This window comes from Gryllotalpicola daejeonensis (assembly GCF_039538145.1).
GTDB lineage: Bacteria > Actinomycetota > Actinomycetes > Actinomycetales > Microbacteriaceae > Gryllotalpicola > Gryllotalpicola daejeonensis.
On sequence record NZ_BAABBV010000002.1, the window covers coordinates 278122 to 334704 of the forward strand.

Consider the following 56583-nt stretch of genomic DNA (forward strand, 5'->3'; position numbering starts at 1 on the left):
CGGCGAGGGCGACCGAGACGACGTCGAGCCGGCCGAGCGCGACGGGGCCGAGCGCCAGCAGCGCCCCTAGCCAGTACCAAGCGGCGCGCGTGCGCGGGACGGTGTTGCGCGAGGTCAGCACCCCGAACGCGACGGCGTTCAGCAGGCTCACCTGCAGCAGCCAGATCGCGCCATAGCCCGCGGTGCCGCCGATCAGCGGAATGAGCATGGGCACGAGAGCGACGATCGGGTACACCCACGGCTGATCGATCGCGGGCCACCCCGCCCCGGCGATCGCGTTGTCGACCCAGACGCGATAGAAGCCGGTCACGTCGTTGAACGAGTTGCCGGTCGGGCCGGGCACCAGGTTCGACGCGGCGAGCGCGAGGTGCGCCACGACGAAAGCGGGCCACAGCACAGACCGTCGTCTGAGCAGGGCGCGCATGCGCCCACCCTATCGGCGGGCAGGTTCGCGCCTTCTGTCGCCCGCGCGGACAACTGCGGGTGCCGCACCGCCCGCAGTTGTCCGCTGCGGCGACAGTATGGCGGGCCAGGCCGGTCAGGCGATCGTGAACGACGCCATGAGGGCGACGGATGCCGCAGCCAGCAGCATCTCGACGCGGCCACCGTGCTGCCGCGCCCGCCACAGCGACCACCCGACATAGGCGGCCGCAGCTGCGAGCGCGAGCGGGGTGAGGCCGAGGTCGGGCTGCATCCCCGGCATGGTCGCGCCGGCTGAGGCATCCGGCATCGCCCTCATGCCCGCCATCGCGACGGTGAGCGCCGCCATCACGATGAGCCCGAGCGCGCGGTGTGCGGCGAGCGGGGTGCAGCAGCGGGCGCCGCGCCCCGGCACCGCGACGACGATCGCCAGCACCAGCTCGACGGCGACCCATGCGGCGGCGGGCACGACCCCGAGGCCGGGAGCCATCGTGTCGAGCATCCCGAGCGCCATGACGGCCATGGCCGCCGGGCCGCGCCAGGCGACCAGGCGGCCACGGGCCGTCGCGAGAGCGGACTCAGTGGTGGTCATGCCCGGCGTGCTCCGCGTGCCCGGCGTGGCCCGCGTGTCCGGTCGCGCAGTGGTCCGACACCGTCGGCTTCACGTTGAGAGCGGGGTTCCTGTCGAAGAATCCGTACGGCTTCATCGTGAACTTCACGTAGTCGGTCGGCATGACGGGCCAGTCCTCGGGCCGCGGGAAGTGGGTCAGCCCGAAGGTGGTCCACAGCACGATGTCGTCGCCGTCGAGGTTGCGGTCGGCGGCCTGCCACGCGGTGATGCCGTCGACGCCGGGGTTCTGGTTCACGAACTCGCCCGCGGGGTAGCGCTCGTCGGAGGCGTACTGCGTCACCCACAGCGTCTTGGTCGTGTAGGCGGCGCGCTTCGCGATCGACGAGGCCGGGTCGGCGAGCAGCGTCGGGGACTGCTCGACGTGCAGCACGTAACCGGGGTGCTGGCCGAGCCCGTTCACTTTCTCGGTGTTCGAGATGAGCCAGTTGCGGCTCGCCGCGCCGTGGGCGTCGAGCGCGCCCTCGGCCTCTGAGGCGATGCGCCGCACGGACTTCGTGAACGCGTTGCCGTGCTCGTTGCCCGGCCCGAGCGGCAGCCGCACGGCGTCGATCTCGTCGACGGCGTTGGCGAGGCCGTCGACCATCATGTCGAGCCGCGCGCTGAACAGGTGCTGGTGGTACGGAGCGCCGACACCGGGCGCGACCTGCGTCGCATAGGGGTAGTCGGGGTCTCCGTTGTGGGCGGAGGGGAACAGGATGCCGGTGAGCTTCGCCTCGAGCTCGATCGTGCCGTCGAGGTAGAGGTACCAGTAGAAGCCGTAGTCGTAGTTGCCGACCGTGGTGAAGAACGAGATCACGAGCCGCCGCGAGCGGCGCACCTCGGACTCGCCGGTGAACACGTCGGTGTGCTTCCACAGCACGCCGTAGTCCTCTTCGTGCATGCAGATCGCGTTCTCGATCACTCGCGGGTTGCCGAGCTCGTCGGCGAGAGTCGTGTCGAAGTAGCGGATCTCGCCGAGGCAGTCGCAGCCGAGGGTGAGCGAGTTCGTGTACCGGCCGAACACGTACTCGCCGGTGTCGAAGTAGTTCTGCCAGTAGCGCGCCGGCGATGGGTCGCCGTAGGGCACGACCATCTCGGCGATCGACCCGCGGTACATGACCGAGCGCACCTCGCCGCCCTTGTCGGGGTCGGCGAAGGCCAGGTTGCGCAGGATGAGGCCCTCGCGGGCGTCGAAGCCGAGGTCGAGGCTCCAGTTCGCCCACTCGACGTGCTCGCCCGTGACCGTGAAGCTCGGGCCCTCGGGCTGGGTGATCTCGAGCGGCTTGAGCCCCTCGAGGTCGGCCGGGCGGCCCTCCGGCAGGTGGTAGTTCGCGGAACGCTCCGGTACCGGCGCGGCATCCGTCTCGACGATCTGCAGCAGCTCGTGCGAGATCACGTCGACGTATGCGCACAGCCCGTCGACCGGGTGCGCCCACGGGTGGTCGAGCTCGTGATCCATGCGGAAGGCGAACACCCGGATGACTCGCCGCCCCTCTTCGCCGGGGATCTCGTAGAAGCCCGGCGACAGCGGCACCTGGATGACCTGCTCCGGCGTCACGCCCTTCCGGGCGAGCGCCTCGACCCAGCGCGGGTCCTCGTTGACGATGTCGGCGATATCGGCGAACTCCTCGTCGAGGATCGGCACCTGGCCGCGGCTGCCGTCGATCGGCACGGCGGCGACGACCGCCGCGTCGGTCAGCGACACGGTGACATCGAGGGATGCCCCGCTCGAGCGGTCGAGCAGCATGGCGCGCACCTCGCGAGGCGGCACCGGGCCGGTGCCCGCCTGCCAGGCGAGCACGTCGGCCTTGTCGGGCTCGAGCAGCCCGACGTAGGCATAGCGCGTGGCCTGGGTGACGAGGCCTGCGCCGGCGATGATCTCGCTCGCGGCCGCGATCTCGGCCGCCGTGAGGCTGGCGAGCGGCGAGCCGATGGCGGCTGGGGATGCCTCGCCGTCGCTGCCGTGGTGGGCGTGGCTGTTCTCAGTGATGGTCACGGTGGTTACTCCTCGATGGTGCTGATGGTGTCGATGACGTTCGCGTACGCGCCGGGGTTCCTCGCCTTGATCACGAGGGCCTGCACGATGCCGAAGATCGGGAAGGCGGCCATGACGGCGAGGAAGGCGATGGTCAGGGTGCCGAACACGGGGTTGCCCTTCGCATCGGCGTCGCCGATGAGCAGCGGGAAGTTCTGCGCGATGATCACGGCGACGGCGGCGAGGCCGAGCAGGCCGATGATCGGGGCGATCCAGGTCTTCCAGACGCCGGCCGAGATCTTCTTCGCGGCGAAGTAGGTGATGACCGCGAGGCAGGTGAGCCCCATCAGCACGACGATCGCGAAGGTCGAGATGCCGCTGAACCAGGTGAACACCTGCAGCACCGGGTCGAGCTGGAACAGCGCGAAGGCGATGGTGAGCACGGCTGCCGTGATCGTCTGCACGATCGACGAGACGTGCGGCGAGCGGTGGGTGCGGTGCACGCGGCCGATGGCGGTCGGCAGCACCGACGCGTTCGACATCGAGTGCTGATAGCGCGTGATCACGTTGTGGAACGAGAGCACGCAGGCGAACATGCTCGTGATCATCAGCGTGTTGACGACCCAGCCGCCGACCGGGCCGAGGTAGCGGGCGGTGACGGTGCCGATGAACGCCGACGGGTCCTTCGCGAGCTCGGCCATCAGGTGGCTCGGGCCGATGCCCATGACCAGCGCCCACGAGGCGAAGGTGTAGAAGACCGCGATGACGATGAGGGCGACGTACGTCGCGCGCGGGATGGTCTTCTGCGGGTCCTTCGCCTCGTCGCGGTAGATCGCGGTCGACTCGAAGCCGATGAAGCCGGCGAGCGCGAACATCAGGGCGAGCGCGGGGGCGCCGCTCAGCACATTGGTCGGCAGGAACGGCGCGGCGGAGAGGCCGTCTGCGCCACCGGTGGCGATGACGGCGCCGGCGAGCACCAGAACGACGCCGATCTCGCACACGAGGAAGACGCCGAGCACCTTCCCCGACAGCTCGATGTGGCGATAGCCGAGCAGACCGACGATCGCGACGACGGCCAGCGAATACAGCCACCACGGCAGCGTCGGGCCGCTGAGCGAGGCGACGTACCCGCTCAGCACCGCGCCGACGTAGCCGTACACCGCGATCTGCACCGTCGTGTAGGTGAGCATCGCGAGCCAGGCGGCGGCGAGTCCGAGCGGTCGGCCGAGGCCGTAGCCGACGTAGGTGAAGAACGCGCCGGGGCGGGGCACGTAGTTGCTCATGGTCGAGAGCCCGACGGCGAAGAACAGCAGGATCACGCCGCCGATGAGGAACATCGTCGGCGCGCCGATGCCGTCGCCGAGCAGTGCGCCGACGGGGAAGCCGCCCCCGACGACGGTGAGCGGCGCCGCGGCCGCGATCACCATGAAGACGATGGAGCCGACGCCGAGCCGGCCTGAGAGCTTCCGAGCCGGCCGGTCGGTGAGCGCGGCCGGCGCTGCGGGAAGGGCGGTGGGATCCGCGGTGGTCATACGAGCCTCCTCGTGTCGAGCTGCGCTGAGCTCTGGGGTGATGACGCCATGCTCGACGTGGCCGGTTTCACCGGAATGACCCGGCCGTAACGCTCATCGCGTGCCGAATGAGACAGCGAGCGGATGCCTGGAAACGCGCTCGCAACACACGTCGGGCACCCTGGCGCCATGACCGCAGAGAACCCGCCTGACCGGCTCGTCGCGCTCGGGCGGGCGATCGCGCGCCCTCCTGTGGTCGCGGGCGTCGAGCGGACCAGCCCGATGGCGGGGCTCGAGCGCCGCACCGTCGGCTTCGTCGACGTGCTCGCGCAGTCGATCGGAGCCGTCGCCCCCGCGGCGGGCACCGCGACCGTGCCGGCGCTCATCGCGGTGCAGACCGGCTCCGGCGTGCTGATCGCCGTCGCGCTCGCGTGGCTGCTCGCGATCTGCGTCGGGGCCACCCTGAACCAGTTCGCGCTGCGCCTTGCGGCCCCGGGCTCGCTGTACACCTTCACGACGAAGGGCCTCGGCTCGGGCGCCGGCTTCGCGGCCGGCTCTGGGCTGCTCGTCGGCTACGGGTTCATCGCCATGTTCGGCGTGGTCGGCGCGGGCTACTTCCTGCAGAGCTTCCTCGGCGTGCTCACGGGACCGTGGGCCGCTGCCCCCTGGGTGACCGCGGCGCTGCTGGTCGGCGTCGGCGCCGTCTGCTTCGGGGTGCTGCGGCGAGGCATCCGCCTCTCTGCGCGCGTCACGCTCGTGATCGAGTTCGCGTCGCTGCTCGTGATCCTCACCCTGCTCGCCATCGTCCTCAGCCGGCTGTCCCCTGCGCAACTGGCTGCGCCGTTGACCGCTGCACCGCCCGCATTCGGCGGCGTGATCGCAGGCACGGCGGTCGCTCTGACGGCGTTCGTCGGCTTCGAATCGGCCGCCTCGCTCGGCCGGGAGGCCGCGCGGCCGTTCCTCTCCGTGCCGCGCACGATCCGGTGGACGGTGCTCGGCGTCGGCGCCGTCTACCTGCTGTCGTCATACACGCAGCTCGCGGGCGCAGGCGCCTTCGGCATCGGGTTCGACGGCGGTCAGGCGGTCGCGCGGCTGGCGAGCGACACGGATGTCGCAGCCATCGGCACCGTGCTGGACCTCGGCCTCGCCGCATCGTTCACCGCGTGCGCCATCGCGTCGCTTACGGCGCTGTCGCGTGCGGTCTTCACGCTCGGCCGCGAAGGGGTGCTGCCCCGCGCGGTCGGCCGCGTCGAGCCGCTGCGCAAGACGCCGTATCGTGCACTCGCCCTCGTCGTGCCGGTGACCGTCGCGGTTCCGCTCGCGCTGCACCTCGCGGGCTGGTCACCGTGGCAGTCGCTCGAGTTCCTCATCGTGGTCTCGGCCGCCGGCTACCTGCTCGCGTACGTGCTGGCGACCGCGGCGCTGCCCGCGTTCCTGCGTCGGATCGGCGAGGCGAGTCGGCGCACGGACCTCGTCGCCTGCGTCGCGGCCGTCGGGCTGACCGCGGTGCTCGTCACCTATCTCGCGGTGTCGACGGCGAGCGAGCCGGTCGCCGTCGCCGTCGTGGGCGGCCTCGCGGTGCTCGCTGCGCTCGCGTACGTCTACCTGCGCCTCGCCCGCTCGCGCGCCCTGGCACGGGCCGGCATGTTCGACCACACCACCTCGTCCGACCTGCTGGGCGGCTCGTGACGATGGCCGGGCAGGACGCCGGACTGACCGGGCGCCAGCCCGGCGCGGTGCACGGTGCCCTCGCGGTCCTCGAAGAAGTCGCCCGTGCCGGCCCCGGCGTCACCGCCCAGCAGGTGTCCGCCCACCTCGGCCTGCCGCGTGCCACGACCTATCGCCTGCTCAACCTGCTCGTGCAGGACGAGTACCTCGTGCGCCTGCCCGACCTCGCCGGCTTCGCCCTCGGCCACAAGGTCGCGCTGCTCGCCGGTCTCGCCGGCGTCTCGGGGCCGGCGCGCGCCTCCGACCAGGCGGCGGCTGCACACCCTGCCTCGGCGAGCGCCCCGGCCGAAGAGCCCCACGAGATCGTCGTCGAGCTGCGCGCCCGCATCCGCGGCGGGGTCCACCTCGCCTCGTTCCGCGACGGCGTGCTCGAGCTCGTCGATGTCGACCCCGACTTCCCGCTCTCCGACGAGCGCCGCCTGCTCAGCGACCTGTCATCGTCGGCCCTCGGGGCGCTGCTCATCGCCGAGCGCCGCCGTGATCCGAAGCCGTTCGCCGCGCGCGCCACCGATGCCGCCCCCGGCCGCGGATGCTTCGCCGCGGCACTCCGCGACCCGGCCGGCGCGCTCGTCGGCGGCATCGCCCTCGCGGTCCCCGCGCAGCGGCTCGCCGAGCCTGAGGCGCTGCTCGAACTCATCGAGCCCGAGCGCCGCCGCCTCGAGGCCGTGCTGCGCTAAGCATCGGCGCCCCGCCGCGCGCCCTCTGTCGCTCGCGCGGACAACTGCGGGCAGTGCAGCACCCGCAATCGTCCGCCGCAGCGACAATGACGCGAGTCAGTCGGGGCTGCCGCCCGCGCGCATCTGCAGCAGCGCCGCGACGAGCCCCGGCAGCGCCCGCGCGATGTCGAGCGCCGCGATCGGGCCGCCGTTCGAGGCGCGCACCCCCGCCAGCCCGTGCAAGGCGGCGGCCGTGGCCGCGAGCTCCGCCAGCGCCTCGTGCCCGCGCTTCTCGATGTCGTCGGCATGGCCCGCGAGCAGCGCGCCGAGCACTCCCCCGAGCACGTCCCCGCTGCCCGCGGTCGCGAGCCACGGCGTGCCGAGCGACACCGAGATCGGCTCGCCGCCCGGCGAGGCCACGTGCGTCACGGACCCCTTCAGCAGCACGGTGGCGCCGAGTGTCTCGGCCGCACGAGACGCCGCGGCGGCGGCATCCGCACGTATCTCGTCGAGCGTGAGCGGGGATTTCGTGCGCTCCAGTGTGCGCTCCAGCTCGCGGAAATGCGGCACGATCACCGCGGGGCCGGCGGCAGCGTCGATGCGGTCGAGCGCACCTGCGTCGATCACGAGCGGCGCGCCGTCGCTGAGCGCGGCGCCGATGTGCGTGTTGTCGTCCATCGTGCGCTGCGCGGCGCCGGGGATGCCTGACCCGACCAGCCACGCCTGCACTCGCCCGACGCCCGTGACCACCTCTGGCCGCCTGCGCAGCACGAGCCCGGTCGGGGTAGGCGGCCCGACGTAGCGCACCATGCCGACTCCGGTGCGCACTGCGGCCTCGACGCCGAGCACGGCCGCGCCCGGGAACGCCTCAGAGCCGGTCGCGACACCGAGCACGCCGCGCGTGTACTTGTCGTCTCCGCTGACGGGTGCGCGCAGCATCCGTGCCGTGTCCTCCGGTGTCCACACCCGTTCGGCCGTCATGTCACCACGATAGGTTCGTGAGCGTGAGCTCGCCCATCTCTCTTCCCGGCCGCACCGTCGTCTTCGACTACGGCGAGGTGATCTCGCTCACGCCGACCGACGCCGATCGGGCGGTGATCCTCGACCTCGCCGGGTTCGCCGAAGCGGATGCCGACGCCGACCGCTTCTGGCGCGCCTACTTCGCGCACCGCGACGGGCTCGACCAGGGCACCGCGCACGTCGCCGAGTACTGGCGCGCGATCGCCGCCGAGCTCGGGGTCACCTGGTCGGACGCCCGCATCCACGAGCTCTGGGCAGCCGACTTCCGGTCGTGGCTGTCGGTGAACCCCGGCACGGTCGAGGTGCTCGCCGACCTCAAGGCAGGCGGCACACCGCTCGCGCTGCTGTCGAACGCCGGCCCCGACTTCGGCTCGTACTTCCGGCACGGCCCGCTCTCGGACTGGTTCGACCGGTTCTACGTATCTGGCGAGCTGAAGCTGCTGAAGCCAGAGGCCGCCATCTATCAGCACGTGCTCGACGACCTCGGAATCACCCCGGCCGAGATGGTGTTCATCGACAACAGGGCCGACAACGTCGCGGGCGCCGAGGCGCTCGGCATCACGGCCCACGTGTTCACCGACGCCGACGCGTTGCGCGCGTTCCTCCTCACGCTTCACGCTGGGTGAGGAGCACGCGGAGCCTGCGAAGCGCGCGTCTCGAAATCAGCTCGACCCTGAAAGAACCCATGCCCTCACAGCTCTTCACCCCGATCACCCTCGGCCCCGTCACGTTCGCGAATCGCGTGTTCATCGCACCGATGTGCCAGTACTCGGTGGTGAAGCAGGACGGCGTGCCGACCGACTGGCACCTCGTGCACCTCGGCTCGCTCGCCGCGGGCGGCGCGTCGCTCGTGATCACCGAGGCCACCGCGGTGTCGCCCGAGGGGCGCATCTCGCCGCAGGACACCGGCATCTGGAACGACGAGCAGCAGGCCGCGTGGGCGCGCATCGTCTCGTTCATCCACGAGCGCGGGGCGAAGGCCGGCATCCAGCTGCAGCACGCCGGGCGCAAGGCGTCGACCTATGCACCGTGGGGCTTCGAGGGCAAGCACGGCACAGTGCCCGGCGCCGAGGGCGGCTGGGCCGCGCTCGGACCGTCGGCCGTCGCCTACCCCGGCTACGACACCCCCCAGGCGCTCGACGCCGCCGGCATCGACAAGGTCGTCGCCGACTTCGCCGCGGCCGCCCGCCGCGCGCTCGACGCAGGGTTCGAGGTGCTCGAGCTGCACGCGGCGCACGGGTACCTGCTGCACCAGTTCCTCTCGCCCCTGTCGAACCGGCGCGACGACGAGTACGGCGGGTCGCTCGAGAACCGCGCGCGCCTGCTCATGCGCGTGCTCGACGCGGTGACGGATGCCGCGGCCGGCCGCGCCGCCGTGTTCGTTCGCTTTTCGGCCACCGACTGGGTCGACGGCGGCTGGAACGAGAACGACACCGCGACCGTCGCCCGCTGGGCGCACGACGCCGGCGCCGACTTCTTCGATATCTCCACGGGCGGCAATGCCCACGCGGACATCCCGGTCGGGCCGGGCTATCAGGTGCGGTTCGCGCACTACGTCCGCTCGCTCGGCGAGGTGCCGGTGGGTGCGGTCGGCATCGTCACCGACGGCGCCCAGGCCGAGCAGATCGTGGCGAGCGGCCAGGCCGACGCCGTGCTCATCGCCCGCGAGGCGCTGCGCGACCCGCACACCCCGCAGCGCTGGGCCCGCGAGCTCGGCGCGGACTCCCCCGACCTCTGGCAGCCGCAGTACATCCGTGCCCGCCGCTGACGCTCGCGTCGAGACGCGGACTTCGGCAGCTCCTCAGCGATCGGAGCAGTCGCTAGTCGCGACGCGTCGCGTCGTGCACCTCGCCGACGAGCTCCTCGAGGATGTCCTCGAGGAAGAGCACCCCTGTCGCAGCGCCTGAGGCATCGGTCGTGCGCGCGAGGTGCGTCGCCGAGCGGCGCAGCACGGCGAGCACCGTCTCGATCTCGGCGTCCTCGTCCACATCCACGAGCGGCCGCACCGTCGCGGCGGGAATCGGCACGTCGAACGCATCGGTCTCGAGGGCGAGCACATCTTTCAGGTGCACATAGCCCGCAGGCATCCCCCGCTCGTCCTCGATGACATAGCGGCTGAAGCCGTGCTTGGCGACCGCGCGCTCGACGTCGGCGGGCGTGGCAGAGCGCGGCAGCGTCTCGATGTCGGCGAGGGGCACGGTCACCTGGCGCGCGGTCTTCGCGCTGAACTCGAACGCGTTCGAGAGCGCGCCCGTCGAGTCCTGCAGCAGGCCCTCGCGCGTCGACTGCTGCACGATCGTCTCGACCTCTTCGAGCGTGAAGGTCGAGACGGCTTCGTCGCGCGGCGTCACGCCGAACAGCCGCACGACGCCGTTCGCCGCCCAGTTGAGCGCGTGCGTGATCGGCCCGAACACGCGGCCGACGGCGACGAGCGGCGGTGCGAGCAGCACGACCGCGCGGTCGGGGAACGAGAACGACAGGTTCTTCGGCACCATCTCACCGAGCACGACGTGCAGGAACGAGACGAGCACGAGCGTGATGACGAACGAGGTCACGTCGATCACCGTGTCGGAGAGCCCGGTGAGCCCGAGCGGCCCGTGCAGCAGGTGGTGGATCGCCGGCTCGGACACGTTGAGGATCAGCAGCGAGCACACCGTGATGCCGAGCTGTGTCGTGGCGAGCATGAGCGTCGCATGCTCCATCGCCCACAGCGCCGTCTTCGCGCTGCTCTTGCCCTGCTCGGCCGCCGGCTCGATCTGCGAGCGGCGTGCACTGATCACGGCGAACTCGGCGCCCACGAAGAACGCGTTGCCGAGAAGCAGCACGAACAGCCAGACGATGCCGGCCCAGTCAGGCATCCGTCTCACCGCCCTGTACTGCACTGCGCACATCGTCACCGGCGAGGTCGAGGGATGCCTGCCCCAGCCGTGTGAACGCGATGCGGTCCACCCGACGGCCGTCGAGCCCGGTCACCCGCAGGGTGCCGCCCTCGACGGGAACCGTGTCGCCGAGCTCCGGCAGCCGGCCGAGCTGCGCCATCACGAAGCCGGCGATGGTCTCATAGCGCTCGTCCTCCGGGACCTCGACGCCCGCGCGGTCGAGCAGCTCGTCGGGGCGCAGCAGCCCGCTGAACTCGATCTCGCCGGTCGGCCCGGGCTCGAGCAGATCCACCTGGCCGGTGTCGTGCTCGTCGGCGACCTCGCCCACGAGCTCTTCGATCAGGTCCTCGAGCGTCGCCACGCCCGCCGTGCCGCCGTACTCGTCGACAACGACGGACATCTGCAGGCTGCGTGCCCGCAGCTCGGCGAGCAGCGAGTCGAGGTGCATGGTCTCCGGCACGCGCAGCGCCTCGGTCTGCAGCGCGCTCACGGGCACCCGGCCGCGGCGCTCGCGCGGAACGGCGACGGCGTGCTTCACGTGCACGATTCCCGCGATGTCGTCGATGCCCTCGTCGATCACAGGGAAGCGCGAGTAGCCGGTCTCCCGCGCGAGGGCGATGACGCGCTCTGCGGTGTCGTCGCGCTTCACCGTCTCGAGCTGAGGTCGCGGCGTCATGACGTCGCCCGCGACCCGGCTCGAGAACATCAGGGTGCGGTCGAGCAGGCTCGCGGTGTCCTGTTCGAGCACGCCCTGTTCCGCACTGCGGCGCACGAGGGAGCTGAGCTCCTCGGCGCTGCGGGCGCCGGAGAGCTCTTCCTTCGCCTCCACCCCGAACAGCGAAAGCACCGCGTTGGCGCTGCCGTTCAGCAGCGCGACACCGGGCCGGAAGACGCGGGTGAAGACCGTCTGAAACGGGATCACCACGCGCGCCGTGGCGACCGGCAGCGCGAGCGCGAAGCTCTTCGGCACCAGCTCGCCGAGGATCATCGACGCGAGCGTCGCCACGACGACCGCGACGATCGACGAGGTGACCGCGGCCGCGGCATCCGTCATTCTGAGCCCATCGAGGGCGGGCGCGAGCAGCCCGCTGATCGACGGCTCCAGCGTGAAGCCGGTGAGCAGCGTCGTGAGGGTGATGCCGAGCTGAGCGCTCGACAGGTGGGTCGAGGTATGCCTGAGCGCGTCGATCGTCATCGAGAGTCGGCTCTCGCCGCGCTCGCGACGGGCCTCGAGCTCCGCACGATCGAGGTTCACGAGCGCGAACTCGCTCGCGACGAAGAACCCCGTGCCGACGATCAACGCGAGGCCGATGAGCAGCAGCACCCAGTCAGGCACGCGCGCACACCGCCCGCGCGCTCACGGGCTGACCCGGATTCGTGGGCAGATGATGGCTGCTCGCAGACGGGGGCTCCATACCTCGCCGAGTCTACCGGGCGGGTCCCACCGTGCCCGCCCCGTTTCGCCGCACGTTCCCGGTTGCGCCACGACCTTCCGCTTTGCGCGCCTCGGATCCGAGGCGCGCAAAGCGGAAGGTGGTGGCGCTCGCGGACGAGACGGGTCCGGCATCTTCCCCAGCACAGGCACGAGTTCAGCGCCGTTATCCACGGATGCCGCGTCTGCGGCGTCCGTGCCTTCTCGAGCTCGGACAGCATCAGCTTCATGAAGGCCGATCACGCCATTGCTCTCGCCCACGAAATGGGACTCATCGTCAACTTCGATGCTCGCGGGCGTCGAACCGATTCAGAGGCTCTGAGCCGTGGCGTCAGGGCCGGCACGCACCGTCGGCTAGTGCCCGGCGTGTTTGTGCGGGCGGAAACCTGGAACTCCTCGACTCCGCTGGCGCGCTACCGGATGCGCTTGGTGGCGACAGCCACGACGATGTCGCCGCTCGCGGTTTTCTCGCACCTGTCGGCGGCCGTGATTCACGGACTTCCCGTTCTCGGCACTCTTCCGGACGTGGTCGACGTGACCGTCCCGCAGACGTCCGGCGGCCGCAGCACGGCTCACGTCAGAAGGCGGGCCGCGCCGCTCGAGCCGGGCGAAACGGTATCAGTGGGCGGATTTCTCGTCACGACGGTGGCGCGAACTGTCGCTGATATCGCGCGCACGGAACCGTTCGTGCGTGCCGTTGCCACTGCCGACGCAGCACTCCATCTGAAGCGCACGCGCGGCCCGTTGCTCTCGCTCGATGAGCTCGCCGAGCTCGTCGACAGCCAGCAGCGTCGAAAAGGTGCTGCAAAGCTGCGGCGGGTCGCGGAGTTCGCGACGCCGCTCTCTGATTCCGTCCGCGAGTCGCAGAGCAGGTGCCTCATCCACTTGGCCGGCTTTCCGCCGCCGGAACTGCAGCATGAATGGCGTGATCGAGATGGCGTGATCGGCTACACCGATTTCTGGTGGCCGCTGCACGGGCTTGTCGGCGAATACGACGGCAAGGTGAAGTACGTGAAGCCGGAATACCTGAAGGGGCTGACGCAGTCCGAGGTCATCGAAGCCGAGAAGCGGCGTGAGGATCGCATCCGCGCGCTCGGTCCGCGTTTCACGCGGTGGACCACGTGGCATCTCACTGTGCCACGCCTCACGCGACACCTCACTGCGGCCGGTCTGCCGCTGGCCCGGTCACCCCGATCCGCATGAGTTGCGCCACCAGCATCCGCAGTGCGCTACTCGGATCCGAGTAGCGGAAAGCGGAACCTGGTGGCGCAACCGGCAGTCGAGAACCGGGCTCGGCGGTGGGGCGCCTCACCACGAGACGGGCAGCGCCTTGCCCTCTTCGTAACCGGCCGCCGACTGCAGCCCCACGAGCGCACGCTCGTGGAACTCGGCGACGGTGCGCGCACCCGCGTAGGTGAACGACGAGCGCACCCCGGTCGTGATCATGTCGAGCAGGTCCTCGACCGACGGCCGCAGCGGGTCGAGGTAGATTTTCGACGACGAGATGCCCTCGGCGAAGAGCTCCTTCCGCGCCCGCTCGAACGCCGACAGCCTGGCGAACCGGGCCTGCACCGCTTTGTTCGAGGCCATGCCCCAGCTCTCCTTGTAGAGGCCGGCGGAATCCGAGCGCAGCAGGCCGGGGGCTTCGATCGTGCCCGCGAACCACGAGCCGATCATGACGGATGCCGCACCTGCGGCGAGCGCGAGGGCGACGTCCCGCGGGTACCGCACTCCCCCGTCGGCCCAGACGTGAGCACCCAGCTCGCGCGCGGCCTCCGCCGTCTCGAGCACGGCGGAGAACTGCGGGCGCCCCACGGCCGTCATCATGCGGGTGGTGCACATGGCACCGGGCCCGACGCCGACCTTCAGGATGTTCGCGCCCTCGGCGACGAGGTCCTGCACGGCCGCGGCCGTCACGATGTTGCCGGCGACGAGCGGCAGCCCGAGGTCGAGCCCCGCGACGGCGCCGAGTGCGCGGCGCATCCCGTCCTGGTCGCCGTGCGCGGTGTCGAGCACGAGCACGTCGACGCCGGCGTCCCGCAGCGCGATCGCGCGCCCGGTGACGTCGCCGTTGATGCCGATCGCGGCGGCGATGCGCAGCCGCCCCTGCGCGTCGAGCGCCGGCGGATAGATCGTCGAGCGCAGGGCAGAGGTCTTCGACAGCGTGCCGATCACGCGGCCCTGGCTGAGCACCGGTGCGAACTCGACCCCGGCCGCGTCGAGCAGGTCGAAGGCGGCGCGGCCGTCGGGCACGTCCTCCGCCTCGAGCGCCGTGAGCTCGCCGTGCACGAGGTCGCCCAGTCGGGCATCCGGCGGCACCGCGGCGAGGCGCGACGCGAGCACCGCGCCGACGTACCGGTCGTCGGCGTCGTGCAGCACGACACCGAGCCCGTGGAACGCTGGCACATGCTCGAGCGCGTCTGCTGCCGTGTCGTCGGGCGACATCACGATGGGCGTATCCCAGGCGGGCGGCTGCTCTTTGACGAAGCGGATGCCTGCCGCGAGCTCCTGTGGGTGAAGGTCCTGCGGCAGCACTCCGAGGCCGCCGCGACGCGCGAGCGTTGCTGCCAGCCTGGGCCCGGTGACCGAGTTCATGTTGCTCGCGACGATCGGAATGTGCGCGCCCGTGCCGTCCTCGGGCGACAGATCGACGTCGAGCCTGCTGGTCACCGCCGAGCGACTCGGGACGAGGAAGACGTCGGAATAGGTCAGGTCGTGCTGTGGGGCCGAGCCGTAGAACCGCATGCGCCAACGCTATGCCGCAACGGGCACGTCGGGCACGGGGCTGCGACCACAAGGACTAGGCTTGAGAGTCGTTGGGCGCTGGGGCCGGAAGAGGCCCCGGCCTGACGATGCGAGAACCAGACGTCAATGGAGAAGGTGGGCGATCGGCTGTGGCAAGCCAGCTGACTGGCACGGAAGAGGGACAGTTCGGAGCCAACGACTGGTTGGTCGAAGAGCTCTATGAGCAGTACCTCGCCGACAAGGATTCGGTCGACCGGTCATGGTGGCCGATCCTCGAGCAGAAGCGCGCGGAGGCCACGTCGGGGGGATCCACTCAGTCGGCGCCCGCTCAGGCGCAGCCCGCAGCGGCCCAGCCGGCGCAGCAGCAGCCCGCCGCCGCAGCGCCGCAGGCGCAGGCATCCGCACCCGCGCAGCCCAGCCAGCCCTCTACCCAGCCGGTGGCGCGCACGACGTCGGTGGCCCCCAAGCCCACGCCCGTCCCGGCGGACGCACCCGCGGCGGCTCCCAAGAACGACGGCCCGACCGAGGCCAATGAGGTCACGCCGCTGCGCGGCATGTCGAAGACGCTCGCCGCCAACATGGACGCCAGCCTCACGGTTCCGACGGCGACGAGCGTGCGCACGATCCCGGCGAAGCTGATGATCGACAACCGCATCGTCATCAACAACCACATGGCCCGCACGCGCGGCGGCAAGGTGAGCTTCACCCACCTGATCGGCTGGGCGCTCATCAAGGCGCTCAAGCAGTTCCCGAGCCAGAACGTGTTCTACGACGTGATCGATGGCAAGCCGTCGGTCGTGAAGCCCGCGCACATCGGCCTCGGCATCGCGATCGACCTGCCCAAGCCCGACGGCACGCGCTCTCTGCTCGTTCCCGCGATCAAGCGCGCGGAGACGCTCGGCTTCACCGACTACCTGGCCGCCTACGAGGACCTGGTCAAGCGGGCCCGCGCCAACAAGCTGACGGCGGATGATTTCTCGGGCGCCTCCGTGAGCCTGACCAACCCCGGCGGCATCGGCACGGTGCACTCCGTGCCGCGTCTCATGAAGGGCCAGGGCTGCATCATCGGCGCCGGCGCCCTCGAGTACCCCGCCGAGTTCCAGGGCGCGAGCCCCGAGACGCTCAACGACCTCGGCATCTCGAAGACCATCACGCTGACCAGCACCTACGACCACCGGGTCATCCAGGGCGCGGGCTCCGGCGAGTTCCTCAAGATCGTGCACGAGCTGCTGGCCGGCGGCCAGGACTTCTACCAGGAGATCTTCGCGGCGCTGCGCATCCCCTACGAGCCGATCCTCTGGGCGCAGGACATCAACGTCGACCTGGCGCACCAGGTCAACAAGACCGCCCGCGTGCACGAGCTGATCAACTCGTACCGCGTGCGCGGCCACCTGATGGCAGACATCGACCCGCTCGAGTACAAGCAGCGCACGCACCCCGACCTCGAGATCGCGAGCCACGGGCTCACCTTCTGGGATCTCGACCGCAAGTTCGTCGCGGGCGGCTTCGCCGGCAACTACGGCGAGATGAAGCTGCGCGACATCCTCGGGGTGCTGCGCGACTCGTACTGCCGCACGGTCGGCGTCGAGTACATGCACATCCAGGACCCGGCGCAGCGCCGCTGGTTCCAGGACAAGCTCGAGCGCCCCTACGTGAAGCCGGGCCATGACGAGCAGCTGCACATCCTCACGAAGCTCAACGAGGCCGAGGCCTTCGAGACCTTCCTGCAGACGAAATACGTCGGCCAGAAGCGGTTCAGCCTCGAGGGCGGCGAGTCCACGATTCCGCTGATCGACGAGCTGCTGCAGGGCGCGGCGGATGCCGAGCTCGACGGCGTCGCGATCGGCATGGCCCACCGCGGCCGCCTCAACGTGCTCACGAACATTGCGGGCAAGACCTACGGCCAGATCTTCCGTGAGTTCGAGGGCGAGTTCGAGCTCGCCGGCACCGGCGACGTCAAGTACCACCTCGGCACAGAGGGCACCTTCGTGTCGCCCGACGGCAAAGAGGTGCCGGTCTACGTCGCGGCGAACCCGAGCCACCTCGAGGTCGTCAACGGCGTGCTCGAGGGCATCGTGCGCGCCAAGCAGGACCGCCGCCCCGCCGGGACCTACTCGACGCTGCCGGTGCTCGTGCACGGCGACGCGGCGCTCGCCGGCCAGGGCATCAACGTCGAGGTGCTGCAGATGTCGCAGCTGCGCGCCTACAAGACCGGCGGCACGATCCACGTCAACATCAACAACCAGGTCGGATTCACGACGCCGCCCAGCGAGGCGCGCAGCTCGGTGTACTCGACGGATGTCGCGAAGACGGTGCAGGCGCCCATCTTCCACGTCAACGGCGACGACCCAGAGGCCGTCGTGCGTGTCGCGAAGCTCGCCTTCGAGTACCGGCAGGAGTTCGGCCGCGACGTCTTCATCGACCTCATCTGCTACCGCCGCCGCGGTCACAACGAGGGTGACGACCCGTCGATGACCCAGCCGCTGATGTACGGCCTGATCGAGGCGAAGCGCTCGACCCGCAAGCTCTACACCGAGGCGCTCGTCGGCCGCGGCGACATCACGGAAGAGGAGTACGAGGCCGCGCACCGCGACTTCCAGGAGAAGCTCGAGCGCGCCTTCGCCGAGACGCACGAGGCGCAGACCTCGCCGATCCCGGTGGTGACGCAGCTCCCGAAGAACGACGAGCCGGCCACCGGCGAGCTCGAGTCGACCGGTGTCCAGGAATCCGTCATCCACGCCGTGGGCGACGCCTTCGACAACGTGCCCGACGGCTTCACCGTGCACAAGAAGCTGACCTCGCTGCTCAAGAAGCGCGTCGAGATGAGCCGCAACGGCGGCATCGACTGGGGCTTCGCCGAGCTGATCGCGTTCGGCTCGCTCGTGCTCGAGGGCACCCCGGTGCGCCTGGTCGGCCAGGACTCGCGCCGCGGCACCTTCGCCCAGCGCAACGCGGTGTTCCACGACCAGGTCAACGGGCAGGAGTGGGTGCCGCTCGCGAACCTGTCCGAGAACCAGGGCCGCTTCTGGGTCTACGACTCGCTGCTCTCGGAGTACGCGGCGATGGGCTTCGAGTACGGCTACTCGGTCGAGCGCCCCGACGCGCTCGTGCTGTGGGAGGCGCAGTACGGCGACTTCGCCAACGGCGCCCAGACCGTCATCGACGAATACATCGCGGCGTCTGAGCAGAAGTGGAGCCAGCGCTCGTCGGTCGTGCTGCTGCTGCCGCACGGCTACGAGGGTCAGGGCCCCGACCACTCCTCGGCCCGCATCGAGCGCTACCTGCAGCTCGCCGCGCAGAACAACATGACGATCGCGCGCCCCTCGACGCCTGCGTCGTACTTCCACCTGCTGCGCCGCCAGGCATACGCCCGCCCGCGCAAGCCGCTGATCGTCTTCACGCCGAAGGCGATGCTGCGCCTGCGCGGTGCGACGAGCGACGTCTCCGAGTTCACCTCTGGCCGCTTCGAGCCGGTGATCGACGACCCCGACGTGACCGACAAGGGCGCCGTGCGCCGCGTGCTGGCCTGCGCGGGGAAGATCTACTACGACCTCAAGGCCGAGCTCGCGAAGGCCCCGAACCCGGCCATCGCGGTGGTGCGCCTCGAGCAGTTCTACCCGCTGCCCAAGGAGCAGCTCGAGGGCGTGCTCGACAGCTACCCGAACGCCCAGGTCGTGTGGGTGCAGGACGAGCCCGAGAACCAGGGCGCCGCGCCGTACTTCGTGGACGCCGCCCGCCGTGCGGGCAAGCGCGACATCACGGTGGTCTCGCGCCCCGCATCCGCCTCGCCCGCGGTCGGCACGGCCAAGCGCCACGCCGTCGAGCAGGCGAAGCTGATGGCGGATGCCTTGACGGTCTGACCGTCACCAGGCAGCGCGCCTACGCGAAAGGCCGCCACTCCCTCGGGAGCGGCGGCCTTCGTCTTCGCGCGTGCGCCACTACCTTCCGCATTCCGCTACTCGGATCCGAGTAGCGGAAAGCGGAACCTGGTGGCGCAACCGGAATGGGCTACGCGTGCAGCTGCAGCTCCCGCAGCCGCGCGAGCACCTGCACCCGGAGCTCCTCAGGGGCGGTCTCGCGGCAGGCGCGCTGCACGGCCTCGATCAGCACGACCCCGACCTGGTGCTCGCCCGCGCAGTCGGCGCACGCCTCGAGATGCTCGCGGATGTCGCGCGCATCCTCGGCCTGCAGCTCGTGGTGCAGGTACTCCTCAAGGTCCTTCTTGGCTTTGTCGCAGCCGCAGTCGGTCATCGTTCACTCCTGGCAGATGAGGTCTGCGCAGCGCTCCCCCGGTCGCGCGCATAGTCGGAAAGCAGATCGCGAAGCATCCGCCGGCCACGGTGCAGGCGGCTCATCACGGTCCCGATGGGCGTCTTCATGATGTCGGCGATCTCCTGGTACGAGAACCCTTCGACATCGGCGAAGTAGACGGCCATCCGGAAGTCCTCCGGGATGGCCTGCAGCGCGTTCTTCACGTCGGAGTCGGGCAGGTGGTCGATCGCCTCGGCCTCGGCCGAGCGCGAGGCACGCGCCGTGGTCGACTCCGCGCCGCCGAGCTGCCAGTCCTCGAGGTCTTCGATCGGGGTCTGGAACGGCTCGCGCTGCTTCTTGCGGTAGTTGTTGATGAACGTGTTCGTGAGGATGCGGTACAGCCACGCCTTGAGGTTCGTGCCCTGGTGGAACTGCGCCCAGGCCGCGAAGGCCTTCACGAAGGTCTCTTGCACGAGGTCCTGCGCGTCTGCCGGATTGCGCGTCATGCGCAGCGCCGCCGCATAGAGCTGGTCCATGAAGGGAAGCGCCTGCTCTTCGAAGGTCAGCTCACGAGGAGCCTCGTTCGAGAGCTCGAGGTCGTCTGTCATCGCCGCCAATTCTACGGCCCAGGCATCCGTCGACTCGGTGCCCAAGGCAGGGCGCTCGGCGAGCGTTGCAGCAGCCACATGCATCCTTTCGCTGGCGCGGTCAAATCCTCGATATCCTGCAACCGATGCAGTTCCGCACCTATTCCGCGCCCGAGTTCGATCCCTACGGCGACAGCCGCCAGCCCGAGACGTCCGAGCTGTGGGCGGCGCCGGTCGCGGCCGCGCCCATCGACGCCGATGTGGCGCTGCCCGGCTCGAAGTCGCAGACGAACCGCGAGCTGGTGCTCGCCGCTCTTGCGGACGGGCCGTCGGTGCTCACCGCGCCCCTGCATTCGCAAGACAGCGACCGCATGGTCGAGGCGCTCGCGGCGCTGGGCACGGGTATCGAGAGGATGCCTGAGCCGGGCATCTTCGGGGCGGATCTGCGCATCACCCCGGCCTCGGAGCTCACCGGCTCGACCACGATCGACGCCGGCCAGGCAGGCACCGTCATGCGGTTCGTCCCCCCGGTCGCGGCGCTCGCGCTCGGCCCCGTGACGATCGACGCCGACGACTCCGCGCGCGGCCGCCCCATGCACGCCATGGTCGACGCGCTGCGCGCACTGGGCGTCGACCTCGCCGACGAGGGCCGCGCCGCCCTGCCGTTCACGGTGCACGGCACCGGCCGCGTCGCCGGCGGCGAGATCACGATCGACGCGTCGAGCTCGAGCCAGTTCGTCTCAGGGCTGCTGCTCTCGGCGGCGCGCTTCGAGAACGGCCTCGTGCTGCACCACTCGGGCGAGCGGCTGCCGAGCCTGCCGCACATCGAGATGACCATCGCGGCGCTCGCGGCCCGCGGCGTCGCGGTCGAGACGCCCGAGCTCGGCACCTGGGTCGTGAAGCCCCAGACCATCGGCGCGCGCGATGTCACGATCGAGCCGGACCTCTCGAACGCCGCGCCATTCCTCGCCGCGGCGGTCGCCACGGGCGGCCGCGTCACGATCGGCCATTGGCCGGCCGAGACGACGCAGGTCGGGGCCGATCTCGCGACGTATCTGCCCCTGTTCGGCGCCGAGGTGACGCTCGAGGGCGACCGACTCACGGTGCGCGGCACCGGCGAGATCCGCGGCGTGAATCTCGACCTCTCGACCGGTGGCGAGCTCGTGCCCGCCCTGGCGGCGCTCGCGGCACTGGCCGACGGGCCGAGCGAGTTCACCGGCATCGGCCACATCCGCCACCACGAGACCGACCGTCTCGCCGCTCTCGTGGCCGAGATCAACGGCCTCGGAGGCCGGGCCACCGAGCTCGAAGACGGCCTGCGCATCGAGCCGGCCGAGCTGCACGGCGGCGTCTGGAAGTCGTACAAGGACCACCGCATGTCGACCGCCGGTGCTCTCATCGGCCTGCGCGTCGAGGGCGTCGAGGTGCACGACATCGGTGCGACGGCCAAGACGCTGCCGCAGTTCCCCGAGCTGTGGCGCCGCATGGTCGCCGCGGCCGAGCAGGGAGCCCTGCCTGCGTGAGCTGGTGGTCCGACGCCGACGATGAGGACGAGCCGTACGGCGAGTACGACGAGTCGTCGGTGCGTGTCCGGCCGAACCCGAAGGGCAACCGACCGCGCACCAAGCAGCGGCCGGAGCACAGCGACGCGCTGACCGGGCGCGTGCTCGCCGTCGACCGCGGCCGCTATACGGTGCTTCTCGACGAGGATCAGCCGACCGAGCACCAGCTCGTGGCATCCCGCGCCCGCGAACTGCGCAAGCAGGCGATCGTCACCGGCGATCGCGTGGACGTCGTCGGCGACACGACGGGCGAGGACGGCACGCTCGCCCGCATCGTGCGCATCGGCGAGCGCACGACGCTGCTGCGCCGCTCGGCCGACGACACGGACGCCGTCGAGCGCATCATCGTCGCGAACGCCGACCAGATGCTCATCGTGATCGCGGCCGCGAACCCCGAACCGCGCGTGCGGCTCGTCGATCGCTATCTCGTGGCCGCCTACGACGCGGGCATCGAGCCGCTGCTGTGCATCACGAAGACCGACCTCGCCGACCCCGCGCCGTTCCTCGCCAACTTCGGGGCGCTCGACCACCTCACGGTGTTCACCAGCGCACGCGGCGCGATGCCGACCGCCGAGCTCGCGCAGGCGCTCGTCGGCCACACGACGGTCGCGGTGGGCCACTCGGGCGTCGGCAAGTCGACGCTCGTCAACGCGCTCGTTCCCGACGCCAATCGCGCGACGGGGCACGTGAACGTGGTCACAGGGCGCGGCCGCCACACGTCGAGCTCGACGGTCTCGCTGCGTGTTGAGACGGATGCCGGCCGCGGCTGGATCATCGACACCCCCGGCGTGCGCAGCTTCGGCCTCGGGCACGTCGACCCGGCGAACATCCTGCGCGGATTCCCCGACCTCTTTGCGATCACCGAGGAGTGCCCGCGCGGCTGCACCCACCTGCCCGACGCTCCCGACTGCGCGATCGTCGAGGCGGTGCGCGACGGCAAGCTCGGCCCGGCGGGGGCCGTGCGGCTCGACTCGCTGCAGCGGCTGCTCACGACCCTGGCGCCGAGCATCGGCGGGCAGGGCGGTCAGAGCAGCCCGGGCAGCCAGGGCGCCCCGACCGCCCAGAACATGACCGAGGAGGCGCGCTGATGGCACGCGTGACCATCGCCCACATCGCCGAGCGACTCGGCGTCTCGAAGGCCTCCGTGTCGTACGCGCTCAACGGCCAGCCCGGTGTCAGCGAGGCCACCCGCGCGAAGGTCGTCGCCATGGCGGCCGAGCTGGGCTGGCATCCCAGCTTCTCCGCTCGCGCCCTGTCGCGCTCGCGCGCCGACGCGATCGGCATGGTGCTGCGCCGCGACCCTGCGCTGCTCGGCACCGAGCCGTACTACATGCGACTGCTCGAGGGCGTCGAGGACGTGCTCTCCGAGGCCGGCCAGAGCCTGCTGCTGCGCATGGTCGGCACCACGCCCGGCCGCGACACGGCGGTCTACGAGCGCTGGGCGGGCGAGGGGCGCGTCGACGGCGTCATCGTGCTCGACCGCGCGATCGACGACCCGCGCCCGGAGCTGCTCACCCGCCTCGGTCTGCCGTTCGTGCTGCATGGCGTACTGCCGAGCACCGAGGGCACCGAGCGCATCGAAGACCAGCACCGCGACGCCGAGCTGATCGTGAGCCACCTCGCCGAGCTGGGGCACCGCCGCATCGCGCACATCACGGGGCCGCTGAGCCTCGCGCACGAGGTCGACCGGCGCGACGCCGTGCGGCAGGAGTGCGCCGTGCGCGGCATCGAGGTCGACTTCGCCGAGGCCGACTACACCTTCGACACGGCGCACACCCGCGTCACGGAACTGCTCGCCGCAGGCATCCGCCCCACCGCTCTCGTGTTCTCGAACGACGTGATGGCCGTCGCCGGCCTGCGCGCTCTCGCCGACGCCGACGCGCGCGACCTCGCCGCCGTCAGCTGGGACGACTCGATGCTGTGCCAGTACTCGTCGCCGACGATCACGTCGCTCGAGCGCTACCCCGACCGCGCCGGCCGCCGCAGTGCCGCCATGCTGCTCGAGCTGCTCGACGGCCGCAGCTGGAACACCGCGGCCCCGTCGCCGAGCACGCTCGTCGTGCGCGAGACGAGCAGGCCCGCCGCGCGCCCTTAGGGTCGAATGGTGACTTCTGCTGCACCCGCCGCTGTGCCCGGCCGCCTCGCCGTCGGGGACGCCGCTCCCCTGTTCTCGCTTCCAGACGCCTCAGGCGATGTCGTCTCGCTCGCCGATTTCGCGGGCAGGCACGTGATCGTCTACTTCTACCCCGCCGCTCTGACGCCGGCGTGCACGACGCAGGCGTGCGATTTCCGAGATGGGCTCGCGGCGCTGACGGATGCCGGCTATGCGGTGCTCGGCATCTCGAAGGACCCCGTCGCCACACTCGGGAAGTTCGCCGAGCAGGAGCACCTCAACTTCCCCGTGCTCTCGGACGAGTCGCTCGAGGTGCACCGCGCCTACGGGGCGTGGGGCGAGAAGCAGCTGTACGGCAAGACCGTCACGGGGGTGCTGCGTTCGACGTTCGTGGTCGGGCCCGACGGCGTGCTCGAGCACGCGCTCTACAACGTGAAGGCGAAGGGCCACCTGGGGATGCTGCGCAAGAAGCTCAAGCTCGCGTAGCCGGCTCGCGCCGCAGCGCCCGCGTGACCCCGGGCGTGAAGGCGAGCACGAGCCCCGCGAGGCCGAAGACGAGCAGCACCGCGCCCACGAGCGGTCCGGCCAAGAGACCCTGCATGGCGCCGATGCCGACGACCAGCTGGATCAGCTGCCAGACGATCGCGAGACCGCGTGCCCAGCGCTTGACGAGCCACACTCCTGTGGCGGCGAGACCGACCCACAGGAATCCGATCACCAGACAGGCGATGTAGGCGAAGCCGTCCGCTTCGAATTCCGCCCCATGGGCCGCGAACTGCACTATGGTGAGTGCGGTTGCAGCGAGCACCAACGCCGCTTCGACGCTCAGCACGACCGCAAGGGCAGTCACCGCACCGCGGGAACCCTTATCAGACGTGGGTTTCAGGCTGGTGTTCACAGTGTTATCCCACTCAAAACTCTTGATCTGACTCTGGCCCCCATGGGAGGATACAGGGGTCCGGTTAATCGCTCACGGGGCTGTGGGCAGGTCAAATATCCCCACGATCTTCGGCCCTGATCCGGTCGTCATCAATGCCGACGAGGCGAACCCGAACCGTCTCCGTCTGCTTTCTTGCAACAAAAGGAGCATCCCCATGGACTGGCGCGACAAGGCCGCTTGCCTCACTGCTGACCCTGAGCTGTTCTTCCCGGTCGGCAACACGGGCCCTGCCGTCGACCAGATCGAGAAGGCGAAGCAGGTCTGCGGCCGCTGCCCCGTCACCGAGGTCTGCCTGCAGTACGCCCTCGAGACCGGCCAGGACTCGGGTGTCTGGGGCGGTCTCTCCGAAGACGAGCGTCGTGCGCTGAAGCGCCGCGCCGCTCGCGCCCGCCGCTCGGCGTAGCCCGCGACGGCGCCGCGGTGCGCGGCCCGCGGCACCGCCGCCCGCGCACCTGCCGTTGCGGTCAGCCCGCGGCACCCGCCCCGCTGGTCAGGAACCGCAGCGGGATCTCGACCGTCACCTCGGTGCCTGCGCCCATCATGGTGTGCCAGTCGATCGATCCGCCGAGCTCGCCCTGAATCAGGGTGCGCACGATCTGCGTTCCGAGACCTGCACCGACCTTGCCTTCGGGCAGACCCGTGCCGTCGTCGACGATCTTCACCGTCAGCTGCTCTTCGTTGCGCTCGGCGATGATCTGCACCTCGCCGGACCGGTCGGCGAGGCCGTGCTCGACGGCGTTCGTCACCAGTTCGGTGAGCGCGAGGGCGAGCGGCGTGGCCGCCTCGCTCGGCAGCACCCCGAAGCGCCCCTTCTTGACCGGCCGCACCGAGGTGTTGTGACCTGCGGCGACCTCGGCGACGAGCAGCAGCACCCGCTCGAAGACGTCGTCGAAGTCGACCGCCTGCGCGAGCCCCTCTGACAGCGTGTCGTGCACCACCGCGATCGCGGCGACGCGGCGCTGCGCCTGGCCCAGAGCATCCTTCGCCTCGTCGGAGTGCGAGCGCCGCGCCTGGATGCGCAGCAGCGACGCCACTGTTTGCAGGTTGTTCTTGACGCGGTGGTGGATCTCGCGGATCGTCGCGTCCTTCGTGATCAGCTCGCGCTCCTGGTGGCGCATCTCGGTGACGTCGCGCACCAGCACGATCGCGCCGACCCGCTCGCCGCGGTTCCGGATCGGGATCGCGCGCAGCGAGACCGTCACGCCGCGCACGTCGATGTCGGTGCGCCACGGTGCGCGCCCGGTGACGACGAGGGGCAGGGATTCGTCGAAGTTGGTGTGACCGGTCAGAAGACGCGTCGTCACCTCGGCCAGGGACTCGCCCTCGAGCTCTTCCGTGAAGCCGATGCGGTTGAACGCCGACAGCGCATTGGGGCTCGCGAAGGTCGTGATGCCCTCGACGTCGAGGCGGATCAGTCCGTCGGAGGCACGCGGAGCGCCGCGCCGCGGCCCGCTCGGCGCCCCGAGGTCGGGGAAATCGCCCGTCGCGATCATCCCGAACAGGTCGTTCGCGCAGTCGTTGAAGGTGAGCTCCTGCCGCCCGGGGGTGCGCGCCTCGCTCAGGTTGGTGTGGCGCGTGAGCACCGCGATCGGGGAATCCGTGGTCTTCGCACTGCCCGAGCCGAGGCGGCGCAGCACGGGTACGGCGCGAACCCGCGTCGGCGTCTCTTCGTACCATTCAGGGGCGCTCGAGTCGACGATGCGGCCGGTCTCGAACGCCTCGCTCACCTGCGTGCGCCATTCGGGGCGGATCTTCTGGCCGACGATGTCGCGATAGAACAGCGTCGCCGCGCTCGACGGGCGCGAGTGCGCGACGGCGATGAATCCGTCTTCCGTCGGCACCCACAGCACGATGTCGGCGAACGCGAGATCGGCGAGCAGCTGGGCGTCGCCGACGAGCATGTGCATCCACTCGATGTCCTCGGGGGTGGAGCGCCCGTGGGCGATGACGAGGTCACTGAGGGTCGACACGCGTCAAGTCTAGAGCGGGGCGGGATGCCGGCACCGGCGCGCTCACGTGCGGGCGCGCTCGCTTCGGCCGCGCTCCCCGGCGGCGCTTCGCAGGTTCCGCCGTGGGCAGGCCGAGCAGCGTTCCGTGCGTGAAGTCGCGGATCGCCTCGCGCGCAGGCGACCGTGGCGCTGCTGCCGCGAGCGGGGCCGCCGCGAGCATCGCCGCGTCGAACGCCGGGGCGTCGTCGGGGATCAGCGCTGCGGGCACCACTCCCCCGAAGCGCTGCAGCGCGCCCGTCACCTGACCGGCCGGGTTCCCGCCCAGCACGCTCGCGCGCACCCGGTTGACCACGAGGTGGTGGCGCGCGCGAGGAGCCGCCGCCACGGCATCCGTCTGCCCGCGCAGGAGGCGCGACAGCCCGAGCGGGTCTGCGAGCCCGACGGAGACGAGCTGCGTCGTGTGCTCGAGGGCGGTGAGGGTCGCCGCGTTGCGGCGCGGCGCGAACAGGTCGCTCGCGATCTCTTCGTCTGCCTCGAGATTGAAGCCGACGTCGACGACGACGTGGTCGACCCAGCCCGCGACGGTGTCGATGACGCGGCCCACCCGCTCGCCGCTGAGCTCGGGCCAGCGGCTCGGCCGGGCGATGCCGGTGAGCACGGCGAGGGCCCCGGTCGGCATCGGGACGTACTGTGCGACGCGGTCGAACTCGGCGCGGGTGAGTGCGTCGTTTCCCGCCAGGCGGCACGCGGCGGCGAACCCCGGCGTCTCGTCGAGCAGGCCGAGCCACGGGGCGACTGCGCCGCCGTAGCTGTCGGCGTCGATGAGGGCGATCGTGCCGCCGGTCAGGGCGAGTTCGGTGGCGAGCTGGATCGCGAGCGACGTTCGGCCCGGCGCGCCCGTCGGGCCCCACACCGCGATGACGGATGCCTCACGAGCCGGGCCCTGCGACGAGCCTGCCTCGCCCGCGGCGTCGGCACGCGGCACCGCACGCGAGGTGAGCAGCTGCTCGAGCTCGGCCCAGCTCGACGGCTCGGGCAGCACCTCGCCGGCGCCGGCGCGTGCCGCGACCTCGCGCTCGTCGGCGGTCTGGGCGAGCACGACGAGCCGCGTGCCGGTCGCCTGCGCCGCCGCGCGCAGCTCGGGTGTCAGCCGCGCGCGCGTCGCCGAGACGACCGCGAGGTCGATCTCATGTGCGGCAAGCGCTGTCGACAGCTCGCCCGCGGTCTGCACCCGCGCGACGACGGCATGGCCGGCCTGCAGCGCGCCGGGCAGCAGGGCGTCTTCCGTGCGCCGATCGAGACTGAGGGCGAGCTGTGCCATCGCTGTTGCCGCCTGCTCAGGCGCCCGCGGGAAGCACGGTGATGTCGTCGCCGTTGGCGAGCGACTCGAGCAGCTGCGCGGTCGAGTCCTTGGGGACGCGCACTTCCACCGCGACCCCGCCGGACGCCCCGAGCCCCGAATCGCGCACCACCCGCACCACGGTGCCGTCGGGCACGAGCACGCGCGGCGCGCCGAACTTCGGTGCCCCGGCGCCCTCGCCGGTGGCCTCAGCCGACCAGACGTCGACCGCGCTGCCGACGTCGATCGAGGCGGGCAGCTCGCCGTCGACGCTGATCACGACGCTCGTCTCGCGCTGGGCGGAGGCCGCGCCGAGCGCGCCGACCGGCACGAGCTCGCCGGCGGCGATCGTGCGGGTCACGACGGTGTCGGCCTGCGGGCGCGCGCTCAGATAGGCAGAGGATGCCTTCCCGAGCCGCACCCGCACGCCCACCAGGTCTTTCGCCGAGACCTCGTCGCCCGCCGCGAGAGCATGCCGTGCGGCGAACACCTCGACGCTGCGGTCGGAGGCCGCGACGAGCCCGGCGACGCCCGCCACCGAGGCGACGACGAGCACGATGCCGAGCAGGAAACGGGGCTCGCGCCAGGCGGGGCGCGGCCGAGGCACGGGGCTTGGCGAGCTCATGCCCCAATGGTGGCGAATCCGCAAGCCCCCGGCGAAAGTTATCCACAGTGGCACCGGCCGCGCGCAATGGTCGACACAATGGATGACATGACCTTCCACTCCGCAGGCGACGCCGCGCGTTTTCTGACGACGGCCGACTGTGCGGAGATCCTCAATGTCGAGGTCGCCGACGTCACGGCCCTTCTCGAGACGGGCGAGCTTCCGGCGATCAAGGTCGGCGCGCAGTGGCGCATCGAGCGCGAGGTGCTCGAGTCGTACATCGCGAGCCTCTACGAGGACCAGCGCCGCCGTGCCCTGTGGGAGCAGTCGGACTTCGCGAGCCTCGCCGAGTTCTCGGGCGGTTCGCCGCTGTCCTCCGGCGACTGACGGCGCGGGGGCAGCACGGCGTCAGAGCCGCAGCAGGCTGACCGCGGGCAGCGCGATGATGCGGTGCTCGAGCACGCTCGACGCGCGGCGCGCCGCACCCCGCTCATGCACCGCGAGGTCGAGGTGATCGGCGCCGACCCGGTCGATCGTTCCGTGCACCGGTGCGGGCTCGGCGCGGCTCAGCACGTCGAGCGGCACGCGGCGCCGGGCGAGATCCCGCAGCACCACCCCGATGCCGATCTTGGCGGTGAGCGCCCCCTGCGCGGGCGGCGCCTGCTCAGGCATCCGCTCTCTGCTCGCCATCACCTGCGCCGACGACAACGCGACCGACGCGATCGCCGCGATCGGAACCACGCACCCGCCGCCGCCCGGCAGGTCTGCCGCGAGCCAGTCGCGGCCGACCGTCACCGGTGACACATCGATCGCGGAGCCATCGATGAGGCGCAACCGGATGCCTGCACCGGCGCGACCGGCAACGGAGGCCAACCGCTCGCGCAGGCTCGTGCGCGCCGCCCGCAGCCGCTCTTCCTCGCCGCGCTGCTGCGCGCCCTCTGCGGCCAGCTGGGACTCGAGCTGGGCCTCGAGATCGTCGAAGAGCAGGTCGAAGCGCATGCGCCGACGCTAGCCGCCCGCGTCACACGGCGAAAAAGTTATCAACAATCCAAGATTTTGCTGGCGCCGGGCGCGTGACCCGTGAAAGGGTCACAAGCACTCGACAAGACGAGCGTCGAGTCGCACTGGTTTTGGGGGAACGATGGCGAACGCACAGCGCCAGGAACGCTTCGATGTCGACGACTACTTCGGGGTCCAGCGCACAGCCGATCTGCCCGACCCCGAGCCGCTCATCACGAACCTGACTCGCTGCGTGATCGAGATCCTGGCGGGGGCTCGCGAGCTCGAGCAGATCGCGCGGTGGATCAGCGACGAGGTCTACACGCGCCTGCAGCGACGGGTCAGCCTGGCTGCGCGGTCGCGAGCCCTCAAGCGCACTCCGGCGCAGCGGCCGCGGCTCACGATCCTGTCGATCCGCACCTTCGAGCCCGACGCGGGCATCGTCGAGGCGACCGTCATCGTGCAGATGCCGCAGCGGGTGCGCGCCGTGGCGCTGCGCCTCGAAGGCCTCGACTCGCGCTGGCGCGCGACCTCGATCTCCGTGCTCTGACCGCGCGAGGTTCGCCGCCGCGCCCGTTCGGCTCGCCAGAGTGCCCGTTCGGCGCGGCGCTGGGGCCATCCGGCGCGCCACGGTCCCCGTCCCGCGGCCCACAGCGCCCATTCGGCGCGGCCGTGCGCCCGTTTGGCGTGGTGCTGTGGCCGAACGGCACTTCTGCGTCCGAAGCAGCGGGCACAACTGCGCCGAACGGGCACCACGGCCGGTTCCTGTCAATCACCCGCGCGATTGCGGCGACGCGCGGGCGCGGGCGCTGATCAGCGCTTGCGGTTCTGGGCGCGGCGCTGAGCGCGGTTCTGCGGCTCGTCGGCGGCGGCAGCGGCGTCCGTGCGCTGGCCGAAGGCCCCGCGGGCGCCACCCTGCTGAGCTGCGGGAGCCTGCTGGTCACCCTGCTGCAGCTCGCGGCGTCGCGCGGCACGCTCGGCACGCTCAGAGGCGGCCCGATCGACCTGACCGCCCTGGTTGCGCACCTCGACGCCGCCCGAGTCGCTCGGCGCGGAGTACGACAGACCCTGCTGGGCGTCGCCCTGGTCGAGGCCCTTCGCCGCGACGCCCGAGACCTCGCCGGAGGCCTGCGTCACCTCGACCTCGAGGTTGAACAGGAATCCGATCGACTCTTCGCGAATCGCGCCCATCATCTGCTGGTACATCGCGAAGCCCTCGCGCTGGTACTCGACCAGCGGGTCGCGCTGCGCCATGGCGCGCAGGCCGATGCCGTCCTTCAGGTAGTCCATCTCGTAGAGGTGGTCGCGCCAGCGGCGGTCGATCACCGAGAGCACGACGCGGCGCTCGAGCTCGCGCATCGCGGGCGAGCCGAGCTGCTCCTCGCGGCGCTGATAGGCGACGTGCGCGTCGGAGAGGATCTCGCGGCGCATGAACTCGCGGTTGATGCGGCCCTTCGAGCCGGCCTCTGCCACGACCTCGTCGATCGTGATGCCGACGGGGTACAGGGTCTTCAGCTCACTCCAGAGCGCGTCGAAGTCCCAGTCGTCGCCGTTGCCCTCGCCGGTGTGCTGGTCGAGCACCTCGTCGATGACGTCGTCGAGGAACTTCTGCACGCGCTCGTGCAGGTCGTCGCCCTCGAGGATGTGCCGGCGGTCGGCGTAGATCGCCTCGCGCTGGCGGTTCAGCACGTCGTCGTACTTGAGGACGTTCTTGCGGATCTCGGCGTTGCGGCTCTCGACCTGCGCCTGGGCGCTGCGGATCGCACGCGACACGAGCTTCGACTCGATTGCAAGATCATCGGGCGTCGAGGCTCGGCCGAGCAGCGACTCGGCGGCGCCCGCGTTGAACAGGCGCATCAGGTCGTCGGTCAGCGACAGGTAGAAGCGGCTCTCGCCGGGGTCGCCCTGGCGGCCGGAGCGACCGCGCAGCTGGTTGTCGATTCGGCGCGACTCGTGGCGCTCGGTGCCGAGCACGTAGAGACCACCGGCCTCGCGCACCTTGTCGGCTTCCTCAGAGGCCGCCGCCTTGAGCTTCTCGAAGGTCTCGTCCCACGCGGCCTGGTACTCCTCGGGCGTCTCTTCAGGCGAGAGCCCGCGCGAGTTCAGCTCGGCGACAGTGAGGAACTCGACGTTGCCGCCGAGCATGATGTCGGTGCCTCGACCGGCCATGTTGGTCGCGACGGTCACCGACCCGAGCCGCCCGGCCTGCGCGATGATCGCGGCCTCACGGGCGTGGTTCTTCGCGTTCAGCACCTCGTGGCGCACGCCGCGCTTGGCGAGCAGGCGCGAGAGGTACTCGCTCTTCTCGACCGAGGTGGTGCCGACGAGCACGGGCTGGCCGCTCTCGTGGCGCTTCACGATGTCTTCGACGACCTGCGCGAACTTGACCTCTTCGTTCTTGTAGACGAGGTCGGGCATGTCCTTGCGAATCATCGGCTTGTTGGTCGGAATGACGACGACGCCGAGCTTGTAGGTCGACATGAACTCGGCCGCCTCGGTCTCGGCGGTACCGGTCATGCCCGACAGCTTCTTGTACAGGCGGAAGTAGTTCTGCAGCGTGACGGTCGCGAGGGTCTGGTTCTCCGCCTTGACCGGCACGCCCTCCTTCGCCTCGATCGCCTGGTGGATGCCCTCGTTGTAGCGGCGGCCCATGAGGATGCGGCCGGTGTGCTCGTCGACGATGAGCACCTCGTCGTTCATGACGACGTAGTCCTTGTCGCGCTTGAACAGCGCGCTCGCCTTGATGGCGTTGTTGAGGAACGAGATCAGCGGGGTGTTCGCCGACTCGTACAGGTTGTCGATGCCGAGGTAGTCCTCGACCTTGGCGATGCCGGGCTCGAGCACGCCGACGGTGCGCTTCTTCTCGTCGACCTCGTAGTCCTCACCCGGCACGAGGCGGGTGGCGAGCCGCGCGAACTCGGTGAACCACCGGTTCGCCTCGCCCGATGACGGACCCGAGATGATGAGCGGCGTGCGCGCCTCGTCGATGAGGATCGAGTCCACCTCGTCGACGATCGCGAAGTTGTGGCCGCGCTGGACCATGTCGGATGCCTGCCACGCCATGTTGTCGCGCAGGTAGTCGAAGCCGAACTCGTTGTTCGTGCCGTAGGTGATGTCGGCGGCGTACTGCTCGCGGCGCTCTTCAGGCGTCTGGCCGGCGAGGATCACGCCGGTCGTCATGCCGAGGGCTCGGTAGACGCGGCCCATCAGCTCGCTCTGGTAGCTCGCGAGGAAGTCGTTGGTGGTGACGACGTGCACGCCGCGGCTCGGGATCGCGTTGAGGTACGCGGCGGTCGTGGCGACGAGCGTCTTTCCCTCACCGGTCTTCATCTCGGCGATGTTGCCGAGGTGCAGCGCCGCGCCACCCATGATCTGCACGTCGAAGTGGCGCATGCCGAGCACGCGACGCGCCGCCTCTCGAACGGCGGCGAACGCCTCGGGCAACAGGTCGTCGAGGGTCTCGCCCTCGGCGTACCGCTCGCGCAGCTCGACGGTCTCGTTCTTCAGCTCGTCGTCGGTGAGCTCTTTGAAGTCGTCTTCGAGAGCATTGACCGCGCGCGCATAGCCTTCGAGCTTGCGCAGCAAGCGGCCTTCGCCGACGCGCAGGACCTTTTCCAGGACAGATGCCACTGACGAACTCCACTTGTTCGGGACCGGGGAATCCTCGCAAGTCTAGACGCACGGGGTTAACGGGGCTCCCAGGCGGCGCACTGACACGAAAGGGGCGGCGGATGCCCCAGGCATCCGCCGCCCGAAATGGAAATGCGCTACTTGACGGACTCGAGCTTGCGCGCGGCGGTCGCGGCCTCTTGCAGCTCATCCGCGTTGTCGTCGAGCTGGATCACGCCGTAGTCCCAGCCCTTGCGGCGATAGACCACGCTCGGCCGGCCGGTCTCCGCGTCGATGAAGAGGTAGAAGTCGTGCCCGACGAGCTCCATGTAGTAGAGCGCGTCGTCGACCGTCATCGGAACGGACGCGAAGGTCTTCGTGCGGATGACGACGGGGCAGTACTCGTCCTTCTCCTCCTCGGCGGCCTCGGACTGCACCGGAACCGCTCCGGTCGCGAGCTGGGTGAGCGTGTTGCCAGAGATCGGCGTCACGTCGGTCTGCGAGAACGCGCCGCTCGCCGCATCATGCAGCGAGGTCGGCCGGTGGGCGCCACCGCGGTGCACCTTGCGGCGGTCCTTCGCGCGACGCACGCGCTCGAGCAGCCGGCCGATGGCGATGTCGAAAGCCGCGTACTTGTCGCTGGCTGTCGCCTCTGCGCGAACCACCGGCCCACGCCCGACGAGCGTCAGCTCGACCCGATCATCCCCAGGCGTTCCGTTGCGCGCGGCGAGGCGGGACAGCTTGATCTCGAAGACAAGAGCTCGCTCGGCCAGGTGAGACACCTTCTCGGCCTTCTCGGTCACGTACTCGCGAAAACGGTCCGTGATCTGGGCGCCGCGTCCGACGATGTCGATTTCCATCGCAACCTCCTGTTCGCGGTGCGTTCCCTCCGACGTCGCCGGTGGGTGGAGCCGCACCTGCTATGTGCCGACCAACCTAGTTGCGGGCACTGGCGATGTCACGAGCATTTTCTTCAGATTTCGGCACCCGCTTTCAGCTTCGGACCGCGCTTCGCGGTGCGCGCCACGGCCACGACGCCGAGCACCGTGTGACCGGCTTCGCGAAAGGCCCGGTCAGCTTCCAATACGGTCGCGCCGGTCGTCACGATGTCATCGACGAGCAGCACGAAGCGACCGCGTGGGCCCGGTCTGACTGTCAGCGATTCCGCACGATTGGCGAATCGCGATGTGGTATCTAAGTTGGATTGATCTTGCGTCTGTCGGGTTGGGCGCAGCAGGCGGCTGTCTGCGAAGCCGGCGCGGCGCAGCAGCAGGGGCACGTGCCGGTAGCCGCGGCGGCGGAACGCGGCGCGCGAGCTCGGGATCGCCGCGAGCTCGACGCGGCCGCGCGCCTCGCGGGGCGCTTCGGCGAGCGCCGCGTGCAGTACGCGACTCAGCACCGCGGCAAGCGCAGGTGCGGCATCCGTTCTGCCGCCGTCTTTGAAGGCGAGCAGGATGCTTCGCGCGACTCCCCCGTAGTCGACGGCGCGCCACACCGGCAGCTCGGTGCCGTCTGCCCGCCGCAGGGTCTCGCGCACGGGCGCGGCCGCCGCGAGTTCGGCGCGGCACGCCGCACACAGACCGCGGTCGGGGGCGCCGCAGCCGGCGCACTCCGTCGGTGCGAGCACGGCCCAGGCATCCAGCAGCGCCTCACGCACGACCGCCCACATAGCCAGCGATCCTGCCCGACTCGCGGCGGCGACGCGGCGAGCGGCCCCGCCCCTGTGGAGAACCGCTAACCGCGGCCCTGCTGCGTCGCGAGCACCTGCACCCCGGTCGACACGGTCTGCCAGCCGTTGCCCGCCGGGGTCTCGAGCGAGCCGTTCGACGTCAGCACCCAGAGTTGTGAGGACGGGTTGCCGGCCGCGATCACGGCGGCGCCCGCCGGACCGCTCGTCGTGTCTGACAGCAGGCCGCCGAGCTGCTGCGTGACGATCGCCGTGCCGCCCTGCGGGCTGACACCGAGCACAGCGACGGTGAGCTCGTCGCTCCAGGTCAGGCTGATGCCCGACGACAGGCCGAGGCCGCCCAGGTCGACGGGCTCGCCGAGGCGCGTCGGGTGGCCCGTCGCGTCGCGCACGATGCCGGCCACCATCAGGTGCGACTGCCCGTCGGTCGTTCCGATCAGCGCCGCGAGGCGCGTGCCGTCGCGCGAGACCGCGAACGAGAGCAGCTGGCGCGCGTCCGGCCATGCGGCCTTCAGGGTCGCGGTGGCGCCGTCGCCGGCCGAGACTGCGAACGGCGCGCTCGCGTCGGTAGTCGCCGACCAGACGATGCGATGGCTGTCGATCGACGGGGCCACCAGCCCGTGCCGGTCGTCGACCCGCACCGGGTGCGAGAGCGCGTCGGATGCTGCGTAGACGGACCCGTCCGCCAGTGCCGCGGCTGCTCCGCCGTCGGCGGTCACCGTGGCCGCCGTCGGGTGCAGCGACTCGAGCTGGTCGGCCACCCCGCCCAGCGGGACGACCGACTTCCCTGACAGGAATCCGAACTTGCCCGAGCGCAGCACGAGGGGGTTCGCCGCGACCGCCGGGTTCTGCACGGCGCTCGTCGCCCCGCTCACGTCCTGGCCAACGCCGCCGATCGTCAGATCGACCGAGGACGCGCTCGTGCCGAGGCTCTCGGTGAGCTGCTCGCCCATGCGGTTGAGGGTGGGCGCGTCGGCCGCCGCCGCGACGGAGTTCAGCGCCACCTGCGCGGTGCCGCCGGCGACGACGACGGAGCCGCTCGCGAGCTGTGCCCCCTTGGGGAAGGCCGTCACGACGGCATCCTGCAGCCACGGCGACGGGCCGGCGAGCAGCGCCTTCGCGATGCGCGTGGCGATCGTCGTGCGCGACGACGGGAACCACCGCAGGTCGGGAACGAGGAAGCTGTAGTCGGGGCTGTAGAAGTACAGCGGGTGCGGGCTGAAGACGTTCTGGAACTGGTCGGAGTCGATCACGATGCCGGGCGGCGCCTGCGAGATGCGCCACTGGCCGTGCTCTTTCACGAAGCTGTAGTTGAGCGGCACGGGCGCCTGGGAGTCGGCAGCGCGGTAGTCGCCGGTCTGGTCGATGAAGGCCTGCGGGGTGATCTCGAGCTTGAGCTGCGTCGAGCTGCCGCCGTCGTCCACCGTGCGCTGCGCTGCGCGGTCGACCGTCACCGAGGCGTCCGGGTTCCACTGGCTGCGGAACGACGACGAGAGGAACTGGCGGGCGATCTGATAGCCCGCCTCGGGGCTCACCGCGGCCTGGATGAAGCCGTTCAAGATCTGCTGCTTCGACTCGCCGTCGCCCGGGCCGAGTGGCAGGTAGTCCACCTGGCCGAACGGGTTGTCCTGCGCAGACACCGCGCCGCCGCGCGTTACGGCGCCGTCGCGCGGGATGGTCGCGCAGGCGGCGAGAACGGATGCCGCGAGCGCGGCGATCACGACGAGAATCCCCCGGCGCCAGAGCTTCATGAGACCACCTCTTCCGCATCGGCGGGCGGCAGCGGGATGGGCGACTCGCCGACCAGCCGGCCACTGCCCCGCGGCAGGGTGAGCCGGAAGCAGGAGCCCTCGCCCGGCCGCGACCACACGTCGAGCACGCCGCCGTGCACGAGCGCGTCCTCCTGCGAGATCGCGAGGCCGAGACCCGTGCCGCCGATGGTGCGCTGACGGGACGGGTCGGCGCGCCAGAACCGGTCGAAGACGTGGCCGACGTCGCTCTCACTCATGCCCATGCCGTGATCGCGCACCGCGATGGCGACCGCGCCCTGGCTGCTGTCGACGATGATGTCGATGGGCTTGGCCTCGCCGTGTTCGATCGCGTTGCCGACGAGATTGCGGATGACGCGGCGGATGCGCCGCGGATCCATCTGCACCTCGGCGTAGCCGCCTGGGGCCGTCAGCCGCAGCTCACTGCCGTGCGCGTGCGCGAGCGGCTGGAACTCGTCGATCGCGTCCTCCGCCAGCTTCACGAGGCTCGACGACTCGAGCTCGAGCGAGACAGAGCCCGCGTCGTAGCGGCTGATCTCGAGCAGGTCTGAGAGCAGCACGTCGAAACGCTCGACCTGCGTGTGCAGCAGCTCGGCGGTGCGGGTGGTCGTCTCGTCGAAGCCGTCTTTGCGGTCGTAGAGGTGCTCAGAGGCCAGGCGGATGGTGGTCAACGGCGTGCGCAGCTCATGTGAGACATCCGACACGAATCTCTGCTGCAGCTGCGAGAGCGTCGCGAGCTGCGTGATCTGCCGCTGCAGGCTGTCGGCCATCGCGTTGAACGAGCGGGCGAGCGAGGTGAAGACGTCTTCGCCGTTCTCGGGCAGGCGCACCTCGAGGTCTCCGGCGGCGAGTCGGCGGCTGGTGGCCGCCGCGAGCTGGATCGGCGCCACGACGAAGCGCACCACGACGAAGGTGAGCGCCCCGATCAGCAGGATCAGGGCGAGCCCGGCGAGCACGAGGGTGCGCTGCACGAAGTTCAGGGTCTGCTCCGCATCGCTCAGGTCGTAGCCGAGGAAGAGCTGGTAGGTGCCTGCGGTCGGCAGCTGGATCTGGGTGCCGATGATGACGCCCGGGTGCGTCGCGTTCGCCGCCCCGCCGTCGACGGGCAGCGCGACCGACTGCGAATAGAGGGTGTCGGGCGACTTGGCGACCGCAGCGGCCAGGTCGTTCGAGATGAGGCTCTGGCTCATGCCGCCCGCCGTGTAGTCGGTGGGCGCCTGCGGGTCGGGCTGCTGGCCCGGCTTGCGGATGAAGGCGAGCATGCGGCTCGAGGATGCCCCCTGAACGGCGGTCTTCACGGTCTGCCCGAGCCCGAGCACCGTCGCCGGGTCGCTCGCGTCGGTCGCATCGAGGGTGGCCTGCACCTGCTGCTGAGCGCGGCCCGCGTCGTGCAGCGCCTGGTCGAGGCGGGACTGGTAGAGGTCGTTACCGACGGTGTAGGAGATGACGAGGCCGGTGACGAGGATCGCGACGCCCGACAGGCAGATCGTGATCAGCACGGTGCGGAACTGCAGCGAGCGCGCCCAGGCGCGGGCGATGGCGGCCGGCCACTCCGACGGGTGGCGCCACCACGCCGCCGTCATGCGCAGGGCCGCCGTGGTCATGGGTGGATTGTAGGTCCGGGGTGCTTGCCGTTCGCCGGGCCGCTTCGGCTCGGCGAACGCACCCAGGCGCTCTAAGCCGTCGCGCCCGCGCGGTAGCCGACGCCGCGCACGGTCTGCACGATGCGCGGGTTGTCGGGGTCGTGCTCGACCTTCGCGCGCAGGCGCTGCACGTGCACGTTCACGAGCCGGGTGTCTGCCTTGTAGTGGTAGCCCCAGACCTGCTCGAGCAGCATCTCGCGCGTGAACACCTGCTGCGGCTTGTTCGCGAGCGCGAGCAGCAGATCGAACTCGAGTGGCGTGAGGTTGATCCGGGTGTCGCCGCGGCGCACCTCGTGCGCCGCCACGTCGATCACGAGGTCGCCGACTGACACCGAAGGGGTCGTCGCGCCGGCGTTCGACGGCCGCAGACGGGCGCGCACTCGGGCGACCAGCTCTTTCGGGTTGAAGGGCTTCACCATGTAGTCGTCGGCGCCCGACTCGAGGCCGCGCACCACGTCTGCCGTGTCGGACTTGGCCGTCAGCATGATGATGGGCACGCCGGATGCCGCGCGGATGCGCTCGGCCACCTCGATGCCGTCGAGGCCGGGCAGCATCAGGTCGAGCAGCACGAGATCAGGATTCGACTGCCGGAAGGCATCGACCGCCTGGGCGCCGTCGGCGCAGAACACCGGGTCGAAGCCTTCGCTGCGCAGGACGATGCCGATCATCTCCGCCAGCGCGGTGTCGTCGTCGACAACCAGGATTCGTGTGGTCATTTGTCCCCAGATCACGCCGGAGAATTCGGGTCTCCGGGCTCCTGGTTCTCTAGGGTACTGGTTATGAGCGATCAGACCGCCTGGCGGCCACCCCAGTACGGGGCTGCGCCCGCCTGGTCGCCACCGCCGAAGCCCGGCCTGATTCCCCTGCGGCCCTTGACCTTCGGCCAGCTGCTCGGCACGCCGTTCCAGGTGCTGCGCCGCAACACCGGCGCCCTGTTCGGAGCCGCGATTCTGATCCAGGTGATCGTCCTGCTCGGGTCGCTGTTGATCGTGGGCGGCGCGACGGCGTGGCTCATCTACCGCACCGCCCAGGCGAGCGACGCCGACAGAGACGCCGTCATGGCGGGCGGCATCGCCGCCGTCATCCTCGCCGCGCTCATCACGGTCGCGCTCAGCGTGCTCGCCGGCGGCGTGCTGCAGGGCATCGTCGTCATCGACGTCGCGAACGGCGTGCTTGGCCACAAGCCGCGCGCGGCCCAGCTCTGGCACGCGACCCGCGGGCGCCGCTGGGCTCTCGCCGGCTTCATCGTGCTCGTGGGGCTCGCGCTGCTCGTCGGCCTCGCCGTGCTCGGCGGCATCGTGGCCGCGATCGTGATCCCGGGGGCGACGCAGGGCGGCGGCGGGGGCGGCGCCCTCATCGCCGTCGGCGTCCTCGTCGGACTGGTCGGCGGCGCGGGGTTCGCGGTGCTGTGGGCCTGGCTGTGGGGCAAGACCTCGCTTGCGGCATCCGCCATCATGCTCGAGCGGCTCGGAATCCGCGCCGCCATCGCCCGCTCGTGGCGCCTCAGCCGCGGCGGCTTCTGGCGCGTCTTCGGGTCGCAGATCCTCGTGATCATGATCTGCGCGGTCGCGACCCAGATCGTCAGCACGCCGATCTCGTTCGTCTTCGAGTTCGCGTTCAGTGCCGCGTTCCCCACCGGCACGCCGTCGTCGCTGACCGGCGTCGACACCGCTTCGCTCGTGATCGCCGCCGTCTCGTACGGCGCCCTGATGCTGTTCTCGCTCGTCGTTGGGGCGATCACGAACGTCATCCAGTCCGCCACGGGCGCCGTCGTCTACATCGATCAGCGGATGCGCCGCGAGGGCCTCGACCTCGTGCTGACGCGCTTCGTCGAAGACCGGCAGGCCGGGCGCCCGCTCGGCGATCCGTTCGCGACACCGCAGTTCACGACGCCGCCGTTCGCCGCGCCGCCGCAGTACGGCCCGCCGCAGCCGCCCTACCCGCCCCAGGCGTGGTGAGCTTCACCGCAGGGGTCAGCGGCCCGCCGCTCACGCCCGACGACGACACCGCCCGGCGCTGGCTCACGAATGAGCTGAGCAAGCCCGAGTACGCCTCTGCGCGGCCCAACTGGTTCGACCTGGTGAGCCAGCGCATCGCCGAGTGGTTCGGCTCGCTGCACGTCAAGGGCGTGGGCGGCCCGTCGGGCTTGTGGCTCGCGGTGATCCTCGCCGCGATCGTGCTCGTGATCATCGTCCTCGCGTTCCTGCGCTACGGGCGGCCCCGGCTGAACCGTCGCCGCAGCGCCGACCGCCTCGGCGGCGAGGTGGCCGACACCCGCACGGCCGACGAGCTACGCGCGGCGGCCGACCGCGCCGCGGCGCAGGGCGACTGGTCGCTCGCGGTGCTCGAGCGCTTCCGCGCGATCGCGGCGTCGCTGGCCGAGCGCACGGTGATCTCCGTGCGGCCGGGCACCACGGCGCACGAGGTCGCGCTCGAGGCATCCGTCGTCTTCCCCGCGGAGGGCGCGCCCCTGCGCGACGCGGCCGACACTTTCGACGGCGCGCGCTATCTCGGCCGCCCTCAGGACGGCGCGGCGCACGAGCGCCTGCGCGCGCTCGATGAGCGGCTGCGACGCGCGACCCCTCAGTTCGCGGCGAACGCTGAGGCGGTCGCGCAATGACGACCACAACGACAGGGCCGGATGCCTCGCAGGCGCGTGCCGGTCAGGCATCCGCCCCCGTCCTCACTCCCACGCTCCGCCAGCGCCTGCGCGCGTCGCGCGGCCGGTTCATCATCGGCGCGATCATCGTGGTCGTCGCGATTCTCGGAGTGCTGATCGCGGGCCAGTCCGCGCAGCAGCGCCCCGCCCTCGACCCCGACAGCGCGACGCCGACGGGCGCAAAGGCCCTCGTCTCGGTGCTGCGCGACCACGGCGTCGACGTGCGCGCCGCCTCGAGCCTCGACCAGGCGGGCCGCGCCGCCGCCGGAGTGGCGCCCGACGACCTGACGATCGCGCTCTTCGACCCGAACGGATTCCTCGCGCCGGCGAAGCTCGCAGCCGACGACCGGCTCGACGCGCGCACGGTGCTGATCGACCCGGCCAAGAGCACCGAGAAGGCGATGCGGGCGACCGGGCGCGACGTCGCCGTCATCAGCACCCCCACCGTGCTCGAGAACGAGCACATCATCGAGAGCGACAACGCGGGGCAGGCCATCCGGCTGCTCGGCGGCACGAAGGTGCTGATCTGGTACACGCCGAGCTTCGCCGACCTCGGCGTCAGCGGACCCAAGACGATCGCCGACCTCACTCCCCCGTGGGTCACGCCGCTCATTCTGCTCGCGGCGCTGGTCGCCGTCGCTGCGGCGATCTGGCGGGGGCGCCGCTTCGGACCGCTCGTCGTCGAGGATCTGCCGGTGGTCGTGCGTGCGAGCGAGTCGCTCGAGGGCCGCGCCCGGCTCTATCAGCGCTCCGACGCCAGGCTCAGCGCGCTCGACGCCCTGCGCATGGGCGCCGTCGGGCGGCTCGCGAAGTCCGTCGGGCTGGGTTCTGGGGCGACGGTGACGGATGTCTGCGCCGCCGTCGCCGCCCAGGCGAGGCTCGACCCCGGCGAGGTGCGCGCCGTGCTGCTCGACGCCGTGCCGCGCACCGATGCAGAACTCATGGACCTCTCCCGACGGGTCGCCGCAGTGGAGGAATCCGTCACCCCATCGACAACGATCAGGAAGAGCTAGATGACAGCGGAAGACGACCAGCTCAGGCACGCCTTCGGGCGTGTGCGCGACGAGGTGGGCAAGGCGGTGGTCGGCCAGGGCGGCGCCGTCAGCGGGCTCATCATCGCCCTGCTCGCGAACGGCCACGTGCTGCTCGAGGGCGTGCCCGGCGTCGCGAAGACCCTGCTCGTGCGCGCGCTCTCGACCGCGCTCGCGCTCGACACCAAGCGCGTGCAGTTCACGCCCGACCTGATGCCGGGCGATGTCACCGGCTCGGTCGTGTTCGACCCGGCGAGCGCGAAGTTCGAGTTCCGCGAGGGGCCGGTGTTCACGAACATCCTGCTGGCGGACGAGATCAACCGCACGCCGCCGAAGACCCAGTCGGCGCTGCTCGAGGCGATGGAGGAGCGCCAGGTCTCGATCGACGGCGTCTCGCACCAGCTGCCGCACCCGTTCATCGTGGCGGCGACGCAGAACCCGATCGAATACGAGGGCACCTACCCGCTGCCCGAGGCGCAGCTCGACCGCTTCCTGCTCAAGGTCACGCTGCCGCTGCCTGAGCGCGACACCGAGCTCGAGGTGCTGCGGCGCCACTCGGGCGGCTTCGACCCGCGGGCGCTCGAGGCGGCCGGCGTGACCGCGGTGGTCGGCGCGGCCGAGATCGCGGCGGCGCGCGCCGCCGTCACGCGGGTGGGTGCACGGGACGACGTGCTCGGCTACATCGTCGACCTCGCGCGTGCGACGCGCCTCTCGCCGTCGGTGCGACTCGGCGTGAGCCCGCGCGGCGCGACGGCACTGCTCGCCGCCGCGAAGGCGTGGGCGTGGCTGTCGGGCTACGACGCGATCACGCCCGATCACGTCAAGGCGATGGCCGTGTCGGTGTGGCGCCACCGTATCCAGCTGCGGCCGGAGGCCGAGCTCGAGCAGGTGACGGCCGACGCGATCCTGCAGTCGATCCTGCAGCAGGTGCAGGTGCCGATCTAGTGGCGCAGCCGTTCGATGAGAGGTGCCGAAAGGTCGGGTGCGCTCAGCGCGACCCGCGTTTCGGCACTGCTCGGCGCGGGCGTCGGGGGTCGCGATGGCACTGACCGGGCGCTTCGCGATCGTCGTCGCCGTCGGCGCCGTGCCGCTCGTGCTGCTCGGCAACACCCTCGGTGCCGCCTGGGGCGTGCTTGCCACGTGGGTCGTGCTGTGCGCGCTGCTCGCCGCCGTCGACGTCTGGATCGCGGCTTCGCCGCGCACGCTGACCCTCGCGCGCGACGTTCCCGGGCGCGTGCGGCTGGGCGAGTCGGTCGCCTCGCGTCTCGTGATCGGCAATCAGGGCCGACGGATGCTTCGCGCGACGATCCGCGACGCCTGGCAGCCCTCGGCCGGGGCCTCGACCACCCGGCAGCGCACTGCGGTTCCCGCCGGCGAGCGCCGGGCCGTCACGCTCACGCTCACGCCGACCCGCCGCGGCGAGCGCTGGGTGCAGCAGGTGACCGTGCGCTCCGTCGGCCCGCTCGGCCTCGCCGCCCGGCAGGGGGTGCTGGCACTGCCCGGGCGCGTCCGCGTGCTGCCGCCGTTCCTCTCGAGGAAGCACGTGCCCTCGCGGCTCGCCCGGCTGCGCGAGCTCGACGGGCGCACGGCGGTGATGATCCGCGGGCAGGGCACCGAGTTCGACTCGCTGCGGGAGTACGTGCGCGGCGACGACGTGCGCTCCATTGATTGGCGTGCTACGGCCCGGCGCACGGATGCGGTCTCCCTGCGGCCTGCGGCCGAGTCGACGGGCGGCGGCGCGGCGGGTGCAGCCGCCGTCGCGACGACCCCACGCCTCGTCGTGCGCACCTGGCGCCCCGAGCGCGACCGCCGCATCGTCATCGTGGTCGACTCGAGCCGCACGTCGGCCGCACGAATCGGCGACGAGCCGCGCCTCGACACGGCGATCGAGGCGAGCCTGCTGCTGTCCGTCATCGCCGACCGCGCCGGCGACCGCATCGACCTGCTCGCGTACGACCGCCGTGTTCGGGCTCGCGTGCACGGAGCCTCGGGGGCGGAGCTTCTCGGCAGGGAGGTCGACGCCCTGGCATCCGTTCACCCCGAGCTCATCGAGATGGACTGGCGCGCGATCCCGGCGCAGGTGCGCGCGCTGACCACCCAGCGTTCCCTCGTGGTGCTGCTCACCTCGCTCGACTCGATCGGGGCGGCGCAGGGGCTGCTGTCGGTGCTCGGGCAGCTCACGGCGAAGCACACGGTGCTTGTGGCATCCGTCATCGATCCGGACGTCGCCGAGGCCACGCGCGACCTCGACGACCGCGCCGAGGTCTATCGGGCGGCGGCCGCCGAGCGCGCGCTGCTCGACACCGCGCGGCTCGCCGATGCCGTGCGGCGCCTCGGCGCGCACGTCGTGACGGGCACCCCAGAGGGCCTGCCGCCCGCCGTGACCGACGCGTACCTCGGCCTCAAGGCCGCCGGCCAGCTGTAACCCGGCCCGTCAGCTCGCCTCGGCGGCCTCGAGCGTGTGCGGCAGCTTCTTCATCGTGCGCAGCGGCGAGAACACCAGCACCGCGATCGTCGCGAGCGCCGCGAGCACGACCCCCAACCACATCGTCGGCACCACGCCGAACCCGCCGCCGAGCCACCCCGCGACCGCCGCCGCGATGGGCGTCACGCCCCAGACGACGAAGCGGATCGACGCGTTCATGCGCCCGAGCAGTCGCGGCGGGCACAGTCGCTGACGGAACGACACCTGCGCGATGTTGTAGTTCAGCACCGTGAAGCTGAACACGAACATGCCGCCGATGAGGAACGGGATCGACGCGGCGGGGAGCACCGCCGCGAGCATGAACACGATGCCTCCGAGCGCGGAGCCGAGCGAGCTCCACACGATCAACGAGCCCTCGCCGACGCGACGCATCAGCCACGGCGTGGTCACCGCCCCGAGGATGCCACCCGCCGCTCCGATGCCCTCGATCACGCCGAACACCGTCGGCGTGAGGTGCAGCTCGCGCAGCACGAACAGCGGAACGAGCGTGGTCATGAGCCCTTCGAAGAGGTTCGTCGCACCCGTGTTGATCGTGATGCGCGTGAGCAGACTGTGCGTGAAGACGAAACGCAGGCCCTCGCCGATCTCGGTGAAGAGCGAGGTGTGATCGGATGCTTCGCGCTTCGGCTCGTCGTCCCTGATGGTCGCCACCGCGATCATCGAGGCGAGGTAGCCGAGCGCCGTCGCGAACAGCAGCAGCGGTGCCTTCACGACGGCCAGCAGCGCACCGGACAGCGCAGGTCCGCCGACGCGGGCCACCTGCGCGCTGGTCTCGAGCCCGGAGTTCGCCGGCGCCACGTGATCGGAGACGACGAGCCGAGGCACGATGCTCTGATAGGTCACGTCGAAGAACACGGTGGCGCCGCCGACGATCGCCGCGACCGCGTAGAGCTGCCAGATGTGCAGCGCGCCGAACAGCCACGCGGCGGGAATCGTCAGCAGAGCCGCCGCCCGCACGGCATCTGCGGTGATCATCACCCGGCGCTTGCGCATGCGGTCGACCCAGGCGCCGACGGGCAGCCCGATCACGAGGAAGGCGAGCTGCTGGGCCGCGGTCAGATAGCCGACCTCCTGCGCGGTCGCGCGCAGCATCACCACCGCGATGACCGGGATCGCAAGCGTGCCGAGGTTCTCGCCGAGCTGGCTGAGGCTCTCGCCGACCCAGAGCCGCTGGAAGTTGCGGTTGCGCCAGACGCTTCCCGTCACGGGTGCCGCCGGCCCGGCATCCGTCACGTCATCGCTCGTCACCCCGCGACCAGCTGCGTCGCGCCGCGATCGACCTCGTCGAGGTCGCCGGTCTCGCCCGCCCGCGCGGCGCGGCCGCCGACCACGAGCAGGTACGCGAGGAAGGCGAGCAGCGCCACGGCGCCGATCAGCAGCTTGGCCCACACGGGCAGGTGCGACGGCGTGACGAACCCCTCGATGATGCCCGAGACGAAGAGCGAGATCGTGAGCCCGATCGCCACGATGAACAGGGCGCGGCCCTCTTCGGCGAGCGCCCGCGAGCGGGTGCGCGGCCCGGGGGCGACCCATGCCCAGAAGATGCGGAATCCGGCCGCCGCCGCCACGAACACCGAGGTGAGCTCGAGCATGCCGTGGGGCAGCACGTACGAGAAGAACACGTCGCCCTTGCCGAAGGCGAACATGGCCGCCGCGTCGATACCGACATTGACGGCGTTCTGGATGATCACGACCGCGGGGTAGATGCCCGTGATGCCGAACGCGATGGACTGCGCCGCGACCCACGCGTTATTGGTCCACACCTGGCCGGTGAAGCTCGCCGCCGGGTTCTCGCGGTAGTAGTCCACGAAGTCGCTGTTCACGAGCTGCTTGAGGTCGGTCTGCTTGCCGAGGGCGGCGAGCACCGCGTGGTCGCCGTTGATCCAGCTCGCAAGCAGTACGGCGATGGCGACCGTCGCGAACGCGATGGCGAGCGTCGGCCAGCGCAGCCGGTAGAGCGCGGCAGGCAGGTGGAAGACGAAGAAGCGCGGCACGGCGCGCAGCGGGTTGTCGGACGCCCCGGTGAACCGCAGCCGCGCTCGCGAGAGCGACACCGACAGCCGCTCGCCCGCGGCGCTCTCGCCCGCGGTCGACGCGATGGTCGACAGCTGCGCGGAGCCGGTCTGGAACAGCTCGATCAGCTCGTCGGCCTCGCGGCCCGTGAGCACGCGCCGTGAGGCGAGGTGGTCGAGCCGTTCCCACTCGCCACGGTGGGCGGCCGTATAGGCATCGAGGTCCATCGTGCTTTGATGATAGCCATGGCCGCAGGTTCGCCGACCGTCATCTCCACCGCCGCCGATCGTCGCGGCCCGGGTGGCCTGCGCGACGCCGACGGACCCGATGCGATCGTCACCGGCGAGGCGGTCGCGCTGGCGGTGCGGCCTGCGGGATTCCTGTGGCGAGCCCTGTCCGGATTCATCGACCTGGCGTGCTCTGTCGGGGTGCTGATCCTGCTGCTGACCATCATGGCGGCGCTCGGCTCGCACCTCGACGACGCGGCGCAGGCCGCGCTTGCGATCGTGTCGGTCGTGCTGGCGTTCCTCGCCTATCCGATCATCTGGGAGGTCGCCTCACACGGCCGCTCAGCCGGCCGCTTCGCCGCGGGCACCCGCATCGTGCGGGACGACGGCGGCGCGGCAGGCATCCGTCATGCCTTCGTCCGTGCGCTCGCGGGCGTCGTCGAGATCTACCTGACGCTTGGCGGGCTCGCCGTGATCGTCGCGCTGCTCAACGGCCGCTCGAAGCGCATCGGCGATCTGCTCGCCGGGACCTACGCGCAGCACGAGCGCGTGCCGCGCCTCACGCCGTCGTTCCTCGCCGTGCCGCCGCACCTGGCGGGCTGGGCGCAGCTCGCCGACGTCGCCGCGCTGCCGGATTCGCTCGCCCGCCGGGTGAGCGCCTTCCTGGCTCAGCAGCAGCACCTGTCCCCTGCGGCCCGGGCAGGTCTCGGCGCTGAGCTCGCCGCCGAGGTGGCGCCCTTCGTGCACCCGCTTCCCGCGGCTGACCCGGTCACGCTCCTCTGGGCGGTCTCGGCCGTGCGCCGGCTGCGTGAGGCGCGCGCCCTCGACGCCGAGGCACGTCGGCTCGCGGCGCTGACACCGACCCTCGCCCGCCGCCCGAACGCCTTCCCGGATCGCTGAACGCACGCCGCCGAGTCGCGCCCCGCGCGCCGGCCGGCGGCTCAGCTCAGCGGCCGGTGCCGAGAGTCTGGTGACGCACCACGCGCCAGCCCTGTGGGGCCGAGAGGCGGTCGGCGTGGTCGGCGCACAGATCGAAACCGTGGGGCGAGCGCTCGGGCGCGAGCGGACCGACGACGGCCATCGAGTCGGCGTACACGTACGTCAGGGTGGCGACCGCCTCGCGCTGACAGGTCGATTTGGAGCACTGGCGGTCGAGCATGAATCGAGACTACGCCCGGCCTCCGACGCCGGCCGCCGACGCTCCGAGAACCCCGCGCGGACATAGGATTCCTGCATGCCCCGATCCCGACGCCGAGAGGTGCAGCCCACTCCCCCGAAGCGACTGAACCGCCACGGGCGGCGCGGCGTGCGCGGGCCGGTCACGGGGCCGCACCTGCCGATGCTGCAGGGCCGTATCGACTTCTTCGAGATGGCGGTCGCCTCGTGTGCCGACTACCTGAAGGGCCTATGGCCGGATGCCTTGGCAGACGTCCGCTTCGAGATCGCCGCGGCGCCTGCGGGCGCCCTCGGCGCCGAGGACGTCGAGCGCTGGGCGGTCGACACGGTGCGCGGCCGCATCACGCTCTTCCGCGTGCCGATCGAGCGCCTCGCGAAGCTGCACCGCAACGACGAACTGCACAAGCGGATGCTGATCGAGAGCTGCGTCTACCGTGCAGTCGCCGAGTACCTCGGCAAGGACCCGTGGGACCTCGCCCCCGACCGCTTCCGCCACTTCTGAGTCGGAGCCGGGCCGGCTCCGGCCGTCAGCGCTTGTAGACGGTGAGCGCCGACGCGCTCGCGCTCGTCGGATACGCGACGTATGCCGCAAGCTGCCCGGGGCTGGCGAAGGTCACCGACGCGACCACTCCCTTCGCGTCCGGAACGCGGAGCACGTCGGGCTTCGTGAAGGCGTGCGACGCCGAGCCGTTGGCGGGCACCGTGATCGTCGACGACTGCTTCCCCTCGAGCGTCAGCGTGACCGCGTCGCTCGACGTGTTGGTCAGGTGCAGCGTGGCGTTCCCGCCGCCGATCGGGATCGCGGCGGCACCCTTCAACGGCGTCGCCGCCGCATACCAGGTGAAGTCGGTGCCCTTCTTGGCGACGACGGTCGAGGTGTGCACCGACGCGACGATGGGCTCGCTGCTGTCGACCGTGATCGTGTAGGTGCCCTTGCCGGCCTTCTCAAGAGGGACCTCGGAGACGACGCCGTGCCCGACGCTGGCGGTCAGCGCGGTGCCGGCGCCCTTGCCGCTCGCGGGCTTCACACCGATCGACAACTTGGCATCCTTCGTGCCGACGGGAAGCACCCGGAGGACCGGCACCCCGCCATCGCCCGAGTCCGTCGCGGTCGCGGCAGACAGGGCGGTGCCGTCGAACAGCGCGCCGGGGATCACGAGCTTCTTCGCGGGCGCCGCGGTCGGCCCGACCCACTCGACCCCCTGCGGCGTGACGCCGGACACCTCGGATTCCTGCAGCTGCGCGCTCACCGTGCCGCCGGTGCTCGTGACGTGGACGACGGTCGCGCTCGCGTTCGGCACGAGGCCGGCCAGCGGCACGACGCGCTGGCTGTGCGGCTTCACGACGATGCCCGTGCCACCGGCCGCCTCGGCGAGGCCCTGCTCGGAATACGGCTGGACCGCGACGGTCGCGCTGACGTCGCCCGGGTTGTCGAGGATGACGAGCGTGGTGGCGCCGAGCGACGTCGCGCCGCCGACGAGCCACTGGTCGAAGTCGGGCTGCACGCAGTTCGCGGCCGCGGTGCCGCTCACCTCTGCGGTCTTCTCGGTCACGGTCTGCGCGGCGGCGACCAGGGGCTCCTTGCCTCCGTCGGTCGCAGGCTGTCGATACGCCCGGGGCGCAGCGCCCCCGGGGTTCACGTTCGTGGTGCTCAGGTCGACGGCATCCGGTTTCGCTCCGGCGCCGCCTGAGACCACCTGCGGGGTGGACAGAGCGGAGATCGCGGACGTCGACGCATCCGAGCCGAGCTGCAGCAGGGGCCCCGGGCAGGCGGCGGTCGCCGTCGCCGGCACCGGAGTGACGGAGCGCGAGACGGCGTGCGCCTGCGAGCTCGGCAGCGGCAGCGTGGTCACCGCGGTCACGACGACGACGCTGGCGGCGATCCCGGCGGCGCCGGCGAGCACGCGCACCCCGGCGCGGGTCAGCGATGCCCGGCGGTTGGTCTGCTCAGTCATGGGCTAGGCCTCCTCGTCGTAGCCGCCGGCGGCGGCGTAGGCGGGTTCACGGTCCACGTCGGGCTCCTGCGTGCTCTCGTCGTCGAGGACGGGCTCATCGGATGCCTCGGCCTGCGCGTCTTCTCCAGCCACGGCCTCAGCGGGCACCCCCGCGCCGTCCTTCGGCCGACGCATCCGTCGCCGCGGCGCAGCCGTGTTCCCGATCGGCACCGCGAGCAGCGCGAACACGCCGAAGACCACGGCGAGCATCAGCACGATGAGCGGCTGGCGCCAACCGCCCGGGTTGTCGGGCAGCGGCACGGGGGCGATGTCCTTGGTGGTGCTCCACAGCGTGCCGGTCGACGTGGCGCCGACGCGCGCGAGCAGCGCATTGCCGTCGAGCGCGGTCTCGGCCCGACTGCTGAACGCCTGCTGGCTCACGTCGGGCGCGGAGCCGGTGTTGAGGAACATGAATCCGATCCCGAAGCGCGTCAGGTCGTCAGAGGCGTCGAAGCCGCTGCGCGAGACGAGGTTCACCGCGAGGCGCGCGAGCTCCGAGCTGCTCGGCGAGAGGCTCGCGTCGGTCGACGCGAGCGTGCTCTGCCGGTCGAGCGTCTCGCCGGTGCCGTGCACGATGCCGGCCGTGATCGTGCCGGGCTCGCCAGGCGTCACGACGAGAGTCGCCGTGCGCGGCTGGGTCGACGCTTCCGCCATGACGTACGCGGGCAGTTGGCCACTCGGGTTGGCGCGCACAGGCGACGAGCCGAGCACCCCGCTGAGGGCGAGCGGCACGATGGCCGCGAGCGCGCCGATGCCGGCGACCCACGACGGCCCGACCGAGAAGCGGCCGAGGCCCGCGAGCGCGCACAGCGCAGCGCCCGTGAGGCCGAGCCAGTAGAGGCTGAGACCCGACCCCGCCCACAGGCCGACCGTGTGCTCGCCGGAGACCTGCAGCGCGCTCTGCGAGCAGATCGCGGCGGTCGCGAGACCGAGGAAGGCGCCGAGCAGTGCCCCTGCGGCGCGCACCGTAGGGCGCAGGAACAGCGCGAGCAGTGCGAGCACGGCCAGGGGCGCGATCAGCACGATCAGCACGATCGTCATCGCAGACGGAGACCAGCCGAGCGCGTCGGCGAGGTGGTGCCAGCCGCTCGTGGCCCCGCCCGGGAACCCGAGCAGCAGCTGCCACGTCGAGGCGGCGTCGCTCGGCACGGGAACGCCGGGGTCGGCGAAGATGCGCAGCGGATGCCCCGCCCCGATCTGCGTCAGCGCGAGCGGCAGGAACAGCGCGATCGCGGGCAGGGGAACGAAGAGCGCCCGGAAGACACTGCGGCCGCTCGCAGCGGTCCACACGAGCCACGCGACCGCGAGTGCGGGAATCAAAGACGGCGCGCAGGCCGCAACGCCCGCGGCGAGCAGTGCGGTCGCGCCGGCCGCGGACCACGAGCGACGGGCCGTCACGGCAGCGAAGACCAGCCAGGGAAGCAGCACGTGCGCGAGCACGGCGGCCGGCCGGCCGGCGGAGAGCGCGGCGAGCAGAGGCGGAGCGAACGCCCAGGCGAGGGCGAAGACGGCGCGGATGCCTCCGCGTCGGGTGAATCGCGCGGCGAGCAGCCACGCGCCGATCGCCGCCAGCGGCATCGCGGCGAACCACAGCAGCACGATCGAGAAGGACGGGTTCCAGAACGTCAGCGAGCCGAGCAGCGCGAGCACCGCCTGGAAGGGATCGCTCGGCCCGATGAATCCGACGCCCACATCACGGAAGCCCCAGCCGATGCCGCTCCACAGCTGCCCGACGGAGGTGTTCAGCGGCAGCAGCCCGCCGCCCCCGAGGACACTTGCACCGAGCAGGCGGACGCCGATGGCGACGGATGCCGCAAGCGTGGCCACGAACACCCAGCCGCCGCCCGACCCGAAGAAGTCGAGTTCGCGCCACTCGCCGTGCGCCGCGTTGAGGGCGGCCTCGCGCGACAGCATCCGTCGTCGCCTCAGCTCGGAAGCCGGCAGCCGCAGCGGAGCGACGACGGCCCAGCCCGCGCGCTTCGACTTCGAGACGTTGCGGCGCGCGGCGGCGAGGTGGCTGTCGGCGAACGCGACTTGGAACGCCGCGGCGAGCTCGCCGCCGACGGCCCCGGGGCGCTTGCCCACGAGCCAGCCGATCGCCCGCGCGACGCCGAGGGGAACGAGTGAGAGCCAGTGCAGCACGAGCGCGGCAGCCGGGGCGTAGGCGAGCCTGCGGTGCAGCTGCGCGACCCGGCGCTGGCGGTGGCTGACGCGCTCGGCGCCGGTGCGCTGCGAGAGGCGCGGGCCGACGACTCCGTCGCCGCCGATCGCCACGCGCGCGCCGGGGGCGACCACGACGCGATGGCCGGCGAGACGGGCGCGCACGCAGAAGTCGAGGCCGCCGTCGACGACCGGAAGAGCGGGGTCGAGGCCGCCGATCGCGTTGAACACCTCGTGGCGCACCAGCATCCCGGCCTCGTGCACGCCGAGCACGTCGGAGGCGCCGTCGTGCTGGCCCTGGTCGAGTTCGTCGTCGACGAGCGGCACCGTCGCGCCGAAGTGGGTCATGGTCACCCCGAAGCCGCGCAGCCGCGTGCGGTCGTCCCATTCGACGAGCTTGGGGCCGGCGACGGCGACAGACGGCGAGACCTCGCCGACGGCGAGCAGCTGCTCGAGAGCCTCCGGCTCGGGTGCGGTGTCTTGGGCGAGCAGCCACAGCCACTGCTGCGCGTGCACCGGCGGCTCGACGGCGCGCACCGCAGCGGCGACGGCGGCGGGGAAGGTCAGCTTCTCTTTGGTGGCGAGGTGCTGGGTCGGCACGAACGCGGCGACCGCGGGGGTGACGTCGCCATTCGAGCCGGTCTCGATCACGACGACGGAATCGGGACGGCGGGTTTGTGCTCGCAGCGACTCCAGTGTGCGCTGCACACGCGCCGCCCCTTGGCGGACGACGATGATGGCGGTGACTGTCTGAAGCATCGCGGTCAGCCTAGGTAGCTACCGCGGCCGGTTTCGGCAGCGCCGTAGGCGCGTCACGAAACCTGGGAGCGCGGTGGATCTAGCCTGCGCGCCGACGGAGCTTGCGGCGCTCGCGCTCGGACAGACCGCCCCAGATGCCGAAGCGCTCGTCGTTCTGCAGCGCGTACTCGAGGCACTGCGCGCGCACCTCGCACGACGTGCAGATCTTCTTGGCGTCTCTGGTCGAGCCGCCCTTCTCAGGGAAGAACGCCTCAGGGTCGGTCTGCGCGCACAGCGCGTCTGACTGCCAAGCGAGGGCGTTCTCGTCTTCATCGACGTCGGCCCGGCGGACGCCGGGCACACCAAGTCGTACAGGATCGACAAACCAGTCGTCCGGCACCGCGGAGCGATAAGCATCAGTCATCGAACTCCCCTTTCCCCACCACGGCCCCGACCCCTCGGAACCGCCCAATCGCCGGTCGCGCCGCTTTGGCGCTCGACCAATTACACCCGTGTAATTCACCCCGCGTCAAGTCGCGAATATTAGGGGCAGACAGATCGCTCGCGGTGCCCGGGCGTGTCGCGTGTCCCAGAATTTGCGAGATCGGAATGAAGCGATGTCTACCCCCCATTGGGGGTCACACCCGAATCGGTCGCACCCGGGCTGGGTTAGACCGACGGTTCTAGGCCACGATGCCTGCGCCGGTGGTGGCGAGGAACAGCTCCCCCGCTCCTGTGAGCGTGAGCTGCTGCTCGTCCGGGGTGATGAAGACGGACTGCCCGCGGGCGAGCACGACGCCGCCCGAGCGCCCTGCGAGTTCGAGCGTACCTTCCGTCGCGAAGGCGATCGCGGGAGCAGAGAGACGGATGCTGGTTCCGCCGGCACCCCCATCGAGCACCGCGTGCACCAGCGCGAAGTCCGGCACGTCGGGGCGGAAAACCTCGATGCCCGGCGCCGGCTCACTCGGCTCGATCAGCGGCGCCGGCAACGGGGTGAAGTCGAGAACGCGGCCGAGCTCCGGCACATCGATGTGCTTCGGGGTGAAGCCGCCCCGCAGGACATTGTCGCTCGCCGCCATCAGCTCGATGCCGAGCCCCGACAGATACATATGAATGTTCCCGGCCGGCATGTACAGCGCCTGCCCGCGCACGAGCCTCACCCGGTTGAGCAGCAGCGAGATCACGACGCCGGCCTCGCCGGGGTACGCGTCGTTGAGAGAGATCACCGTCTCGAACGGCAGCAGGGCCGGGTCGAGCGCGTCGACGCTCTCGAAGTCGTCGGCGCCGCACTCGGCGAGCACGAGGCGCGCGGCGCGCACCGTCTCGTGCACGAGCTCGTCGACCTCGCCGCCGCCCGTGAGCAGCCACGTCACGGCGTCGCGCAGGGCGGCGCCGTCGTCGGCCGCAGCGGCGAGGCGGTGCGCGAATGCCGCGAGCAGTCCTGACGCCGCCGCCGGATTGAGCTGGTCGACATCTTCCGCCCCCTGCGCCGCTTGGATCAGCCGGGCGAGATCGCTGGCGATCGCGGCCCTGCTGCGGAATCCGCACAGCGCATGGAACGCATCGGAGAGCGCGAACAGCATCTCGGGCTTGTGGAAGGCGTCCTTGTAATTGCGGTGCGGCGCGTCCAGCGGAATGCCCGCGGCGTTCTCGCGCGCGAAGCCCTCGGCTGCCTGCTCGGGCGACGGGTGCGCCTGCAGCGACAGCGGCGCTCCCGCAGCCAGCACCTTGAGCAGGAACGGCAGGCGCGGCGCGATTCCCGCCGCCTGATCGGCGGCGACGAGGTCGCTGCCGAGTACGGTCTGCGGGTCGGCCGCGATCCACGCAGCGAGATCGGGGGCCGGGGATGCCCCGTCGATGCGCGCCGGCGAGCCGGGGTGCGCCCCCAGCCACAGCTCCGCCTCCGGATCCCCCGACGGGGCGCGGCCGAGCAGCCGCGCGATCGCCGTCAGCGAGCCCCAGGCGTAGTCGCGGGGGGTGTTGTCGATCCGCACAAACATCCGGGCTGCTCCTCGCATCGTCACGTCAGCAAAGCCACACCAGGCTATCGACCGCTTCGCGCCCGAACGTAGCCTGGCGGCGACCACCCCGCAGCAACGGAGCTCACCACGAACATGACTGACACCGCCATCGCCCCCGACGCCGTCTTCGAGCCGCTCGTGTCCGACTTCTTCGGATTCGCCGCAGAGCTGACCGACCTTGAGAAGGAGGCGCTCGCGAAGCTGCGGGCCTATCTCGAGGCCGAGGTGAAGCCGCTCGTGACCGAGCACTGGGAGAAGGCGACCTTCCCGCACGAGATCATCCCTGGGCTGCACGCGCAGGGCATCGCCGCCTTCGGGTGGGACGAGACGAAGCCGTTCCCGAACTCCGCGGTCTTCCGCGGGTTCGTCGCCCTCGAGCTGGCTCGGGTCGACGCATCCATCGCCACCTACGTCGGCGTGCAGAACGGCCTGGCCGCCGGCGCGATCTCGCTGTGCGGCGACGCCGACCAGCGCGCCGAGTGGCTTCCGAAGCTCGCCTCCGGCGAGGTCATCGGCTCGTTCGGGCTCACCGAGCCGCTCTCCGGCTCGGACTCGGCGCAGGGCCTGCGCACCACCGCCCGCCGCGACGGCGACCACTGGGTGCTCAACGGCTCGAAGCGCTGGATCGGCAATGCGACGTTCGGCGACGTGACCGTGATCTGGGCGAAGGACGTCGCCGATGACCAGGTGAAGGGATTCATCGTCCCGAACGACACCCCCGGATTCGTCGCCACCAAGATCGAGAACAAGGTGTCCTTGCGGATCGTGCAGAATGCCGACATCGCCCTCACCGACGTCGTCGTGCCCCACGCGAACAAGCTCGTGAACGCGAACTCGTTCCGCGACACCGCCCGCGTGCTGCGCCACACGCGCGCCGAGGTCGCATGGGAGGCCGTCGGCATCGCGATCGGCGCCTACGAGGCGGCACTCGCGTACGCGAAGGAGCGCGTCCAGTTCGGAAAGCCGCTTGCCAAGCACCAGCTGATCCAGGACCTGCTGGTGAAGTCTCTCGGCAATATCACCGCGTCGCTCGCCCTCGTCGTGCAGGTCTCGAAGATGCTCGACACCGAGACGCAGCGCGACGAGCACTCGGCCCTCGCCAAGGCCTTTGCGACCTCGAAGATGCGCGAGACGGTCGCCTGGTGCCGCGAGGTGCTCGGCGGCAACGGCATCGTGCTCGATCACGACGCCGCGCGCTTCTTCGCGGACTCCGAGGCGATCTACTCCTATGAGGGCACGCGCGAGATGAACACCCTCATCGTCGGCCGCGCGATCACGGGCCAGGCGGCGTTCGTCTAGCTCGGGACCGCGCCGAGGGGTGCCGTGATGGGCCTCTGCTCGCCCAGAGCACCATTTCCGCACCCCTCGGCGCGAGCGCGCCCGTCAGTCGACCGTCGCATCAGCGATTCCTGAGGGCGGGCGCCGATACCCTTTGGTTATGAGGACACCGGTCGCGCCGCTGCACCCCGCCGCGGGCATCCTCGCGACTCTCTCGTTCTTCACGCTGTTCGCCGGTGACTTCTGGCGCGACCTCGTCGGCTGGCCCGCCTATCTCGCGATCGCCGGCGTGCTCGCGATCGCGAACGTGGTGTGGATCTTCCTCGCCCGCCCGCAGCTGCCGTTCCGCAAGTGGCCGAAGATGCTGCTGCTGTTCGTAGCGCTCGCGATCGCCTCGATCGGGTGGGCGCGCTATGAGGGCACGAGCGGCCCGGGCGGTCACCAGGATGTGCTGCTCGGTGCACTCGCGCTGATCGCGGCCGGAGTCGCGGGGCTCGCGCCCGCGCTGATCCTCTCGCAGCGGCAGCTCGCCAAGATCCTGAGCGCGGCGCTGCGCTGGGTGCTCGGGCTCTCGTTGCTGTTCGAGCTCATCGTGGCCGTCATCATCCGGCATCCGATTCTGCCCCTTGCCCGCGTGCCCGGCGTCGACTACTCGGGGAACGTGCCCGACGCGTTCCACTGGAGCCGCAACGACCTGCTGCACGGCGGGCCTATCCAGGGCATCGTCGGCAACGCGGACCTGCTCGCGATGTGCGCTCTGATCGCTCTGATCG

At 71.0% G+C, this 56583-nt stretch carries 50 protein-coding genes (2 of these 50 cut by a window edge); 22 read left to right on the plus strand and 28 right to left on the minus strand.

Annotated elements, in window-relative coordinates; all coding sequences use genetic code 11:
• The 4 genes from ABD736_RS14280 to ABD736_RS14295 all read right to left on the minus strand — a co-directional run.
• On the minus strand, positions 1–424 hold the beginning of the coding sequence (locus ABD736_RS14280; protein ID WP_344792536.1) for a glycosyltransferase 87 family protein. Its footprint begins 797 nt before the window's first position; only the first 424 of its 1221 coding nucleotides appear in the window; its start codon is at positions 422–424; its stop codon lies off the left edge, out of view.
• 114 nt (positions 425–538) lie between these two features.
• A complete protein-coding gene (locus ABD736_RS14285) occupies positions 539–1012 on the minus strand; it encodes a hypothetical protein (RefSeq protein WP_344792537.1) in 474 nt (157 codons plus the stop codon).
• Positions 999–3026: a primary-amine oxidase gene (locus tag ABD736_RS14290; RefSeq protein ID WP_344792538.1), complete on the minus strand. Its 2028-nt coding sequence runs from the start codon at positions 3024–3026 to the stop codon at positions 999–1001. Before ABD736_RS14290 ends, ABD736_RS14285 begins: the two co-directional genes overlap by 14 nt.
• Before the next feature lie 5 nt (positions 3027–3031).
• The gene (locus ABD736_RS14295) at positions 3032–4537 is read right to left on the minus strand and encodes an APC family permease (RefSeq protein WP_344792539.1); all 1506 of its coding nucleotides are present in this window, start codon (positions 4535–4537) and stop codon (positions 3032–3034) included.
• A gap of 168 nt (positions 4538–4705) precedes the next feature.
• Here ABD736_RS14295 and ABD736_RS14300 point away from each other — a divergent pair, with 168 nt between their 5' ends.
• Together ABD736_RS14300 and ABD736_RS14305 are read left to right on the plus strand one after the other, a co-directional pair.
• Positions 4706–6205, plus strand: coding sequence for an APC family permease (locus ABD736_RS14300; protein WP_344792540.1), 1500 nt, complete (start codon positions 4706–4708; stop codon positions 6203–6205).
• 2 nt (positions 6206–6207) lie between these two features.
• Positions 6208–6921, plus strand: coding sequence for a helix-turn-helix domain-containing protein (locus ABD736_RS14305; RefSeq protein WP_344792541.1), 714 nt, complete (start codon positions 6208–6210; stop codon positions 6919–6921).
• A gap of 96 nt (positions 6922–7017) precedes the next feature.
• Here ABD736_RS14305 and ABD736_RS14310 read toward each other — a convergent pair whose 3' ends face one another.
• The gene (locus ABD736_RS14310) at positions 7018–7881 is read right to left on the minus strand and encodes an ADP-dependent NAD(P)H-hydrate dehydratase (protein WP_344792542.1); all 864 of its coding nucleotides are present in this window, start codon (positions 7879–7881) and stop codon (positions 7018–7020) included.
• A 23-nt stretch (positions 7882–7904) separates the two neighbouring features.
• Here ABD736_RS14310 and ABD736_RS14315 point away from each other — a divergent pair, with 23 nt between their 5' ends.
• Entirely contained in the window at positions 7905–8546 is a 642-nt protein-coding gene (locus ABD736_RS14315; RefSeq protein ID WP_344792543.1) for an HAD family hydrolase, read from the plus strand.
• 59 nt (positions 8547–8605) lie between these two features.
• Positions 8606–9688 carry an NADH:flavin oxidoreductase/NADH oxidase gene (locus ABD736_RS14320; RefSeq protein WP_344792544.1) on the plus strand — a complete coding sequence of 361 codons (1083 nt, stop codon included), beginning with the start codon at positions 8606–8608 and terminating at the stop codon, positions 9686–9688.
• A gap of 52 nt (positions 9689–9740) precedes the next feature.
• On the opposite strand, the gene ABD736_RS14325 is transcribed toward ABD736_RS14320, so the two are convergent.
• Positions 9741–10778 carry a hemolysin family protein gene (locus ABD736_RS14325; protein WP_344792545.1) on the minus strand — a complete coding sequence of 346 codons (1038 nt, stop codon included), beginning with the start codon at positions 10776–10778 and terminating at the stop codon, positions 9741–9743.
• Positions 10771–12135, minus strand: coding sequence for a hemolysin family protein (locus tag ABD736_RS14330; protein WP_344792546.1), 1365 nt, complete (start codon positions 12133–12135; stop codon positions 10771–10773). The genes ABD736_RS14325 and ABD736_RS14330 overlap by 8 nt, the downstream gene beginning before the upstream one ends.
• Before the next feature lie 324 nt (positions 12136–12459).
• Between ABD736_RS14330 and ABD736_RS14335 the strand changes: the two genes are divergently transcribed.
• Entirely contained in the window at positions 12460–13434 is a 975-nt protein-coding gene (locus tag ABD736_RS14335; RefSeq protein WP_344792547.1) for a type IV toxin-antitoxin system AbiEi family antitoxin domain-containing protein, read from the plus strand.
• Between the two features lie 105 nt (positions 13435–13539).
• Here ABD736_RS14335 and guaB1 read toward each other — a convergent pair whose 3' ends face one another.
• A complete protein-coding gene (guaB1, locus tag ABD736_RS14340; RefSeq protein ID WP_344792548.1) occupies positions 13540–14976 on the minus strand; it encodes a GMP reductase in 1437 nt (478 codons plus the stop codon).
• 149 nt (positions 14977–15125) lie between these two features.
• Here guaB1 and ABD736_RS14345 point away from each other — a divergent pair, with 149 nt between their 5' ends.
• Positions 15126–18836, plus strand: a complete 3711-nt coding sequence (locus ABD736_RS14345; RefSeq protein ID WP_344792549.1) for a multifunctional oxoglutarate decarboxylase/oxoglutarate dehydrogenase thiamine pyrophosphate-binding subunit/dihydrolipoyllysine-residue succinyltransferase subunit — start codon at positions 15126–15128, stop codon at positions 18834–18836.
• A gap of 148 nt (positions 18837–18984) precedes the next feature.
• On the opposite strand, the gene ABD736_RS14350 is transcribed toward ABD736_RS14345, so the two are convergent.
• Both ABD736_RS14350 and ABD736_RS14355 read right to left on the minus strand, forming a co-directional pair.
• Entirely contained in the window at positions 18985–19227 is a 243-nt protein-coding gene (locus tag ABD736_RS14350; RefSeq protein WP_344792550.1) for a zf-HC2 domain-containing protein, read from the minus strand.
• Positions 19224–19835 (minus strand): sigma-70 family RNA polymerase sigma factor, encoded by a 612-nt coding sequence (locus ABD736_RS14355; protein ID WP_344792955.1) that lies wholly within the window; start codon positions 19833–19835, stop codon positions 19224–19226. Before ABD736_RS14355 ends, ABD736_RS14350 begins: the two co-directional genes overlap by 4 nt.
• A 125-nt stretch (positions 19836–19960) precedes the next feature.
• Here ABD736_RS14355 and aroA point away from each other — a divergent pair, with 125 nt between their 5' ends.
• Genes aroA through bcp form a run of 4 tightly spaced genes read left to right on the plus strand, consistent with a single transcriptional unit; the run spans position 19961 to position 23975 of the window.
• Positions 19961–21337, plus strand: coding sequence for a 3-phosphoshikimate 1-carboxyvinyltransferase (gene aroA / locus ABD736_RS14360; RefSeq protein WP_344792551.1), 1377 nt, complete (start codon positions 19961–19963; stop codon positions 21335–21337).
• Entirely contained in the window at positions 21334–22464 is a 1131-nt protein-coding gene (gene rsgA / locus ABD736_RS14365) for a ribosome small subunit-dependent GTPase A (protein WP_344792552.1), read from the plus strand. Before aroA ends, rsgA begins: the two co-directional genes overlap by 4 nt.
• Positions 22464–23471, plus strand: a complete 1008-nt coding sequence (locus ABD736_RS14370) for a LacI family DNA-binding transcriptional regulator (RefSeq protein ID WP_344792553.1) — start codon at positions 22464–22466, stop codon at positions 23469–23471. Before rsgA ends, ABD736_RS14370 begins: the two co-directional genes overlap by 1 nt.
• A gap of 9 nt (positions 23472–23480) precedes the next feature.
• Positions 23481–23975: a thioredoxin-dependent thiol peroxidase gene (bcp, locus tag ABD736_RS14375; RefSeq protein WP_344792554.1), complete on the plus strand. Its 495-nt coding sequence runs from the start codon at positions 23481–23483 to the stop codon at positions 23973–23975.
• Here the strand turns inward: bcp and ABD736_RS14380 are convergent.
• Positions 23962–24339, minus strand: a complete 378-nt coding sequence (locus tag ABD736_RS14380; RefSeq protein WP_344792555.1) for a hypothetical protein — start codon at positions 24337–24339, stop codon at positions 23962–23964. The two genes, bcp and ABD736_RS14380, sit on opposite strands and share 14 nt — an antisense overlap.
• A 244-nt stretch (positions 24340–24583) precedes the next feature.
• Between ABD736_RS14380 and ABD736_RS14385 the strand changes: the two genes are divergently transcribed.
• Positions 24584–24832 carry a WhiB family transcriptional regulator gene (locus ABD736_RS14385; protein WP_120789842.1) on the plus strand — a complete coding sequence of 83 codons (249 nt, stop codon included), beginning with the start codon at positions 24584–24586 and terminating at the stop codon, positions 24830–24832.
• 61 nt (positions 24833–24893) lie between these two features.
• Here ABD736_RS14385 and ABD736_RS14390 read toward each other — a convergent pair whose 3' ends face one another.
• Genes ABD736_RS14390 through ABD736_RS14400 form a run of 3 tightly spaced genes read right to left on the minus strand, consistent with a single transcriptional unit; the run spans position 24894 to position 28342 of the window.
• Positions 24894–26399, minus strand: coding sequence for a sensor histidine kinase (locus ABD736_RS14390; protein WP_344792556.1), 1506 nt, complete (start codon positions 26397–26399; stop codon positions 24894–24896).
• Positions 26383–27699, minus strand: a complete 1317-nt coding sequence (locus ABD736_RS14395) for a CpaE/TadZ family protein (RefSeq protein WP_344792557.1) — start codon at positions 27697–27699, stop codon at positions 26383–26385. The genes ABD736_RS14390 and ABD736_RS14395 overlap by 17 nt, the downstream gene beginning before the upstream one ends.
• 16 nt (positions 27700–27715) lie before the next feature.
• Positions 27716–28342, minus strand: coding sequence for an SAF domain-containing protein (locus ABD736_RS14400; RefSeq protein WP_344792558.1), 627 nt, complete (start codon positions 28340–28342; stop codon positions 27716–27718).
• A gap of 87 nt (positions 28343–28429) precedes the next feature.
• On the opposite strand from ABD736_RS14400, the gene ABD736_RS14405 reads away from it, so the two are divergent.
• Positions 28430–28708, plus strand: a complete 279-nt coding sequence (locus ABD736_RS14405) for a helix-turn-helix domain-containing protein (RefSeq protein WP_344792559.1) — start codon at positions 28430–28432, stop codon at positions 28706–28708.
• A 21-nt stretch (positions 28709–28729) separates the two neighbouring features.
• Here ABD736_RS14405 and ABD736_RS14410 read toward each other — a convergent pair whose 3' ends face one another.
• On the minus strand, positions 28730–29320 hold the full coding sequence (locus tag ABD736_RS14410; RefSeq protein ID WP_344792560.1) for a hypothetical protein: 591 nt from the start codon (positions 29318–29320) through the stop codon (positions 28730–28732).
• Between the two features lie 142 nt (positions 29321–29462).
• On the opposite strand from ABD736_RS14410, the gene ABD736_RS14415 reads away from it, so the two are divergent.
• The gene (locus ABD736_RS14415; RefSeq protein WP_344792561.1) at positions 29463–29870 is read left to right on the plus strand and encodes an Rv3235 family protein; all 408 of its coding nucleotides are present in this window, start codon (positions 29463–29465) and stop codon (positions 29868–29870) included.
• A gap of 263 nt (positions 29871–30133) precedes the next feature.
• Here ABD736_RS14415 and secA read toward each other — a convergent pair whose 3' ends face one another.
• The 6 genes from secA to mtrA all read right to left on the minus strand — a co-directional run bounded on the left by secA (position 30134) and on the right by mtrA (position 38744).
• Positions 30134–32950 (minus strand): preprotein translocase subunit SecA, encoded by a 2817-nt coding sequence (gene secA / locus ABD736_RS14420; protein ID WP_344792562.1) that lies wholly within the window; start codon positions 32948–32950, stop codon positions 30134–30136.
• A 137-nt stretch (positions 32951–33087) separates the two neighbouring features.
• Complete coding sequence (gene hpf, locus ABD736_RS14425; RefSeq protein ID WP_344792563.1) at positions 33088–33789, minus strand: ribosome hibernation-promoting factor, HPF/YfiA family; 702 nt, start codon at positions 33787–33789, stop codon at positions 33088–33090.
• Positions 33790–33902: 113 nt separating this feature from the next.
• Positions 33903–34598, minus strand: a complete 696-nt coding sequence (locus ABD736_RS14430; protein WP_344792564.1) for a ComF family protein — start codon at positions 34596–34598, stop codon at positions 33903–33905.
• Positions 34599–34663: 65 nt separating this feature from the next.
• Complete coding sequence (locus ABD736_RS14435; protein WP_344792565.1) at positions 34664–36367, minus strand: LpqB family beta-propeller domain-containing protein; 1704 nt, start codon at positions 36365–36367, stop codon at positions 34664–34666.
• Entirely contained in the window at positions 36364–37989 is a 1626-nt protein-coding gene (gene mtrB, locus ABD736_RS14440; RefSeq protein WP_344792566.1) for an MtrAB system histidine kinase MtrB, read from the minus strand. Before mtrB ends, ABD736_RS14435 begins: the two co-directional genes overlap by 4 nt.
• A gap of 71 nt (positions 37990–38060) precedes the next feature.
• Positions 38061–38744, minus strand: coding sequence for an MtrAB system response regulator MtrA (gene mtrA / locus ABD736_RS14445; protein ID WP_344792567.1), 684 nt, complete (start codon positions 38742–38744; stop codon positions 38061–38063).
• A gap of 63 nt (positions 38745–38807) precedes the next feature.
• On the opposite strand from mtrA, the gene ABD736_RS14450 reads away from it, so the two are divergent.
• From ABD736_RS14450 to ABD736_RS14470, 5 genes are all read left to right on the plus strand, one after another.
• On the plus strand, positions 38808–39986 hold the full coding sequence (locus ABD736_RS14450; RefSeq protein WP_344792568.1) for a hypothetical protein: 1179 nt from the start codon (positions 38808–38810) through the stop codon (positions 39984–39986).
• Entirely contained in the window at positions 39980–40648 is a 669-nt protein-coding gene (locus ABD736_RS14455) for a DUF4129 domain-containing protein (RefSeq protein ID WP_344792569.1), read from the plus strand. Before ABD736_RS14450 ends, ABD736_RS14455 begins: the two co-directional genes overlap by 7 nt.
• Complete coding sequence (locus ABD736_RS14460) at positions 40645–41700, plus strand: DUF4350 domain-containing protein (protein ID WP_344792570.1); 1056 nt, start codon at positions 40645–40647, stop codon at positions 41698–41700. Before ABD736_RS14455 ends, ABD736_RS14460 begins: the two co-directional genes overlap by 4 nt.
• Positions 41701–42663, plus strand: coding sequence for an AAA family ATPase (locus tag ABD736_RS14465; protein ID WP_344792571.1), 963 nt, complete (start codon positions 41701–41703; stop codon positions 42661–42663). It abuts the gene before it with no gap.
• A gap of 94 nt (positions 42664–42757) precedes the next feature.
• Positions 42758–44143, plus strand: a complete 1386-nt coding sequence (locus ABD736_RS14470; RefSeq protein WP_344792572.1) for a DUF58 domain-containing protein — start codon at positions 42758–42760, stop codon at positions 44141–44143.
• A gap of 9 nt (positions 44144–44152) precedes the next feature.
• Here the strand turns inward: ABD736_RS14470 and ABD736_RS14475 are convergent, their stop codons facing one another.
• Together ABD736_RS14475 and ABD736_RS14480 are read right to left on the minus strand one after the other, a co-directional pair.
• The gene (locus ABD736_RS14475) at positions 44153–45451 is read right to left on the minus strand and encodes an MFS transporter (protein ID WP_344792573.1); all 1299 of its coding nucleotides are present in this window, start codon (positions 45449–45451) and stop codon (positions 44153–44155) included.
• Positions 45448–46443: a stage II sporulation protein M gene (locus ABD736_RS14480; protein WP_344792574.1), complete on the minus strand. Its 996-nt coding sequence runs from the start codon at positions 46441–46443 to the stop codon at positions 45448–45450. The genes ABD736_RS14475 and ABD736_RS14480 overlap by 4 nt, the downstream gene beginning before the upstream one ends.
• A gap of 18 nt (positions 46444–46461) precedes the next feature.
• On the opposite strand from ABD736_RS14480, the gene ABD736_RS14485 reads away from it, so the two are divergent.
• Positions 46462–47343 carry an RDD family protein gene (locus ABD736_RS14485; RefSeq protein WP_344792575.1) on the plus strand — a complete coding sequence of 294 codons (882 nt, stop codon included), beginning with the start codon at positions 46462–46464 and terminating at the stop codon, positions 47341–47343.
• 46 nt (positions 47344–47389) lie between these two features.
• Here ABD736_RS14485 and ABD736_RS14490 read toward each other — a convergent pair whose 3' ends face one another.
• Positions 47390–47602, minus strand: a complete 213-nt coding sequence (locus ABD736_RS14490) for a DUF3499 family protein (protein WP_344792576.1) — start codon at positions 47600–47602, stop codon at positions 47390–47392.
• A gap of 75 nt (positions 47603–47677) precedes the next feature.
• Between ABD736_RS14490 and ABD736_RS14495 the strand changes: the two genes are divergently transcribed.
• The gene (locus tag ABD736_RS14495; RefSeq protein ID WP_344792577.1) at positions 47678–48121 is read left to right on the plus strand and encodes a metallopeptidase family protein; all 444 of its coding nucleotides are present in this window, start codon (positions 47678–47680) and stop codon (positions 48119–48121) included.
• A 25-nt stretch (positions 48122–48146) separates the two neighbouring features.
• Here ABD736_RS14495 and ABD736_RS14500 read toward each other — a convergent pair whose 3' ends face one another.
• From ABD736_RS14500 to manA, 4 genes are all read right to left on the minus strand, one after another.
• Entirely contained in the window at positions 48147–49574 is a 1428-nt protein-coding gene (locus tag ABD736_RS14500) for a DUF5719 family protein (protein ID WP_344792578.1), read from the minus strand.
• A 3-nt stretch (positions 49575–49577) separates the two neighbouring features.
• A complete protein-coding gene (locus ABD736_RS14505; protein ID WP_344792579.1) occupies positions 49578–52532 on the minus strand; it encodes a glycosyltransferase in 2955 nt (984 codons plus the stop codon).
• 79 nt (positions 52533–52611) lie between these two features.
• Positions 52612–52935 carry a WhiB family transcriptional regulator gene (locus tag ABD736_RS14510; RefSeq protein ID WP_120789821.1) on the minus strand — a complete coding sequence of 108 codons (324 nt, stop codon included), beginning with the start codon at positions 52933–52935 and terminating at the stop codon, positions 52612–52614.
• A gap of 259 nt (positions 52936–53194) precedes the next feature.
• The gene (manA, locus tag ABD736_RS14515) at positions 53195–54511 is read right to left on the minus strand and encodes a mannose-6-phosphate isomerase, class I (protein ID WP_344792580.1); all 1317 of its coding nucleotides are present in this window, start codon (positions 54509–54511) and stop codon (positions 53195–53197) included.
• 114 nt (positions 54512–54625) lie between these two features.
• Here manA and ABD736_RS14520 point away from each other — a divergent pair, with 114 nt between their 5' ends.
• Together ABD736_RS14520 and ABD736_RS14525 are read left to right on the plus strand one after the other, a co-directional pair.
• Positions 54626–55831: an acyl-CoA dehydrogenase family protein gene (locus ABD736_RS14520; RefSeq protein ID WP_344792581.1), complete on the plus strand. Its 1206-nt coding sequence runs from the start codon at positions 54626–54628 to the stop codon at positions 55829–55831.
• Between the two features lie 139 nt (positions 55832–55970).
• On the plus strand, positions 55971–56583 hold the start of the coding sequence (locus tag ABD736_RS14525; protein ID WP_344792582.1) for an O-antigen ligase family protein. It continues 713 nt past the right edge of the window; the window shows 613 of its 1326 coding nt (coding positions 1–613); the start codon lies at positions 55971–55973; the stop codon falls past the right edge of the window.

What these genes read in the sequence shown, in the direction of transcription:
- ABD736_RS14285 (WP_344792537.1), bottom strand. Translation starts at nt 1,012, where the DNA reads ATGACCACCACTGAGTCCGCTCTCGCGACGGCCCGTGGCCGCCTGGTC.
- ABD736_RS14295 (WP_344792539.1), bottom strand. Translation starts at nt 4,537, where the DNA reads ATGACCACCGCGGATCCCACCGCCCTTCCCGCAGCGCCGGCCGCGCTC.
- ABD736_RS14300 (WP_344792540.1), top strand. Translation starts at nt 4,706, where the DNA reads ATGACCGCAGAGAACCCGCCTGACCGGCTCGTCGCGCTCGGGCGGGCG.
- ABD736_RS14305 (WP_344792541.1), top strand. Translation starts at nt 6,208, where the DNA reads ATGGCCGGGCAGGACGCCGGACTGACCGGGCGCCAGCCCGGCGCGGTG.
- ABD736_RS14310 (WP_344792542.1), bottom strand. Translation starts at nt 7,881, where the DNA reads ATGACGGCCGAACGGGTGTGGACACCGGAGGACACGGCACGGATGCTG.
- ABD736_RS14320 (WP_344792544.1), top strand. Translation starts at nt 8,606, where the DNA reads ATGCCCTCACAGCTCTTCACCCCGATCACCCTCGGCCCCGTCACGTTC.
- ABD736_RS14325 (WP_344792545.1), bottom strand. Translation starts at nt 10,778, where the DNA reads ATGCCTGACTGGGCCGGCATCGTCTGGCTGTTCGTGCTGCTTCTCGGC.
- ABD736_RS14335 (WP_344792547.1), top strand. Translation starts at nt 12,460, where the DNA reads ATGAAGGCCGATCACGCCATTGCTCTCGCCCACGAAATGGGACTCATC.
- guaB1 (WP_344792548.1), bottom strand. Translation starts at nt 14,976, where the DNA reads ATGCGGTTCTACGGCTCGGCCCCACAGCACGACCTGACCTATTCCGAC.
- ABD736_RS14350 (WP_344792550.1), bottom strand. Translation starts at nt 19,227, where the DNA reads ATGACCGACTGCGGCTGCGACAAAGCCAAGAAGGACCTTGAGGAGTAC.
- ABD736_RS14355 (WP_344792955.1), bottom strand. Translation starts at nt 19,835, where the DNA reads ATGACAGACGACCTCGAGCTCTCGAACGAGGCTCCTCGTGAGCTGACC.
- aroA (WP_344792551.1), top strand. Translation starts at nt 19,961, where the DNA reads ATGCAGTTCCGCACCTATTCCGCGCCCGAGTTCGATCCCTACGGCGAC.
- ABD736_RS14370 (WP_344792553.1), top strand. Translation starts at nt 22,464, where the DNA reads ATGGCACGCGTGACCATCGCCCACATCGCCGAGCGACTCGGCGTCTCG.
- ABD736_RS14385 (WP_120789842.1), top strand. Translation starts at nt 24,584, where the DNA reads ATGGACTGGCGCGACAAGGCCGCTTGCCTCACTGCTGACCCTGAGCTG.
- ABD736_RS14395 (WP_344792557.1), bottom strand. Translation starts at nt 27,699, where the DNA reads ATGGCACAGCTCGCCCTCAGTCTCGATCGGCGCACGGAAGACGCCCTG.
- ABD736_RS14400 (WP_344792558.1), bottom strand. Translation starts at nt 28,342, where the DNA reads ATGAGCTCGCCAAGCCCCGTGCCTCGGCCGCGCCCCGCCTGGCGCGAG.
- ABD736_RS14405 (WP_344792559.1), top strand. Translation starts at nt 28,430, where the DNA reads ATGACCTTCCACTCCGCAGGCGACGCCGCGCGTTTTCTGACGACGGCC.
- ABD736_RS14410 (WP_344792560.1), bottom strand. Translation starts at nt 29,320, where the DNA reads ATGCGCTTCGACCTGCTCTTCGACGATCTCGAGGCCCAGCTCGAGTCC.
- ABD736_RS14415 (WP_344792561.1), top strand. Translation starts at nt 29,463, where the DNA reads ATGGCGAACGCACAGCGCCAGGAACGCTTCGATGTCGACGACTACTTC.
- hpf (WP_344792563.1), bottom strand. Translation starts at nt 33,789, where the DNA reads ATGGAAATCGACATCGTCGGACGCGGCGCCCAGATCACGGACCGTTTT.
- ABD736_RS14430 (WP_344792564.1), bottom strand. Translation starts at nt 34,598, where the DNA reads ATGTGGGCGGTCGTGCGTGAGGCGCTGCTGGATGCCTGGGCCGTGCTC.
- ABD736_RS14435 (WP_344792565.1), bottom strand. Translation starts at nt 36,367, where the DNA reads ATGAAGCTCTGGCGCCGGGGGATTCTCGTCGTGATCGCCGCGCTCGCG.
- mtrB (WP_344792566.1), bottom strand. Translation starts at nt 37,989, where the DNA reads ATGACCACGGCGGCCCTGCGCATGACGGCGGCGTGGTGGCGCCACCCG.
- mtrA (WP_344792567.1), bottom strand. Translation starts at nt 38,744, where the DNA reads ATGACCACACGAATCCTGGTTGTCGACGACGACACCGCGCTGGCGGAG.
- ABD736_RS14450 (WP_344792568.1), top strand. Translation starts at nt 38,808, where the DNA reads ATGAGCGATCAGACCGCCTGGCGGCCACCCCAGTACGGGGCTGCGCCC.
- ABD736_RS14460 (WP_344792570.1), top strand. Translation starts at nt 40,645, where the DNA reads ATGACGACCACAACGACAGGGCCGGATGCCTCGCAGGCGCGTGCCGGT.
- ABD736_RS14465 (WP_344792571.1), top strand. Translation starts at nt 41,701, where the DNA reads ATGACAGCGGAAGACGACCAGCTCAGGCACGCCTTCGGGCGTGTGCGC.
- ABD736_RS14470 (WP_344792572.1), top strand. Translation starts at nt 42,758, where the DNA reads ATGGCACTGACCGGGCGCTTCGCGATCGTCGTCGCCGTCGGCGCCGTG.
- ABD736_RS14480 (WP_344792574.1), bottom strand. Translation starts at nt 46,443, where the DNA reads ATGGACCTCGATGCCTATACGGCCGCCCACCGTGGCGAGTGGGAACGG.
- ABD736_RS14485 (WP_344792575.1), top strand. Translation starts at nt 46,462, where the DNA reads ATGGCCGCAGGTTCGCCGACCGTCATCTCCACCGCCGCCGATCGTCGC.
- ABD736_RS14490 (WP_344792576.1), bottom strand. Translation starts at nt 47,602, where the DNA reads ATGCTCGACCGCCAGTGCTCCAAATCGACCTGTCAGCGCGAGGCGGTC.
- ABD736_RS14495 (WP_344792577.1), top strand. Translation starts at nt 47,678, where the DNA reads ATGCCCCGATCCCGACGCCGAGAGGTGCAGCCCACTCCCCCGAAGCGA.
- ABD736_RS14500 (WP_344792578.1), bottom strand. Translation starts at nt 49,574, where the DNA reads ATGACTGAGCAGACCAACCGCCGGGCATCGCTGACCCGCGCCGGGGTG.
- ABD736_RS14505 (WP_344792579.1), bottom strand. Translation starts at nt 52,532, where the DNA reads ATGCTTCAGACAGTCACCGCCATCATCGTCGTCCGCCAAGGGGCGGCG.
- ABD736_RS14510 (WP_120789821.1), bottom strand. Translation starts at nt 52,935, where the DNA reads ATGACTGATGCTTATCGCTCCGCGGTGCCGGACGACTGGTTTGTCGAT.
- manA (WP_344792580.1), bottom strand. Translation starts at nt 54,511, where the DNA reads ATGTTTGTGCGGATCGACAACACCCCCCGCGACTACGCCTGGGGCTCG.
- ABD736_RS14520 (WP_344792581.1), top strand. Translation starts at nt 54,626, where the DNA reads ATGACTGACACCGCCATCGCCCCCGACGCCGTCTTCGAGCCGCTCGTG.